41 protein-coding genes, 3 tRNA genes and 1 pseudogene (1 of these 45 cut by a window edge) are annotated in these 42,400 nt (G+C 72.0%); 23 read left to right on the forward strand and 22 right to left on the reverse strand.

Annotated elements, in window-relative coordinates; translation table 11 throughout:
• Positions 1–905, forward strand: the 3' portion of a protein-coding gene (locus ACWEPX_RS06875; protein WP_451896124.1) for a D-arabinono-1,4-lactone oxidase. 409 nt of this gene lie to the left of the window's left edge; 905 of the gene's 1,314 nt are visible here — the last part of the coding sequence; its start codon lies off the left edge, out of view; its stop codon occupies positions 903–905.
• Here the strand turns inward: ACWEPX_RS06875 and ACWEPX_RS06880 are convergent.
• The 3 genes from ACWEPX_RS06880 to ACWEPX_RS06890 all read right to left on the reverse strand — a co-directional run bounded on the left by ACWEPX_RS06880 (position 869) and on the right by ACWEPX_RS06890 (position 2,815).
• On the reverse strand, positions 869–1,534 hold the full coding sequence (locus ACWEPX_RS06880; protein WP_451896125.1) for an SDR family oxidoreductase: 666 nt from the start codon (positions 1,532–1,534) through the stop codon (positions 869–871). The genes ACWEPX_RS06875 and ACWEPX_RS06880 overlap by 37 nt on opposite strands.
• A 17-nt stretch (positions 1,535–1,551) precedes the next feature.
• Positions 1,552–2,190, reverse strand: a complete 639-nt coding sequence (locus ACWEPX_RS06885) for a hypothetical protein (protein WP_451896126.1) — start codon at positions 2,188–2,190, stop codon at positions 1,552–1,554.
• A gap of 542 nt (positions 2,191–2,732) precedes the next feature.
• Positions 2,733–2,815, reverse strand: a tRNA-Leu gene (locus ACWEPX_RS06890).
• Between the two features lie 126 nt (positions 2,816–2,941).
• On the opposite strand from ACWEPX_RS06890, the gene ACWEPX_RS06895 reads away from it, so the two are divergent.
• The 7 genes from ACWEPX_RS06895 (at position 2,942) to pknB (ending at position 12,563) form a co-directional block, all read left to right on the forward strand.
• Positions 2,942–4,135 (forward strand): DUF3662 and FHA domain-containing protein, encoded by a 1,194-nt coding sequence (locus ACWEPX_RS06895; RefSeq protein ID WP_451896127.1) that lies wholly within the window; start codon positions 2,942–2,944, stop codon positions 4,133–4,135.
• Between the two features lie 121 nt (positions 4,136–4,256).
• Complete coding sequence (locus tag ACWEPX_RS06900) at positions 4,257–4,712, forward strand: FHA domain-containing protein FhaB/FipA (RefSeq protein WP_451896128.1); 456 nt, start codon at positions 4,257–4,259, stop codon at positions 4,710–4,712.
• Positions 4,709–6,157 carry a PP2C family protein-serine/threonine phosphatase gene (locus ACWEPX_RS06905; RefSeq protein ID WP_451896129.1) on the forward strand — a complete coding sequence of 483 codons (1,449 nt, stop codon included), beginning with the start codon at positions 4,709–4,711 and terminating at the stop codon, positions 6,155–6,157. Before ACWEPX_RS06900 ends, ACWEPX_RS06905 begins: the two co-directional genes overlap by 4 nt.
• Positions 6,157–7,620: an FtsW/RodA/SpoVE family cell cycle protein gene (locus tag ACWEPX_RS06910; protein WP_451896130.1), complete on the forward strand. Its 1,464-nt coding sequence runs from the start codon at positions 6,157–6,159 to the stop codon at positions 7,618–7,620. Before ACWEPX_RS06905 ends, ACWEPX_RS06910 begins: the two co-directional genes overlap by 1 nt.
• A complete protein-coding gene (locus ACWEPX_RS06915) occupies positions 7,617–9,107 on the forward strand; it encodes a peptidoglycan D,D-transpeptidase FtsI family protein (RefSeq protein WP_451896131.1) in 1,491 nt (496 codons plus the stop codon). Before ACWEPX_RS06910 ends, ACWEPX_RS06915 begins: the two co-directional genes overlap by 4 nt.
• Before the next feature lies 1 nt (position 9,108).
• Entirely contained in the window at positions 9,109–10,506 is a 1,398-nt protein-coding gene (locus tag ACWEPX_RS06920; protein ID WP_451896132.1) for a protein kinase domain-containing protein, read from the forward strand.
• A 53-nt stretch (positions 10,507–10,559) separates the two neighbouring features.
• Positions 10,560–12,563, forward strand: coding sequence for a Stk1 family PASTA domain-containing Ser/Thr kinase (gene pknB, locus ACWEPX_RS06925; protein WP_451896133.1), 2,004 nt, complete (start codon positions 10,560–10,562; stop codon positions 12,561–12,563).
• 49 nt (positions 12,564–12,612) lie between these two features.
• On the opposite strand, the gene ACWEPX_RS06930 is transcribed toward pknB, so the two are convergent.
• On the reverse strand, positions 12,613–13,263 hold the full coding sequence (locus ACWEPX_RS06930) for an aminodeoxychorismate/anthranilate synthase component II (protein WP_451896134.1): 651 nt from the start codon (positions 13,261–13,263) through the stop codon (positions 12,613–12,615).
• A 44-nt stretch (positions 13,264–13,307) separates the two neighbouring features.
• Between ACWEPX_RS06930 and ACWEPX_RS06935 the strand changes: the two genes are divergently transcribed.
• On the forward strand, positions 13,308–14,501 hold the full coding sequence (locus ACWEPX_RS06935; RefSeq protein WP_451896135.1) for an APC family permease: 1,194 nt from the start codon (positions 13,308–13,310) through the stop codon (positions 14,499–14,501).
• Here the strand turns inward: ACWEPX_RS06935 and ACWEPX_RS06940 are convergent.
• Positions 14,488–14,643, reverse strand: coding sequence for a hypothetical protein (locus tag ACWEPX_RS06940; protein ID WP_451896136.1), 156 nt, complete (start codon positions 14,641–14,643; stop codon positions 14,488–14,490). The two genes, ACWEPX_RS06935 and ACWEPX_RS06940, sit on opposite strands and share 14 nt — an antisense overlap.
• On the reverse strand, positions 14,643–15,467 hold the full coding sequence (locus ACWEPX_RS06945) for a class E sortase (RefSeq protein WP_451896137.1): 825 nt from the start codon (positions 15,465–15,467) through the stop codon (positions 14,643–14,645). The genes ACWEPX_RS06940 and ACWEPX_RS06945 overlap by 1 nt, the downstream gene beginning before the upstream one ends.
• A gap of 129 nt (positions 15,468–15,596) precedes the next feature.
• On the opposite strand from ACWEPX_RS06945, the gene crgA reads away from it, so the two are divergent.
• Positions 15,597–15,863: a cell division protein CrgA gene (gene crgA / locus ACWEPX_RS06950; RefSeq protein WP_451896138.1), complete on the forward strand. Its 267-nt coding sequence runs from the start codon at positions 15,597–15,599 to the stop codon at positions 15,861–15,863.
• A 127-nt stretch (positions 15,864–15,990) separates the two neighbouring features.
• Positions 15,991–16,407 carry a PH domain-containing protein gene (locus ACWEPX_RS06955; RefSeq protein WP_451896139.1) on the forward strand — a complete coding sequence of 139 codons (417 nt, stop codon included), beginning with the start codon at positions 15,991–15,993 and terminating at the stop codon, positions 16,405–16,407.
• Here the strand turns inward: ACWEPX_RS06955 and ACWEPX_RS06960 are convergent.
• Positions 16,404–17,312 (reverse strand): rhomboid family intramembrane serine protease, encoded by a 909-nt coding sequence (locus ACWEPX_RS06960; RefSeq protein ID WP_451896140.1) that lies wholly within the window; start codon positions 17,310–17,312, stop codon positions 16,404–16,406. The genes ACWEPX_RS06955 and ACWEPX_RS06960 overlap by 4 nt on opposite strands.
• A 4-nt stretch (positions 17,313–17,316) precedes the next feature.
• Positions 17,317–17,865: a peptidylprolyl isomerase gene (locus ACWEPX_RS06965; RefSeq protein WP_451896141.1), complete on the reverse strand. Its 549-nt coding sequence runs from the start codon at positions 17,863–17,865 to the stop codon at positions 17,317–17,319.
• A gap of 99 nt (positions 17,866–17,964) precedes the next feature.
• On the opposite strand from ACWEPX_RS06965, the gene ACWEPX_RS06970 reads away from it, so the two are divergent.
• On the forward strand, positions 17,965–18,627 hold the full coding sequence (locus ACWEPX_RS06970) for a hypothetical protein (RefSeq protein ID WP_451896142.1): 663 nt from the start codon (positions 17,965–17,967) through the stop codon (positions 18,625–18,627).
• A gap of 49 nt (positions 18,628–18,676) precedes the next feature.
• Here ACWEPX_RS06970 and ACWEPX_RS06975 read toward each other — a convergent pair whose 3' ends face one another.
• Positions 18,677–19,207: a DUF2020 domain-containing protein gene (locus ACWEPX_RS06975; protein ID WP_451896143.1), complete on the reverse strand. Its 531-nt coding sequence runs from the start codon at positions 19,205–19,207 to the stop codon at positions 18,677–18,679.
• A 175-nt stretch (positions 19,208–19,382) separates the two neighbouring features.
• On the opposite strand from ACWEPX_RS06975, the gene ACWEPX_RS06980 reads away from it, so the two are divergent.
• A complete protein-coding gene (locus tag ACWEPX_RS06980; RefSeq protein WP_451896144.1) occupies positions 19,383–19,802 on the forward strand; it encodes a DoxX family protein in 420 nt (139 codons plus the stop codon).
• A 76-nt stretch (positions 19,803–19,878) separates the two neighbouring features.
• Here the strand turns inward: ACWEPX_RS06980 and ACWEPX_RS06985 are convergent, their stop codons facing one another.
• The 11 genes and pseudogenes from ACWEPX_RS06985 to dnaN form a co-directional block, all read right to left on the reverse strand.
• Positions 19,879–20,877 (reverse strand): alpha/beta hydrolase family protein, encoded by a 999-nt coding sequence (locus ACWEPX_RS06985; RefSeq protein WP_451896145.1) that lies wholly within the window; start codon positions 20,875–20,877, stop codon positions 19,879–19,881.
• A gap of 152 nt (positions 20,878–21,029) precedes the next feature.
• Positions 21,030–21,102: transfer RNA gene (locus ACWEPX_RS06990), tRNA-Ala, on the reverse strand.
• Between the two features lie 40 nt (positions 21,103–21,142).
• Positions 21,143–21,259, reverse strand: a pseudogene (locus ACWEPX_RS06995) (DLW-39 family protein); the annotation flags it as partial.
• A gap of 139 nt (positions 21,260–21,398) precedes the next feature.
• Positions 21,399–21,472, reverse strand: a tRNA-Ile gene (locus ACWEPX_RS07000).
• Positions 21,473–21,525: 53 nt separating this feature from the next.
• Positions 21,526–22,251: a DUF3566 domain-containing protein gene (locus ACWEPX_RS07005; protein ID WP_451896187.1), complete on the reverse strand. Its 726-nt coding sequence runs from the start codon at positions 22,249–22,251 to the stop codon at positions 21,526–21,528.
• A 75-nt stretch (positions 22,252–22,326) separates the two neighbouring features.
• Positions 22,327–26,103 carry an intein-containing DNA gyrase subunit A gene (gene gyrA, locus ACWEPX_RS07010; protein ID WP_451896146.1) on the reverse strand — a complete coding sequence of 1,259 codons (3,777 nt, stop codon included), beginning with the start codon at positions 26,101–26,103 and terminating at the stop codon, positions 22,327–22,329.
• Between the two features lie 66 nt (positions 26,104–26,169).
• Complete coding sequence (gene gyrB / locus ACWEPX_RS07015) at positions 26,170–28,149, reverse strand: DNA topoisomerase (ATP-hydrolyzing) subunit B (protein WP_451896147.1); 1,980 nt, start codon at positions 28,147–28,149, stop codon at positions 26,170–26,172.
• A 200-nt stretch (positions 28,150–28,349) separates the two neighbouring features.
• Positions 28,350–28,844, reverse strand: coding sequence for a DUF721 domain-containing protein (locus tag ACWEPX_RS07020; protein ID WP_451896188.1), 495 nt, complete (start codon positions 28,842–28,844; stop codon positions 28,350–28,352).
• Positions 28,845–29,061: 217 nt separating this feature from the next.
• On the reverse strand, positions 29,062–30,210 hold the full coding sequence (gene recF / locus ACWEPX_RS07025) for a DNA replication/repair protein RecF (RefSeq protein ID WP_451896148.1): 1,149 nt from the start codon (positions 30,208–30,210) through the stop codon (positions 29,062–29,064).
• Positions 30,211–31,122 (reverse strand): phosphogluconate dehydrogenase (NAD(+)-dependent, decarboxylating), encoded by a 912-nt coding sequence (gene gnd, locus ACWEPX_RS07030; RefSeq protein WP_451896149.1) that lies wholly within the window; start codon positions 31,120–31,122, stop codon positions 30,211–30,213.
• A gap of 26 nt (positions 31,123–31,148) precedes the next feature.
• Positions 31,149–32,291 (reverse strand): DNA polymerase III subunit beta, encoded by a 1,143-nt coding sequence (gene dnaN, locus ACWEPX_RS07035; protein WP_451896150.1) that lies wholly within the window; start codon positions 32,289–32,291, stop codon positions 31,149–31,151.
• Between the two features lie 637 nt (positions 32,292–32,928).
• On the opposite strand from dnaN, the gene ACWEPX_RS07040 reads away from it, so the two are divergent.
• Positions 32,929–34,020, forward strand: coding sequence for a S1 family peptidase (locus ACWEPX_RS07040; RefSeq protein ID WP_451896151.1), 1,092 nt, complete (start codon positions 32,929–32,931; stop codon positions 34,018–34,020).
• 249 nt (positions 34,021–34,269) lie between these two features.
• On the opposite strand, the gene dnaA is transcribed toward ACWEPX_RS07040, so the two are convergent.
• Positions 34,270–35,781 (reverse strand): chromosomal replication initiator protein DnaA, encoded by a 1,512-nt coding sequence (gene dnaA / locus ACWEPX_RS07045; RefSeq protein ID WP_451896152.1) that lies wholly within the window; start codon positions 35,779–35,781, stop codon positions 34,270–34,272.
• A 421-nt stretch (positions 35,782–36,202) separates the two neighbouring features.
• Between dnaA and rpmH the strand changes: the two genes are divergently transcribed.
• The 8 genes from rpmH (at position 36,203) to ACWEPX_RS07085 (ending at position 41,346) form a co-directional block, all read left to right on the forward strand.
• Positions 36,203–36,340 carry a 50S ribosomal protein L34 gene (gene rpmH / locus ACWEPX_RS07050; RefSeq protein ID WP_189209013.1) on the forward strand — a complete coding sequence of 46 codons (138 nt, stop codon included), beginning with the start codon at positions 36,203–36,205 and terminating at the stop codon, positions 36,338–36,340.
• Between the two features lie 14 nt (positions 36,341–36,354).
• Positions 36,355–36,723: a ribonuclease P protein component gene (rnpA, locus tag ACWEPX_RS07055; protein WP_451896153.1), complete on the forward strand. Its 369-nt coding sequence runs from the start codon at positions 36,355–36,357 to the stop codon at positions 36,721–36,723.
• The gene (gene yidD / locus ACWEPX_RS07060; protein WP_451896154.1) at positions 36,720–37,016 is read left to right on the forward strand and encodes a membrane protein insertion efficiency factor YidD; all 297 of its coding nucleotides are present in this window, start codon (positions 36,720–36,722) and stop codon (positions 37,014–37,016) included. Before rnpA ends, yidD begins: the two co-directional genes overlap by 4 nt.
• Positions 37,017–37,019: 3 nt before the next feature.
• Positions 37,020–38,069: a membrane protein insertase YidC gene (yidC, locus tag ACWEPX_RS07065; protein WP_451896155.1), complete on the forward strand. Its 1,050-nt coding sequence runs from the start codon at positions 37,020–37,022 to the stop codon at positions 38,067–38,069.
• Positions 38,070–38,098: 29 nt separating this feature from the next.
• Positions 38,099–38,632, forward strand: coding sequence for a Jag family protein (locus ACWEPX_RS07070; protein WP_451896156.1), 534 nt, complete (start codon positions 38,099–38,101; stop codon positions 38,630–38,632).
• 150 nt (positions 38,633–38,782) lie between these two features.
• A complete protein-coding gene (gene rsmG / locus ACWEPX_RS07075) occupies positions 38,783–39,454 on the forward strand; it encodes a 16S rRNA (guanine(527)-N(7))-methyltransferase RsmG (RefSeq protein WP_451896157.1) in 672 nt (223 codons plus the stop codon).
• 51 nt (positions 39,455–39,505) lie between these two features.
• Entirely contained in the window at positions 39,506–40,396 is an 891-nt protein-coding gene (locus tag ACWEPX_RS07080; RefSeq protein ID WP_451896158.1) for a ParA family protein, read from the forward strand.
• Positions 40,393–41,346, forward strand: a complete 954-nt coding sequence (locus ACWEPX_RS07085; protein ID WP_451896159.1) for a ParB/RepB/Spo0J family partition protein — start codon at positions 40,393–40,395, stop codon at positions 41,344–41,346. Before ACWEPX_RS07080 ends, ACWEPX_RS07085 begins: the two co-directional genes overlap by 4 nt.
• A gap of 33 nt (positions 41,347–41,379) precedes the next feature.
• On the opposite strand, the gene ACWEPX_RS07090 is transcribed toward ACWEPX_RS07085, so the two are convergent.
• Complete coding sequence (locus ACWEPX_RS07090) at positions 41,380–41,955, reverse strand: pentapeptide repeat-containing protein (RefSeq protein WP_451896160.1); 576 nt, start codon at positions 41,953–41,955, stop codon at positions 41,380–41,382.
• Here ACWEPX_RS07090 and ACWEPX_RS07095 point away from each other — a divergent pair.
• Positions 41,954–42,259 (forward strand): hypothetical protein, encoded by a 306-nt coding sequence (locus ACWEPX_RS07095; protein ID WP_451896161.1) that lies wholly within the window; start codon positions 41,954–41,956, stop codon positions 42,257–42,259. The two genes, ACWEPX_RS07090 and ACWEPX_RS07095, sit on opposite strands and share 2 nt — an antisense overlap.
• The last annotated feature ends 141 nt before the right edge of the window (positions 42,260–42,400 follow it).

Consider the following 42,400-nt stretch of genomic DNA (forward strand, 5'->3'; position numbering starts at 1 on the left):
CCCTGGACCTGGTGCTGGCCGACGGCTCGGCGGTCACCTGCTCGCCCGACGAGCGGCCGGAGCTGTTCGCCGCGGCCCGGATCGGCCTCGGCGCGCTCGGCGTGATCACCGCGGTGACCCTGCGCACCGAGCCCGCGTTCGTCCTGTCCGCCGTCGAGCGCCCGGAACCGCTCGACGACGTGCTCGACGGCCTCGACGAGCACTGCTCGGCCAACGACCACTTCGAGTTCTACTGGTTCCCCTACGGCTCGAAGGCGCTGACCAAGCGCAACAACCGGCTCCCCGCGGGCAGCGAACCCCGGCCGCTGGGCCGGGTGCGCCGGTTCGTCGAGTACGAGGTGATGGAGAACGCCGCGTTCGGCGCGCTCTGCCGGATCGGCCGGGCCGCGCCCCGGCTCGTCCGCCCGCTCAACCGCCTCTCCGCGTCCGCATTGTCTGAACGGTCCTATCAGGACGTTTCGCACCGGGTGTTCGTCACCTCCCGCAAGGTCCGGTTCGTGGAGACGGAGTACGCCATCCCGCGCGCGGCGCTGCCGGAGGTGCTGGCGGAGTTGCGCCGGGCGGTCGGCAAGCTCGCCGACCCGGTGATGTTCCCGGTGGAGGTCCGGGTCGCCGCGGCGGACGACGTGTGGCTTTCCACAGCGTACGGCCGGGATTCGGCCTACCTGGCGGCGCACCAGTTCGTCGGCATGCCCTACCGGAAGTACTTCGCGGTGTTCGAGTCGATCGCGCAGGCGGCGGGCGGGCGGCCGCACTGGGGGAAGATGCACGGCATGGCCGCCGCGGAGCTGGCCGAGCGCTACCCGCGGTTCGTCGACTTCCGCCGGGTGCGGTCCGAAGTGGACCCCGATGGCCTGTTCCGCAATCCCTACACCGACCGGGTGTTGGGCCCCATCGCCGACTGAACGGCCTCGGCGACCGCGGTGTCGCCGCCGACCACTTCCAGGGTCGTGCCCGCGCTGGCGGGTTCGTCCAGCAGCGCCAGGATGACGGCGGCGACGTCCGCGCGGGTGACCGGGCCGGGCGGCACGGACGGGGCCAGGGCGACGCGGCCGGTGGGCGGGTCGTCGGTGAGCCTGCCGGGGCGCAGGATCGTCCAGTCGAAGTCGCGGGCGCGCAGGTCGTCCTCGGCGGCGGCCTTGGCGCGCAGGTAGGCGCCGAACACCGGGTCGACGTCGGTGCGGTCCAAGCCCATCGCGCTGATCTGGAGGAAGCGGACGACCCCGGCGATGCGGGCGGCGTCGGCGACCAGGACGGCGGCGCCGCGGTCGACGGTCTCCTTGCGGGCGGCCCCGCTGCCCGGTCCGGCCCCGGCGGCGAAGACCACCGCGTCGGCGCCGGTGAGCGCGGCGGCGACCTGCTCGGCGCCCGCCTGCTCCAGGTCGATGACGACGGCGTCGCCGCCGAGGTCGCGGATGTCGCCGACGTGCTCGGGGTTGCGGACGATGCCCACGACGTCGTCCCCGCGTCCCGCGGCGAGCGCGGTCAGCAGCCGGGCGATCTTGCCGTGGCCACCGGCGATGGCGATGCGCATGCCCGCCAACCTACGCCTCAGGCGGGGGTGGCCGCCGTTTCGAGGATCTGCTCGTAGGCCAGCTCGCACACCCAGCGGTAGAGGGCGTCGGCTTCGGGGAAGGCCCGGTCGGTGCGGCCGGGCAGGTCGACCTGCACCGCGCCGCAGGCGTCGCCGTCGGGCTCGGCGGCGAGCACGGCGACGCCGTAGGCACGGGCCCTGGGCAGGCAGTTGGCCAGGTAGTCGTGGGAGAGGACGGCGGTGGTGGGCAGCACGACGGCGGCGTCGCCGTAGCGCAGGAACGGCACGGCGTTGGCCAGGCCGGTGCGCCAGTGCCGGGCGACGGCGATCGCGCCGACGATGCGCACGGCGGGCTCGGGCACCCGGCCCGCCAGCTCGGGCCAGGCCCAGGTGGCCACCGCGGTGCGGTCGGTGACCGGCTGCTGGCCCAGGCAGATCCGCTCGGCGTGCACGTCGGGCAGCAGCTCGGCCACCAGGCAGACGCGCCTGCCCAGCAGGGTGGTCTCGGCCAGCACGGTCCCGGCCCAGCCCAGCGCCGCCGCGGCGCCGTCGGCGAGCTCGGCCACCGTGCCGGGCAGCTCCACCGGCGGGGCCAGCTGCGCGGGCAGCGCGTTGAGGTGCTCGCTGACCGCCGTGCGCCCTGGGGTGCCGCTCACGAAATCCGCCCTTCATCTGCCACCCGTCGCAGACCGGGAGCCGGTCGGGCAGGGGGGTCGACTGGTACCTCACTGGAGTACCAGCCGGGGCGGGGTGATTCAGAGACCGCGACGCGGGTGCTGCGACCGGCGGCGGAAAGCGGGCGATAACCGGTCGATGAGCGACATCCGGACTTCACCCCGACTGTGCGACCAACCGGGTGACCCACCACCCACCTGCACCAATACCAAAACTGAGCGTGTCCCCCACCTAACCCACCGCCACCCCGCAGAACCCAAACCCCCCGCATTCGCCCCAATACTGCCAGTCACCCACCGCCCCCGAAAAGATCACAACCCCCACCAACCCCCGCAACATTTTCGCCCCCCGAACCACCCCCTCCCGCCCGCGCGAGGGTTGCGCGCTTGAGTGGGTCGGTGCGGTTGGCTTCACGCTGGTTCAGCACCAACCGCACCGTGGGGGTCTGGGGGCTCGGCCCCCAGATACGACGAAGACCGACCCGGGTTCACGCTCTCCGTGAACACAGATCGGCCATCGGTCGTGGGCGAGGGGGGAGTTGAACCCCCACGTCCTTTCGGACACACGGACCTGAACCGTGCGCGTCTGCCATTCCGCCACTCGCCCGAGTGGTGTCCTTGGCGGGACGTGCAGAACTCTAGCACGGGGTCGAAGGTGGGTTGCACACACCCGTGTCGAGGGTCGCCTACCCGGATACGATCGGGTCAGGAACCCGTGTCGGAAGGAGGTGCCATGAACATCGGTCAGCGGTTGAACCGCAGGTTGGAGGATGTCGTCGGCAACACCTTCGCGCGCGTGTTCGGTGGCAACGTCGTGCCGCAGGAGCTGGCGCAGGCGCTGCAGCGCGAGGGCGAGGCCAACATCCGCGAGCTCGCTGGCGGACGGCTGCTGGCCCCGAACCACTACGTGGTGGTGCTCGGCCCTGACGACCACCGGAACTTCTCCGGTGACGAGGGTCGGATGACGACGCTGCTGGCGGACTGCGTGGCCGAGCATCTCGCCGAGAACGGGTGGGAAACCTACGGCGAGGTCGTAGTCTCCCTGGAGCGCTCCGACGGGCTGCACACCGGACAGTTCCGAACCCGCTCTACCGTCGACCCCGACGTGCAGCGTCAGTCCGAGGGAGCGCCAGCTTCGGATGGACGACGGCAGGCATCCCCCCGCAACGCAGGAGACCGATCCATGAGCCAGCCTCCCGGCTACGGCCACCAGCCCGAGGGTGATCCCTACGGCCAGCAGAACCAGCAGTACGGGTACGGGCAGCAAGGCCAGTACGGCAACGATCAGTACGGCCAGCAGGGCTACGGCCAGCAAGGCGGCGGTTACGACCAGGGTTACGGCCAGCAAGGCGGCTACGACCAGGGTTACGGCCAGCAGGGCTACGGCCAGCAGGGCTACGACCAGGGCTACGGCCAGCAAGGCGGCGGCTACGACCAGGGGTATGGCCAGCAGGGCTACGGCCAGCAGGGCTATGACCAGGGTTACGGCCAGCAGGGCTACGGGCAGCAGGGCGGGTACGACCAGGGCTACGCGCAGCAGGGCTACGGCCAGCAGGGCGGGTACGACCAGGGTTACGGCCAGCCCGGCTACGGCCAGCCCGGGTACGCCCCGCCCGCGGTGCAGACCGGGCCCCGCCAGCTCACGGCGTCGCTGCAGCTCGACGACGGGTCGAACCGCAACTACAGCCTGAAGCAGGGCGGCAACGTGGTCGGCCGCGGCCAGGACGCCGACTTCCGGCTGCCGGACACCGGCGTGTCGCGCCGCCATCTGGAGATCACCTGGGATGGTCAGAGCGCCACGCTCGCCGACCTGGGCTCCACCAACGGCACCACGGTGAACGGCACCCCGGTGCAGACGTGGCAGCTGGCCGACGGCGACGTCGTCCGGATCGGCCACTCGTCGCTGGTGTTCCGGACCCAGGGCTGATCCGCGTCGGGTCCGGGCGCAACGCCGCGGGCCGGTCGCACGTCTTTCCGACCGGCGGGGCCTCCCCGGCCCCGGTGGTCGCCAAGCCATGTCCACCTCAATGCGGGAGCGGTCGCGACAAGTGCCGGAGTTGGTGATGCAGCTGACCAGAGCGGGCTTCTTGGCCTTGCTCTGGCTGTTCGTGCTGGCCGCGCTGCGGGTGGTTCGCTCGGACATCTACGCGGCCTCGGGGCTGCGCGTGGCGATGCCGGGGTTCCGCAAGTCGGGCCAGAAGACGCGGGGCAAGGCGCCTCGGCAGCTGGTCGTGACGCACGGCGCGCTCGCGGGCACCAGGATCTCCCTGGACGGGCGCCCGATCATGATCGGGCGCGCCGACGATTCGACGCTGGTGCTCGACGACGACTACGCCTCCACCCGCCACGCCCGGCTGTCGATGCGCGGGACGGACTGGTACGTGGAAGACCTGGGCTCCACTAACGGGACGTATCTGGACCGGGCTAAGGTCACCGCACCCCTTCGGGTTCCCCTCGGGTCCCCGATCCGTATTGGCAAGACGGTGATCGAGCTGCGCTCATGACGCTTGTGCTTCGCTACGCGGCCCGCAGCGACCGGGGCCTGGTCCGTTCCAACAACCAGGACTCCGTGTACGCGGGTCCACGCCTGCTCTCCCTGGCCGACGGCATGGGCGGCCACGTCGCGGGCGAGGTGGCCAGCAAGGTCGTCATAGCCGCGCTGGCCCCGCTCGACGACGACGAGCCGGGCGAGGACCTGCTCGGCCAGCTGCGCGAGGCGGTGCTCGCGGGCAACAGCGCCATCGCCGAGCTGGTGGCGGGCGACCCCGATCTGGACGGCATGGGCACGACCCTGTCGGCGATCCTGTTCGCGGGGACCAGGATCGGCCTCGTCCACGTCGGCGATTCGCGCGTCTACCTGCGGCGCAACGGCCAGTTCAGCCAGATCACCCACGACGACACGTTCGTGCAGTCGCTGATCGACGAGGGGCGGATCACCGAGGAGGAGGCCGCCACCCACCCGCAGCGCTCGCTGCTGCTCAAGGCGCTGACGGGCCACGAGGTGGAGCCGAGCCTGACGATCCGCGAGGCGCGGGCGGGCGACCGGTACCTGCTGTGCTCCGACGGCCTGTCCGGGCCGGTGAGCCACGAGACGCTGGCCGAGGCCATCCAGATCCCGGATCCGCAGGAGTGCGCCGACCGGCTCATCGAGCTGGCCCTCAAGAGCGGCGGTCCGGACAACGTCACCGTGATCGTGGCCGACGTGCTCGACGTCGACTACGGCGACAACGACCCGATCGTGGGCGGCGCGGCGGGCAACGGCCAGGACGCGACCCCGCCGCCGGACTCGGCGGCCTCGCGGGCCAGCGCGCTGAACCCGCCCCGGCCGCAGGAGCCGCGGCGCGACCCGCTGGCCCCGCCGCCGCCAGACCCGCGGCTCAAGCGCCGCAAGCGCGTGCGCGCCGTGGTGATCTCCGTCATCGTGCTGCTCCTGCTGGTCGCGGGCGCGATCGCGGCGCGGCTGTGGGTGAACAACCAGTACTTCGTCGGCGAGGGCGGCGACGGCGAGGTCGCGGTCTTCCAGGGGGTGCGCGGCAGCGTGCTCGGCCTGTCGCTGAACAGCCAGCTGGAGGGCTCGTGCGGCGCGGAGCCGCAGTGCGACCGGCTGTTCGTCGACGACCTGGAGCAGTTCGGCAAGGACGAGGTGCGCAACGGCACCAACTCCTTCGACAGCGTGACTGCCGCGCGCGGGTTCCTCAGCGAGCTGCGGCACAAGTTCTGGCTGCCCACCTGCGCCGACTTCACCGCCCAGCAGACCCCGGAGCAGCCTGCCACCGGCCCAGCGGGCGGGTCGGCCCAGCCGACCGGGCAGGCCGCCCCCACGACCACCGCGACCTCGGCGGCCGCGCCGCCCACGACAACGGCGCCGGTCACCACCGCGCAGTCCACCGTCGAGCGGACCCCGCAACCGGGTGTGAACTGCCGCGAACCCCGGGACGGCGGCGGCTGATGGCGTCACCGGTCCAGGGCAAGGCGGGTCCGGCGACCGGGCAGGGCGCGGACCAGGACAAGGCGCCGACCCGGCGCGGCACCGAGCTGGTGCTGCTCGGGTTCGCCGCCTTCATCGTGTCCGCGGCGTTGATGCTGGTCGAGGCCAACCAGGAGCAGCAGCTCACCTTCCGCATCGTCTGGTACGGGCTGGCCTACCTGGCCCTCTTCGGGGTCGCGCACGCCGCGGTGCGGCGCTGGGCGCCCTACGCCGACCCGCTGATCCTGCCGTGCGTGGCCGTGCTCAACGGCCTGGGCCTGGTGATGATCTACCGGATCGACCTGGCGCTGGCCGAGCGGGCGCTGCAGGCGGGCCGGGAGTTCAACAACGACGTGCCCAAGCAGATCGCCTGGACCGCCCTGGCCCTGGTGCTCTTCCTGGTGGTGCTGCGCACGGTCCGCGACCACCGGACGCTGACCAAGTACAGCTACATGGTCGGCGCGGGCGGGCTGTTCCTGCTGGCGCTGCCCGCGGTGCTGCCCAGCGCGATCGCCCCGCCGATCAACGGCGCCAAGATCTGGCTGCGGGTCGGCTCGCTGTCGATCCAGCCCGGCGAGTTCGCCAAGATCCTGCTGCTGATCTTCTTCGCGGGCTTCCTGGTCTCCAAGCGCGACCTGTTCATGGCCGCGGGCCGCCGGGTGCTCGGCGTCGACCTGCCGCGCGCCCGCGACCTGGGCCCGATCCTGTTCGCCTGGGGCGTCTCGGTGGGCGTCCTGGTGTTCCAGAAGGACCTGGGCACCTCGCTGCTGTTCTTCGGCACGATCCTGGTGATGCTCTACGTCGCCACCGAGCGCGCCGTGTGGGTGGTGACCGGCCTGAGCCTGTTCGTGGCCGGCTGCATCATCGCCTACCAGCTGTTCAGCCACGTCCAGCAGCGCGTGGCCAACTGGCTGGACCCGCTGTCGACCTACGACCAGGAGGGCGGCGGCTTCCAGATCGCCCAGGCGCTGTTCGGCCAGGGCACCGGCGGCATGGGCGGCACCGGCCTGGGCGCGGGCCGCCCGGACCTGGTCCCGCTGGCCAACTCCGACTTCATCATCGCCGCCATCGCCGAGGAGCTGGGCTTCATCGGCCTGGCCGCGCTGCTGATGGTCTACACGCTGCTGGCCATGCGCGGCATGCGCAGCGCGCTGGCCGTGCGCGACTCCTTCGGCAAGCTGCTCGGCGGCGGCCTGTCCTTCCTGCTGGTCATGCAGGTGTTCGTGGTCGTCGGCGGGGTCACCAAGCTGATCCCGATGACCGGTCTGACCTCGCCGTTCCTGTCCCTGGGCGGCTCGTCGCTGCTGGCCAACTACGTCTTGGTCGCGCTGCTGCTGCGCATCTCCGACGCGGCCCGGCGGCCGCAGACCCCGGCCCCGCGCAAGCCGGTGCCGCAGACCCCGATCGCCGAGGCGGGCACGGTCCTGGTGGAGCGTCCGAAATGAACACCCCGCTGCGCCGCGTGGGCATGGCCATGCTCGCGATGATCGTGCTGCTGCTGGCCAACTCGACCTACATCCAGGTGATCAAGGCCGACGACTACCGGGAGGACCCGCGCAACCGGCGCGTCCTGCTGGAGGAGTACGCCCGCGAGCGCGGCAAGATCCTGGTGCTCAACGCCGAGGGCCAGTGGGTGGCGCTGGCCACCTCGCTGCCCACCGACAACCGCTACCGGTTCCTGCGCCAGTACCCCAACGGCCCGATGTACGCCCACGTCACCGGCCACTACTCGATCAACTACGGCACCGCGGCGATGGAGCGCTACCAGGACGAGATCCTCAACGGCTCCGACGACCGGCTGTTCGTGCGTCGGCTCTCCGACCTGATCACCGGCCGCGACCCGCGCGGCGGCAACATCGTGACCACCATCAACCCGGCGGCGCAGAAGGCGGCCTACGAGGCGATGGGGGCCAACGAGTTCGCCGGGTCCGTGGTGGCGCTCAACCCCAAGACCGGGCAGATCCTGGCGCTGGTCAGCACCCCGTCCTACGACCCGAACCCGCTGGCCGCGCACTCGCGCGACACGCAGGTGGAGGCGTGGGACTCCTACCAGACCAAGAGCAAGCCCATGCTCAACCGGGCGACCAGCGAGACCTACGCGCCCGGCTCCACGTTCAAGCTCGTCGTCGCCGCCGCGGCGCTGGAAGACGGCATGAGCAAGGACGACCAGGTCACCGCCACCGACAAGATCCAGGTCGGCGGGTCGGAGCTGCGCAACTACAACCGCGGCTTCTGCGCGGGCAGCACCACCACGGTGACGATGGAGACCGCGCTCGCGCACTCGTGCAACACCGCCTTCGCCCAGCTCGCCCACGACCTCGGCGAGGACAAGCTGGTCGAGCAGGCCGCCGCGTTCGGCATCGGCGGCGCCGACCTGGCCGTGCCGATGCCGGTCGTGCAGTCCTGCCTCGGGCCCCGGGTCGAGGGCGGCTGCATGTCCGTCGCCGACACCAACGCGCTCTACCAGAGCGGCATCGGCCAGCGCGACGTGCGGCTGACCCCGCTGCAGAACGCGATGATCGCCGCGGCCATCGCCAACGGCGGCGAGGTCATGCAGCCGCAGCTGGTCCAGCAGGTGCTCGCCCCGGACCTGCAGGAGATCGACAACTTCGACGAGGAGAGCCTCGGCTCGGCGATGTCGGGGTCCACCGCCGAGCAGCTCACCCAGATGATGATCGCCTCCGAGGCGCGCACCGGGGGCGGCGGCAAGATCAACGGCCTGACCATCGCGTCCAAGACCGGCACCGCGGAGACCGGCAACGACCCGAAGAACACCCCGCCGTTCGCCTGGTACGTCGCCTTCGCCCCGGCCGAGGACCCGCAGATCGCCGTCGCGGTCGTGGTGGAGAGCAAGGACGTGGCCGCCACCGGCGGCAAGCTGTCCGCCCAGATCGGCCGGGCCACGATCAACGCCGCCCTCGGGAGGCGCTGACGTGCTCACCTCGGGACAGCTGTTGGCCGACCGCTACCGGCTCAGCCGCCGGATCGCGGTCGGCGGCATGGGCGAGGTGTGGGAGGCCGCCGACACCCGGCTCGACCGCGCCGTCGCGGTGAAGGTGCTCAAGCCGGAGCTGTGCGGCGACGCGGAGTTCCTGCACCGCTTCCGCACCGAGGCGCGCACCACCGCATCGCTGAACCACCCGGGCATCGCCGCGGTGCACGACTACGGCGAGACCGCGGCCGTGGTCGACGGGCCCAAGGACACCGCCTACCTGGTGATGGAGCTGGTCGAGGGCGAGCCGCTGGCCGCCATCGTCGCCCGCGAGGGCCGGATGAACGCCGACCGGGTGCTCGACATCCTGGAGCAGGCCGGGTTCGCGCTGCAGGCCGCCCACGAGCGCGGGTACGTCCACCGCGACGTCAAGCCGGGCAACATCCTGATCACCCCGTCCGGGGTGGTGAAGCTGACCGACTTCGGCATCGCCAAGGCCGCCGACGCCGCCCCGGTGACCCGCTCGGGCATGGTCATGGGCACCGCCCACTACATCGCCCCCGAGCAGGCGCTGGGCCACGAGGCCGAGCCCGCCAGCGACGTGTACTCCCTGGCCGTGGTCGGGTACGAGTGCCTGGTCGGCCACCGCCCGTTCCTGTCGGAGAACGCGGTGACGGTGGCGATGATGCACATCCGCGACGCGCCGCCGCCGCTGCCGCCGGACGTCCCGCCCGGGGCGCGGGCGGTCATCGAGGCCACCCTGGTGAAGGACCCGCGCCGCCGCTACGGCAGCGGCGGGGAGTTCGCCGCCGCGGTGGCCGCCGTGCGCGCGGGCCGCCCGCTGCCCGCGCCGTCGGGGTACGCCCTGGCCAGGGCCGGGCACACGCACCCGGGCATGCTGCCGGTGGGCACCGGGCCCTTCGCCCCGCCGCCGCCACCGCCCCCGCCGCCGGTGCAGCGCGGGCGGACCGGGCTGTGGGTGACGATCGTGGTGCTGGCCGTCGCGCTGATCGTGGCGCTGGCCGTCGGCCTGCCCGCCGTCCTCGGCGGCGACGACGGCGGCTCGCCCGGGATGACCTCGCCGAGCCGGGAGGCCGCGCCGACCACCGCGGCCGAGGACGGCGGTGGCCCGACCGAGGACACCGAGCCCGGCGGGCCGCCCGGCATGGCCGAGCCGACGCCGGTGGCCATCCTGCCCGTGGCGTTCCTGGGGCAGAGCGCGCTGACCGCGACCGAGGAGCTGACCCGGCTCGGCGTCGAGGTCGAGGTGCGCACCGAGGACGGGATCCCGCCGCGCAACCGCGCCACCTGCCTGGTGGTGGGGGCCAAGCCCGAAGGCGCGGTCTATCGCGGCGATACGGTCACAATCGTCTGCAGGCCCCAAGGTGGGTCGCGGTGATCGCCGATGGAAAGCCAGGAAATGGACATGACTAGGAGCGGGACGACGCACCAATGACCACACCGCGTTTGCTCTCCAACCGCTACGAGATCGGCGAGACGCTCGGCTACGGCGGCATGTCCGAGGTCCACCGGGGCCGCGACGTCCGGCTCGGGCGGGAGGTCGCGGTCAAGGTGCTGCGCGCCGACCTGGCCCGGGACCCGCAGTTCCAGGAGCGGTTCCGCCGCGAGGCGCAGAACGCCGCCGCGCTCAACCACCCGGCCATCGTCGCCGTCTACGACACCGGCGAGACGCTCACCGAGCAGGGCCCGCTGCCCTACATCGTGATGGAGTACGTCGACGGCCGGACGCTGCGCGACATCGTCAAGACCGAGGGGCCGCTGTCCGGGCAGCGGGCGATGGAGATCATGGCGGACGTCTGCGCCGCCCTGGACTTCAGCCACCGGCACGGCATCGTGCACCGCGACGTCAAGCCCGCCAACATCATGATCAACCGCTCCGGCGCGGTGAAGGTCATGGACTTCGGCATCGCCCGCGCGGTGGCCGACGGGCAGGCGGCGGTCACCCAGACCGCCGCGGTGATCGGCACCGCCCAGTACCTCTCGCCCGAGCAGGCGCGCGGCGAGGCCGTCGACGCCCGCTCCGACGTCTACGCCACCGGCTGCGTGCTCTTCGAGCTGCTCACCGGCGAGCCGCCGTTCACCGGAGACTCCCCCGTCGCGGTGGCCTACCAGCACGTGCGCGAGGACCCGCGGCCGCCGTCGCAGCTCAACCCCAGGGTGAGCCCGCAGCTGGACGCGATCGTGCTCAAGGCGATGTCCAAGGGCGCGGCCAACCGCTACCAGTCGGCCGCGGAGATGCGCACCGACATCGTCCGCGTGCTGTCCGGGCAGCGCCCGGCCGCGCCGATGGTGATGACCGAGGACGACCGCACCGCCGTGCTCGGCGCAGGCCGCCCGGTCCCGGCCTCCGGCGGCGGCAGGCACCGGCCCGAGGCGCTGGTCGACGACTACGACGACTACTACGACGACGAGGAGGAGCGCCGCCGCAAGCAGCGCAAGACCTGGGCGGTCATCCTCTCGGCGCTGCTCGTCGCCGCCCTGGTCGGCCTGCTGTTCTGGCTGCTCAACCGCGACGACGACCCGGCGGCGCCGCAGACGGTCCAGGTGCCCGACGTGGTGGGCCAGCTGGAGGCCGACGCCCGCAGGCAGCTCGACGCCGCGGGCCTGACGGCCGAGCGCGTCGAGGTCAGGTGCGAGCCGACCGCAGACGGCCAGCCCGGCGAGTGCGGCTCCGACGACATCGGCAAGGTCATCGGGACCAACCCGGCGGCCAACACCTCGCTCAACCGCGGCGACAAGGTGCAGTACCGCGTCGGCGTCAAGCCCGGCAAGGTCGGCGTGCCCGACGTGGTCGGCAAGACGCAGGAGGAGGCGACGACCGCCCTGCAGGAGGCCAAGCTGCAGGTGTCCCCCACCATCGGTGAGGAGGAGGTCGACGACGACAGCCAGGTCGGCAAGGTCATCAAGACCAACCCGGCCGCGGGCCAGCAGGTCGACGTCGGCAGCTCGGTGAGCCTGACCATCGGCAAGGCCAAGCAGAAGGTCTCGGTGCCCAACGTCATCGGCCAGGACTACGAGACCGCGGCGCGCAACCTGCGCGAGGCGGGCCTGGAGCCGCAGCGCCGGGAGGTCTCCTCCGACCAGCCCGCGGGCACGGTCGTCAACCAGGCGCCCAAGAGCGGCGAGGTCGCCCCCGGCTTCACCGTCGTGCTCGACGTCTCCAACGGCGACCAGGTCGAGCAGCCGCTGGACATGCCCGACCTGAGCGGCATGACCGTCGAGGAGGCGGAGCGGGAGCTGCGCAAGGGCGGGTGGACCGGCCGGTTCAACATCAACCAGGTCCGGGACACCTGCGAGGAGGAGGAGATCGGCAAGATCTTCCGGCAGAGCCCCGACCCGGGCGAGGAGATCGACAAGAAGCGCACGATCCAGGTGTTCGTGCACCAGGAGCAGCAGTTCGGCTGCCTGCCCGGCAGCAGCAGCAACGGCAACTAGGCGGTGCTCGGTGGCCCCCCGTCCGCGCGGACGGGGGGCCGCTGCCGTCCTAGGCCAGGGCCGCGGTGAGCGCGCGCATCTGCCGCTCCAGCTCGGCGACCCGGTGCTCGGGGACCGGGAAGCCCGCGGCGGCCATCCAGTTGGCCAGCATGCGGTGGCCGCAGTCGGTCAGCACCGACTCCGGGTGGAACTGCACCCCCTCCACCGGCAGGGTCCGGTGCCGCATGGCCATCACGATGCCCGAGGCGGTGCGGCCGGTGACCTCGAACTCGCCGTCCGGGATCGTCTCCGGGAGCACGGTGAGCGAGTGGTAGCGGGTGGCGGTGAACGGGCTGGGCAGCCCGGCCAGCACGCCGCCGCCGCTGTGCTCGACCTGGCTGGTCTTGCCGTGCAGCAGCTCGGGCGCGCGGTCGACGGTGGCGCCCCACGCCACGCCGATGGCCTGGTGGCCGAGGCAGACGCCGAGGAGGGGCAGCGACCGCTCGGCGCAGCGGCGCACGGTCTCGATGCTGCGGCCCGCGCGCTCCGGCGTGCTCGGCCCGGGGCTGATGAGCACCCCGTCGAACCCGTCGAGCGCGTCCGGCGCGGCCAGCTCGGGCGCGTCGTTGCGCCAGACCGTGCAGTCGGCGCCGAGCTGGGCCAGGTACTGGACCAGGTTGTAGACGAAGCTGTCGTAGTTGTCGACCACCAGGACGCGCATGTCGTCAACCTACCGGCCACCTGCCGCTGACAGCATCCGTCACCATGCCGATGGGAGAGCTGCGCCGGGAGCTGGGCCTCGCCGACGCCACCGCGATCGGGCTCGGATCGATGCTGGGCGCGGGCGTGTTCGCGGTGTTCGCCCCCGCCGCGGCCGCCGCGGGCGGGTGGCTGCTGCTGGCGCTCGCGCTGGCCGGGTTCGTGGCCTACTGCAACGCCAGCGCCTCAGCCCGGCTGGCCGCGGTCTACCCCGCCTCCGGCGGCACCTACCACTACGGCCGCGAGGTGCTGGGTCCGTGGTGGGGGTTCACCGCGGGCTGGGGGTTCGTGGTCGGCAAGACGGCCAGCTGCGCGGCGATGGCCATGACCTTCGCCGCCTACGCCGCCCCCGGCCTGGAGCGGCCCGCCGCGGTCGGCGCCGTGGTGGTGCTGACCGCGGTGACCTGCTTCGGCGTCACCCGCACGGCCGCGCTGACGAAGGTGCTGCTGGTGGTCGTGCTTGCGGTGCTGCTGGCCGCCGTCGCGGTGGCGGTCCCGGCCATGCGCGCCGTCGAGTGGGCGCCTGCGGGGCCGCTGGGCGTGCTCCAGGCCGCTGGCCTGCTGTTCTTCGCCTTCGCCGGGTACGCCCGGATCGCCACGCTGGGCGAGGAGGTCCGCGACCCGGCCCGCACCATCCCGCGCGCGGTCATCGCCGCGCTGGCCGCCGCCGTGCTGATCTACCTGGCGGTCGGCGCGGCCCTGCTGCTGGTGCTCGGCCCGCACCGGCTGGCCGGGTCCGCCGCGCCGCTGGTCGACCTGGTCGGCGCGGCCGGGCTGCCCGGCTGGGCGGGCGCGGTGCGGGTGGGCGCGGCGGCGGCGTGCCTGGGCGCGCTGCTCGGGCTGATCGCGGGCATCGGGCGCACCGCGCTGGCGATGGCCCGCGAGCGGGACCTGCCCGCCGGGCTGGCCGCCGTCCACGGCTCGGTGCCGCGGGTGGCGCAGGTCGCGGTCGGCGCGGTGGTGTGCGTCCTGGTGCTGGTCGCCGACCTGCGCGGGGTGGTCGGGTTCTCGTCGTTCGGCGTGCTCGTCTACTACGCGGTCGCCAACGCCTGCGCCTACCGCAAGTGGCGCGGGCCGCTGCCCGCCGCCGGCTTCGCCTGCTGCCTGGTGCTGGTGGCCACCCTGCCGCCGTGGTCGGCGCTGGCGGGGGCCGCCGTGCTCGCCGCCGGGCTGCTCGGGCGGCGGGTCATTCGGTCGTGACCTGGTTGAACGGCAGCTTGGGCTCGATCCACGGGAACACCACGAACATCAGCAGCGCCACCACGCCCGCGACCAGCAGGGCCGCGGTCAGCACCCGGACGGCGAGCGGGCCGGGCAGGTGCCGCCAGATCCAGCCGTACATCAGACGGTCTCCTTCAGCTCCGGTGGCAGCGCGCCGGGGTTGTTCGGGTCCTTCGCCCACTGCTTGACCAGCACCGCGTGCACGATGAGCCGCTCGCGGTCGGAGAAGCGCGGGTGGCAGGTGGTGAGCGTCATCAGGGTGACCTGCTCGCCGACGCTGGCCTCCGCGCCCGGCCGCCCAGGCACCGCGGCGACGACCTCGCCCTGGCCCGGGTTGACGATGCGCTGGCCGACCACCTGGTCGTAGGGCGCACCCAGCGGGGCGACGCCCGCGCAGCGCGGCTCCGCGGCGCGCGTGGCCGCCCAGTCAGCCACCTCGTCGGCCTTGGGCAGCACCCGGTAGACGAACCAGTTGTAGCGGGTCTCCACGACGATGGCGTCGCAGGAGTTGAGCAGGTCGATGTCGTTGAACGGCGCGCCCTTGCCCACCCGGTGCCCGGCGACGGCGAAGTTGCCCGGCTCGCCCGGGTAGGCGGTGTCCGGGTAGTGGCCCGGCCCGATCTCCAGCGTCTTCTCGGTGATGCCCTCCAGCACCGTGAAGGCGTAGTCCGCGCCGAAGGCGGGGATGAACATCTTCGCGAAGCCCGCGCCCTCGTCCAGGGCGTCGAACCGCTCGACCCGCTCGGGGTCGACCGGGTCGCCCCAGCGCTGGTCGAGCGCCGTCGTGGCCTCCCGCTGCTTGGCCGCGGAGAAGATGTCGGTGACGTACACCTCGTAGACCACGAACAGGAGGATGACCAGGCCGAGTGTGATGAACACCTCACCGACCCCGCGCACGGCCGAACGCGCGCGGCTCTGCGGCGGGGTGGGCGCGACCGTGCTCATCCCGATGTCCTCCGCGGATTGTTGGCGACTGGTGATCCGGCCACCTGCTCCGTTACGTTAACGTGTTGCATCGGCGCGAGTTGCGCCCATGCCGCGCGCACCCGAAGTTCCCAGCCAGGCGAGGACAGCATGCCGAAGTCGAAGGTCCGCAAGAAGGCCGCCTACACCCCACCGGCCGACCGCCGGACAGCGGTGAAGGTCAAGCCCGCTGGACCGTCCCACCCGCTCTACATCACGATCATGCTGGGCATCATGGTGCTCGGCCTGGCGTGGCTGGTCGTGAACTACATCGCCGGGGAAACCATCCCGTTCATGGCCGACCTGGGCAACTGGAACTTCGCCATCGGGTTCGCGCTGATGATCGCGGGCCTGCTGATGACGATGCGCTGGCGGTAGGCCGCTATCCACAATCCGTCGCCCCCTTCACCCATTCGGGGTCTCCAGGACTGCACCAATGCGCCCACAGGGACTAAACCACACGGATGTAACTCATCCCCAATGTGGATAACTGCTGTGGACAGCCGTGGCTGAACCGGGGCGGTCGTGGGCTCCCGACCCCGCTGCGGTGGGGGTCGGCTGGGCGCTGTGCGCGGCCGCCGTCGCCGCCGCGCTCTTGGTCGACGACACCCGGGGCAGCGTGCTGCTGGTGGTCGCCGCGGCGCTGCTCGGGCTGCTGGCCCTCTTCGGCACGGTGGCGCGCCCCCGGCTGGCCGCCGACCACGACGGGGTGACCGTGCGCGGGCTGGTCGGGCGCAAGCGCTGGCGGTGGGCCGAGGTCAACGTCCGGCTGGTGCGCACCCGCAGGCTCGGGCGCGTGTCAACCGCCGTCGAGCTCGACGCCGACAACGCCGAGCCGCCCGGCCTGGTCCTGCTCGGCCGCCTCGACCTCGGCGCCGACCCGGAGGACGTCGCCGAGGCGCTCGTGCGGCTGCGCACCTAGCGGGTGATGAAGCAGACCATGCCGGTCGGGTCGGTGCAGAACACCAGCTCGGCCAGCTGGGCCTGGCGCAGCAGGAACAGCCCCAGGAGCACCGCGAAGACCAGGACGCACGCCCCGACGTGCAGCGCGAGCCGGTTGGCAGGCGGGGCGTAGACGAAGGCGACCGCCAGCGCGGCGCCCACCACGAGCCCGCCGACGTGCCCGAGCAGGGACACGTTCGGGATCGCCCACCAGGTGATCAGCGTCAGCACGAAGACGTAGCCGATCAGCTGCGTCGCCTGCCGCCGCTTGAGCCGCACCATCACCACGATCAGCGCGCCGAGCACGCCGTAGACCGCCCCGGACGCGCCCGCGAGCTGCCCGCCGATGTCGCCGAAGACGTACTCGGCCATGCTGCCGCCGAGCAGCGACAGCAGGTACAGGGCCAGGAACCGGCCCTTGCCCAGCACCGTCTCCAGGTCCCGCAGGAACCACAGCGACATCATGTTGACCAGCACGTGGATCGGCCCGAAGTGCAGGAAGCCCGCGGTGAGCAGCCGCCACGGCTGGCCGTCGGTGATCGAGGGGTCGAAGCCGACGAGCGCGCGGAAGAACGGCGAGTCGCCGTTGTCGACCACGCTCCTGGCCAGCACGGCCGTCAGCAGGAAGATGCCGACGTTGACCGCGATGATGGCCGGGACCAGCACCGGCTTGCCGTCCACCCGGGCGCCTGCCACCGTGGCCGCCTGCCGGGTGGTGCGGCGGCCCGCGTCCACGCAGTCCACGCACTGGTAGCCGACCGACGCCTCCACGAGGCACTCCGGGCAGGCGGGCCTGCCGCAGCGCGTGCAGGACAGGCCGGTCGGCCGGTCGCGGTGGCGGGCGCAGACGGGCAGGCCCGCCTGCGCCCCGTGCGGGGTCCCCACGAGGCTAGGCGCGCTCGATGGTGATGCTGTTGATCACGACGTCCTCGACGGGCTTGTCGCCGGGGCCGGTCGTGACCGCCCCGATCGCGTCGATGACCTCGCGCGAGGCCTGGTCGGCCGCCTCGCCGAAGATCGTGTGCTTGAAGTTCAGCCACGTCGTGGGGGCCACGGTGAGGAAGAACTGCGAGCCGTTGGTGTTGGCGCCCGCGTTGGCCATCGCCAGCAGGTAGGGCCGGTTGAACTGCAGCTCGGGGTGGAACTCGTCGGCGAACTTGTAGCCGGGGCCGCCCCGGCCGGTCCCGGTCGGGTCGCCGCCCTGGACCATGAAGCCGGAGATCACCCGGTGGAAGATGGACCCGTCGTAGAACGGGCCGGACGTGCCGCCCTTGGCGTTGCGGTCCTTGTACTCCTTGGTGCCCTCGGCCAGGCCGACGAAGTTGGCCACGGTCTTGGGGGCGTGGTCGGGGAAGAGGTTGACCTTGATGTCGCCCAGCGAGGTGTGCAGGGTCGCGGTCACCTTGGTCCCGACGAGCGATTCGTTGCTGTCTGCCACCGCCCCATCGTGCCATCTTCAGCGGGATCGGTCGGTTAGGGGCAGGATTGGACACGTCACTTATCCGTTACCGACCCTTCTTGACAATGAGGTGAAGCGATGACCCGGGCCGGAGAGACGGTGGGCAAGGCCGTCGGCACCGGCTGGCGCGCGGTGCGCCAGGGTGCCGCCCAGGCCCGCGCCGCGGGCGCCGAGGCGGCGCAGGCCGCAGAGCACCGGCTGGCCGCCAGGGGCCTGGCCCCGCAGCAGGTGGCCGAGGCGATCGCCGAGAGCGCCCAGGTCGCCCGCGAGGAGCTGCAGGAGTCCGGGCGGCGGGCCCGCAAGCGCCTGGCCAAGACGGCGGCGCGCACCCGCAAGGACCTGGCCAAGGCGGCCAAGCAGGCCCGCAAGGACGCCGGGAAGAGCCGGGCGGTGCGCAGCGCGGCCACCGCGGTCAAGCCGCTGCGGGCCCAGGCCAAGCAGCTGCGGAAGGACCTCAAGCCGCAGGTGGAGGCCTACCGCAAGGAGCTGCGCGAGCAGGTCGCCGCGGCGCGGGCGGCGGCCAAGCAGGCGGCCAAGGACAACCGCGGGCCGCGGCGCTGGCCGTGGCTGGTGGCCGCCGCCGTGCTGGCAGCGGGCGCGGTCGCGGTGCTGCGCGGGCGCACGGCGGAGGAGGAGCCGACCAGCCCGGTCGTGCCCACCCCGATGCCCGAGCAGAGCTCAGCCGAGCGCAACGGGCAGGCCAAGCCCGAGGTGCGCATCACGGCGGAGAAACAGAACTGACATGGCCGCGATCGGGCCGCGCCTCCCACCGGGGGCGCGGCCCGATCGCTTATGCGTCGAGATTCTCAATCACCGCTTCGGCAATGCGCCGAGCTTTGATGGTCTGCTGCTGGTTGGTGCTGACGACCACCGCCGTGCCGCCCTTGGCGACGGCGTAGACCGCCCCCTCGTCACCCGCCAGCGAGCCGCCTTCCCAGCCGCTGGGCGCGTTCGCCGGGTTGGACGTGGCCACCGGGGCCGCCTCGTCGACGACGGCCGTGGCCACCGCGGCGTCCCCGGTGTAGATCCGCACGCTGAGCTGCAGGCTCCCGTCCGGGCGGTAGAAGAAGCAGCTGGGCGGGTCGCCGTCGGAGGTCTTCACCTCCCCCACCCGCTGGCCGTTGGCGTCGGCCACGGCCTCGGTCTCCAGGTACGGGCACGGCCCGGCAGCGGAGGGCTCCGGCGCGGCCGGGGCCGCGACGTCGGAGGTCGGCTGCTCGGTCGTGGTCGGCGGCGTGGTCGTGGGCGCGGGGTCCGGCTCGGGGCTCGCCGTGCAGGCGGCGGCGAGGACCAGCGGGAGCACCAGGAGGACTCGGTTCATGGCGAGCAGCAGTCAACCAGACCCGAGGGAGTGTGATCCACGCCACTCATTGAACCGGATGATCACGGTAGGCATTACTCCAAGTGTGGCCAACGCCACCAGATAGTGAGCACCCTGCAGATTGACCGGAGAGGGCAATCGAACAATGGAACTGATCGAGCGAACGAAACCGCATGTGTTGGAACTGTTCCGCGTCGTCGTCGCGCTGCTGTTCACCTTCCACGGCACCGCGACCCTGTTCAGCTTCATGGGCAGCCCGCGCTCGGGCGCTGCCCCGGAGATCGGGCAGTGGCCCACCTGGTGGGCGGCGGTGATCCAGCTCGTGGCAGGCGCGCTCGTGCTCGCCGGGCTGACCACCCGGATCGCGGCGCTGCTGTGCTCGGGGTCGATGGCCTACGCCTACTTCGTAGTCCACCAGCCGCAGGACCTGTCCCCCCTGACCAACGGCGGCGAGCTTCCCGCGCTGTTCTGCTGGTCGTTCCTCCTCATCGCGGTCATCGGCCCCGGCCGCTGGTCGCTGGACGCCGCCCTCGCCAAGATCCGCACGTCCCATGCGGAGAAGGCGAAGGCCGACGGCTTCCTCATCCCCGCGTGATCCCCGCGTGATCCTCACGTGAACCGGGGCGGCCTGCGCGGGGACCGGCGCAGGCCGCCGGTGGTTCCACGTGGAACTAGCCCAGCGCCCGGTCGAGGAAGTCGGCCACGACCCGGCGGTTCCAGTCGACCAGGCCGTGCGGGTCGCCGCGCAACAGCGACTCGGCGTCGGTGAACGAGGCGTGCGTGGCGCGGGGCGCGGTGAGCGCGCTGTGCGAGCCGCCGGAGTGGGCCATCAGCGCCCGCCAGGACGGCGTGGGCGGCCCGGAGCCGACGAGCAGGAACGGCCGGTCCAGCCCCTCCCTGGCGACCTCGACTAGATCGGTGCCGTCGTCATCGGCGGCGTAGGAGAGCTGCCCGTCGAAGTTGACGGCGGCCGCGACGCGCCGGTCCTCGTGCATGGCCTGCAACCCGGCGGCCCCGCCCGCCGAGTGCCCGACCACCGCCACCCGCCGCAGGTCCATCCCGTACCGCGGCGCGATGTGCGCCAGCTGGGTGAGCACGAACCGCAGATCCGCCACCCGGGTGTCGAGCACCGCCTTGATCAGCTCCCGCGACGGCTGGGCGTCGAACAGCACGCTGCGCTCCACCCGCCCGTCGGGGAACTCCACGCCGGATGAGTCGTAGGTGTGGTCGACGGTGACCACGACGCACCCGCGGCTCACCAGGTCGTCCACCAGCCCGGTGTGCCAGGCCCGCGCGTCCCCCAGCCCCGGCGAGTACAGCACGACCGGCCAGCGCCCCTTCCTGGCCGGGACGTCCCGGTAGGCGTCGGTCTTGGTCGCGGCCCAGTCGAACGCCCCCGGCTCGACCCCGTAGTGGTACCGCCCGGCCAGCTCGGCGAACGCCTGCGCGGCCCCGGCCCCGAACTGCGCGACGGCCTCCCCCGCCGCCCAGCGCGCCGGGTACCGGACGTCGACCACCAGCTCCCGGTACGCCTTGCCGCCGAGCGGATCCGCCCGCCCCCGGTCGACGACCCGCAGCGAGCTGACCCCGACGGGCAGCTCCCCCGACGGCGCGGGCAGCCCGGCCGCCACCCCGAGGGCGGCCGCGGTCGACACGATCGCGTTCTGCATACACCCCAACGTAAGCACGCCTGGACGGTGCGGAATCGGGGTTTACCCGGAAGTCCACCCGGGGACCCGCGGCGCCCCCCGGACGGCCGAACCCCGAGCAGCAGAAAGGCCCAGCGAGCGGGCACTCCCGCCGACTGGGCCTCAAGCGCAGGTGGAGACGAGGGGAATCGAACCCCTAACCCCTGCCTTGCAAAGGCAGTGCTCTGCCAATTGAGCTACGTCCCCGGGGACCGGGCACGACCACGGCCGTGCCCGACAAGACTCACTTGGCGGGCGCGGTCGCCTCACGCCAGAGGTTCGCCTCCGCCTTGGCCGCGCTCTTGCGCCGCACGACGAACAGGACCCCACCGACGATGGCGGCCAGCGCGAGAACCTTCTTCACGACCCCTGCCTCCTCAATCACTCTGGACCGCCCCGGAAAGGGCGCTCGCCCCAGTCTAGCCACAGGCCCGGTCACCCGGTCGGGCTATGCCGGGAATGATGAAGGGCGACCCGTGTGCTCGGATCGCCCTCATCCCGGGTGGGCCTAGGAGGACTTGAACCTCCGACCCCTTCGTTATCAGCGAAGTGCTCTAACCGCCTGAGCTATAGGCCCGTGGGAACGAACGAAGGCTACAGCAGCCCCGCGCCCGGCCCCAAACCGGGTGGTCATTCGCGCTCGGCGAGGGTGACCTCCAGCCCGCCCGCCAGGTCGGCGGAGACGTTGTAGACGAACGCGCCGACCGTCGCCAGGGCGCTGAACAGCACGATGTTGATCGCGCCGATGATCGCCGCGATGCCGAACACCCGGCCCGCGCTGATCAGCGGGTCGCCGGTGCCCGCGGTGTTGGCGTTGAGCAGTTCGTCGGAGATGCCGTTGACCTTGTCCCACACGCCCATGCCGTCGAGCACCGCGTAGAGCGCGCCGACGGCCACCAGCCAGACGAAGAACAGGGCCACGCCCAGCACCAGCGACAGCTTCAGCACCGACCACGGGTCGAACCGCTTGATCTGCAGGTTCGCCCGCCGGGGGCCGCGGCCGGGCCTGCGCAGCGCCGAGGGCGGCGCGCTGGTCGTGCCGAGCCCGCCCAGGGCGCTGGTGAAGCCCGCCGCGGGGCGCACGCCGCTGTCGTGCACCTCGTTCGGGGCGGGGGCGCCGCCGAAGAGCCGGGGGGCCGCCGTGCCGCTGACCACCGGGCGCTGCACCGTCACGGTGGCCGCGTCCTGGTTGTCCCCCGCCGTGGGCCAGTGCGGGCTGTCCCCGTTGGCGGGCAGGGCGGTGGTGGCCTCCGCCGCCCCGGCGGCCTGCTCGTCGGCGGTGACGCGCTGCCAGGGCGGCGGGGTGGCCACCTCCGCCTCAGCGCGCTCGGCCTTCTCCGTCTGCCCCTTGGCGATGACCGAGGTGCGCTCTGCGGAGCCCTCCGGCTCGCTGCCTTCCGGCTTGTCGGGTGCTGTCACCTGCGAAATCCCCTACGTCTCGCTGCCTGCTTCGGTCTGCTCCTCGACGCCGTCGGCCGGGCCGTCCTCCGGCTCCTCGGCGCTGCGGGCTACGGCAACCAGCGTGGTCCCCTCGCCCAGGTTCATCAACCGCACACCCTTCGTCTGACGGCCTGCCTTGCGCACCTCGCGGGCGCTGGTCCGGATGACCCCGCCCGACGACGTGATCGCGTACAGCTCGTCGCTCTCGTCGACGATCAGCCCGCCCACCAGCCTGCCACGGCGCTCGTCGTGCTGGATGGTCAGCACGCCCTTGCCACCGCGGCCCTGGGCCGTGTAGTCCCCGATCGGCGTGCGCTTGGCGTACCCGCCCCGCGTCGCGACCAAAACAAACGTCCCCTCGCGGACGACCCCGACGGTGAGCAGCTCGTCGCCCGCGTTGAACCGCATGCCGGTGACGCCGGAGGTCGCCCGGCCCATCGGGCGCAGCGCGTCGTCGTCGGCGTGGAAGCGGATCGACTGCCCGCCAGCGGAGATGAGCAGCAGGTCGTCGTCGGCCGAGCACAGCACCGCGCCGACCAGCTCGTCGTCCTCACGCAGGTTGATACCGATCAGACCACCCGACCGGTTGCTGTCGAAGTCGGCCAGGCGCGACTTCTTCACCAGCCCGTTCTTCGTGGCCAGCACCAGGTACGGCGCCACCTGGTAGTCCTTGATCTGGATGACCTGGGCGATGTGCTCGTCGGGCTGGAAGGCCAGCAGGTTCGCCACGTGCTGCCCGCGCGCGGCCCGGTTGGCCTCGGGCAGCTCGTAGGCCTTGGCGCGGTAGACCCGGCCCTGGTTGGTGAAGAACAGGATCCAGTCGTGCGTGGAGCACACGAAGAAGTGCGCCACGATGTCGTCCTGCTTGAGCCCGGCGCCCTGCACGCCCTTGCCGCCGCGCTTCTGCGCCCGGTACAGGTCGGTCTTGGTGCGCTTGGCGTAGCCGGTCCGGGTGATGGTGACGACCACGTCCTCGACGGCGATCAAGTCCTCGACCGAGACGTCGCCGTCGAAGGGCACGATCCGGGTGCGCCGGTCGTCGCCGTGCTTCTCGACGATCTCCAGCAGCTCCTCGCGCACGATCTGGCGCTGGCGCTCGTCGCTGGCCAGCACTGCGTTCAGCTCGCCGATGTAGCGCTCGATCTCGTCGAGCTCGTCGATGATCCGCTGGCGCTCCAGCGCGGCCAGGCGGCGCAGCTGCAGCTCCAGGATCGCCGTCGCCTGGATCTCGTCGACCTCCAGCAGCGACATCAGCCCGACCCGCGCCTCGTCGGCCGAGGGCGAGCGGCGGATCAGCGCGATGACCTCGTCGAGCTGGTCGAGCGCCTTGGCGTAGCCGCGCAGGATGTGGGCGCGCTCCTCGGCCTTGCGCAGCCGGTACCGCGTGCGCCGGACGATGACCTCGACCTGGTGCTTGACGTAGTGGCGCACGATCTGGTCCAGCCGCAGCGTGCGCGGCACGCCGTCGACCAGGGCCAGCATGTTGACGCCGAAGGAGTGCTGCAGCTGGGTGTGCTTGTAGAGGTTGTTCAGCACCACCTTGGCCACGGCGTCGCGCTTGAGCCCGATCACGATGCGCATGCCGCTGCGCCGGTTGGACTCGTCGGCGATCTCGGAGATCCCGGTCAGCTTGCCGTCGCGGACGAGCTGGGCCATGTTCTCGATCAGGTTGTCCGGGTTCACCTGGTAGGGCAGCTCGGTGACCACGAGGATGGTCCGCCCCTTGGCGTCCTCCTCGACCTCCACCACCGCCCGCATCCGCACCGACCCGCGCCCGGTCCGGTACGCCTCCTCGATCCCCGCGGTGCCCAGGATCAGCCCGTGCGTCGGGAAGTCCGGCCCCTTCACCCGCTGCATCAGCGCCGCGAGCGTCTCCTCGTCGGAGGCGTCGGGGTTGTCCAGCGCCCAGACCACCCCGTCGGCGACCTCGCGCAGGTTGTGCGGCGGGATGTTGGTCGCCATCCCGACCGCGATGCCGCTGCCGCCGTTGACCAGCAGGTTCGGGATGCGCGAAGGCAGGACCTTCGGCTCGCTGGTCTTCCCGTCGTAGTTCGGCGCGAAGTCGACGGTGTCCTCGCCGATGTCGCGCAGCATGTCCATCGCCAGCGGCATCAGCCGGGCTTCGGTGTTGTGGCTGACGAACCCGTCGCTGATGAACGAGTGGTCGTCGGACTCCACGCGGATGCTGTAGACCGGCTGGACGCCCGCGTCCGCGACCGAAGCGACCTCGGCGTAGTAGAACCGGCCGTCGACCAGCGGTTCGACCACGTCGAGCACACCCGGCTCGGTGATGTTCGCGACGATCTCGTCGCGATCGCGCTCCCACCGCTCGATCCGGTCGACGTTGTGCCTGCGCAGCCAGTCGCGCTCGGTGTAGCGGCTCGCGCCATTGGCCCGGATGAAGTCGCCCACGTAGGGCACGTGGTCGCTGGACATCGCCCGGCTCGCGGCAGGCAGCGCGTCCAAGATCGCGACGAGCTTGTCCTGCTTGGCCTGCAGGAAGCCCACGTTCCGCGCGAACAGGCGGGCGTCGCGGCGGTTGGTGATGACGACCTTGACCTCGCCGGTGGCGTGGCGGACCTGCTTGCTGACGACGCCGAACTCCAGCAGCATCTGCTGCACCTCGGCGGCGAGCTTCCCGCTCCGGGTCGAGTACGAGATCTGGACGGTGTTGCGCGGCAGCGCCGAGCACGAGCCGTCCCCGGTGAACAGCGAGCTGAGGAACGCCCGCTTGACCGCCGCGCTGCCGGACCGGACGAACTCGGGGACAACCTTCGCCGCGCTCCGCACTCCTGCCATTCCGGCCAGCACCGAGCGCTTCAGCGCCGTCAGGTTCTGCACGTCCAACACGTGCAGGAGCGAGCCAGAGGCGATCACCCGGGACGAGACGTACCGAGTGCCGCCGACCACGAGGTCGTAGGCCCGGACGACCAAGTCGAAGTACTGCTTGTCGATGTTGTTGAACCCGGCGCGGTCCGCGGAGACGAAGCCCTCGCTGACGAAGGCGCCTGCCAGGACGGCCGCCGCGAGGTCGTGCTCGCTCGCCGACTCCCCCACTTCGGCGGGGGTGCGCTGCAGGACGACGCGGTCGCCGGGACGGATCTCCTCCAGCAGCTTCCAGAGCAGCGTGGGCACACCGAGCACATTCACCAGGCACAGCACCGGGTGGTTGTGCGTCCCGGTGAGCGCGAAGCCCTCACGGGTGGTCAGTTCCAGCGTCGGGTGCTCGCCGGAGTGGAACAGCATGTCGGCGCGGACCGGATCGCCGTTGCGGTCCAAGACCTTGAGGTCGATCGGATTGTCCGAGTTGGGGAGCGCGCCGGGCACGATGTCGCCGATGCGCACGGACGTCCCGTCGGCCAGGCGGACGCGGCTGTCGGCGACAACGCAGTACCGCATCGCGGCGGCGGGGTCGTTGCCCGGGGAGCCGAAGTTGCCCTGGCCGTCGACCAGGGGGTAGCGCATCGACCACGGCTGGGCCAGGCGGACGAGGGTGTCGTAGATGGAGGAGTCGCCGTGGGGGTGGTAGTTGCCCATGACGTCGCCGACGACGCGGGAGCACTTGACGTAGCCGCGGTCGGGGCGCAGGCCCGTGTCGTACATCGAGTACAGGACGCGGCGGTGGACGGGCTTGAGGCCGTCGCGGACGTCGGGCAGGGCTCGGGACACGATCACGCTCATCGCGTAGTCGATGTAGGAGCTCTGCATCTGCTGCTGGATGTCGACCGGCTCGATGCGATCGCCTGGCGGCGGCAAGGTCTCGGTCACGGCAGGTGAATCCCTTCGAGCGGTGGTACGGCGCTGCGGACGGACGTCGGATCGGGTGGGGCCGGATCAGACATCGAGGAAGCGGACGTCCTTGGCGTTGCGGGTGATGAAGGAGCGCCGGGCGTCGACGTCCTCGCCCATGAGCACGCTGAACAGCTCGTCGGCCTGGGCGGCGTCGTCGAGGTTGACCCGCAGGAACAGCCGGTTGGCCGGGTCCATCGTGGTCTCCCACAGCTCCTCGGCGTTCATCTCGCCGAGGCCCTTGTAGCGCTGGATGCCGTCCTCTTTGTTGATCTTCTTGCCCGCGGCGACCCCGGCCTCGAGCAGCCCGTCGCGCTCGGCGTCGGAGTAGGCGTACTCGGGCTCGGCGCGCTGCCACTTGATCTTGTAGAGCGGCGGCTGGGACAGGTACACGTGGCCGTGCTCGATGAGCGGGCGCATGAACCGGAACAGCAGGGTCAGCAGCAGCGTGGTGATGTGCTTGCCGTCGACGTCGGCGTCGGCCATCAGCACGATCTTGTGGTAGCGCAGCTTGGCGAGGTCGAAGTCCTCCTGGATGCCGGTGCCCAGCGCGGTGATCAGGCTCTGCACCTCGGTGTTCTTCAGCACCCGGTCGATGCGCGCCTTCTCCACGTTGATGATCTTGCCGCGGATCGGCAGGATCGCCTGGAAGGCCGAGTCGCGGCCCTCCTTGGCCGAGCCGCCAGCCGAGTCGCCCTCGACGATGTAGAGCTCGCACTCCTCGGGGTTGGTCGAGCGGCAGTCGCGCAGCTTGCCGGGCAGGCCGCCGATGTCCAGCGCGCCCTTGCGGCGGACCAGCTCGCGGGCCTTGCGCGCGGCCAGCCGGGCCTGCGCGGAGGAGACCGCCTTGGTGACGATGAGCTTGGCCTCGGTGGGGTTGCGCTCGAACCAGTCGGCCAGCCACTCGTTGCAGGTGGCCTGGACGAAGGTCTTGGCCTCGCTGTTGCCCAGCTTCTGCTTGGTCTGGCCCTCGAACTGCGGCTCGGCCAGCTTCACCGACACGATCGCGGCCAGGCCCTCGCGCACGTCGTCGCCGCCGAGGTTGGCGTCCTTCTCCTTGAGCAGCTTCTTGTCGCGCGCGTAGAGGTTGACCACCCGGGTCAGCGCGGCGCGGAAGCCCTCCTCGTGGGTGCCGCCCTCGGGGGTGTTGATCGTGTTGGCGAAGGTGTGCACCGACTCGCTGTAGCCGGTGTTCCACTGCATCGCGACCTCGACCTGGATGCCCTTGTCCTTGTCCTCGGCCTCGAAGGCGATGACGTTGGGGTGCAGGGCCTCGCGCGCGTGGTTGATGTGGCGGACGAAGTCCTCCAGGCCGCCCGGGTAGTGGAAGGTGCGCTCCTTGACCGCGGCGGGCTGCCCGGTGGCGTCCTCGGCCGCGTCCTCGTCGGAGACGCGCTCGTCCCGCAGGGTGATCGTCAGGCCCTTGTTGAGGAAGGCCATCTCCTGCAGCCGCCGGGCGACGGTCTCGGCGTTGAACGTCGTGGTCTCGAAGATGCCGGCGTCGGGCCAGAAGGTGATCAGCGTGCCGGTCTCGTCGGTCGCCTCGCCGCGCTCGACCGGGGCGACGGGCTCGGAGCCGCGGTACTCCTGGCGCCACACGTGGCCCTGGCGCTTGACCTCGGCGACCAGCCTGCTGGACAGCGCGTTGACCACCGAGATGCCGACGCCGTGCAGGCCGCCGGAGACGGCGTAGCTGTCGCTGTCGAACTTGCCGCCCGCGTGCAGGACGGTCAGCACGACCTCCAGGGCGGAGCGCTTCTCCTCGGGGTGCTCGTCGACGGGGATGCCGCGGCCGTCGTCGACGACGCGGACGCCGCCGTCGGCGAGCAGCGTCACCTCCACCATGGTGGCGTGCCCGGCCATCGCCTCGTCGACGCTGTTGTCGACGATCTCCCAGATCAGGTGGTGCAGGCCGGACTCGGCGGTGGAGCCGATGTACATGCCGGGGCGCAGGCGCACGGCCTCCAGCCCCTTGAGGACGCCGATTGAGCCGGCACCGTAGGTGCTCTCCTGCTTGTCAGCCACGTGGCGGTGTCTCCTCAGGCGATCGGTCAGCTTCGTGGGGGCGGCGGCCGTTGGTCTGAAGGGCCCGCGCGTGCCTGGCTCCATACTACTGGTGCGCCCGCTCAGAAGTGGCCCAAGGACCCGCCTGTCTTGCTCACAGACGCGCCGATCGACATCAGCGCGGGTCCGGACGCCCGTCACGCGGCTTCAAGCCGCGATTTTCAACCGTAGGTATCGCGCGGCCCGCGGCCCGGGACGTGCCGGGGGCCGTAGCGCCAGCTCGGCGCGGCGGGCCCCTGGACCTTGAGCTTGCGCACCACCCCGGCGCCCACGCCCGCGGCGATGCGCGCGAGCAGCTGGCGCTGGAGCAGCCGCAGCTGCGTGGCCCACGCGGTGCTCTCCGCCTGGACGGTCAGCTCGCCGTCCTTGAGCGACAGCGGCTTGGCGTGCTCGGCGACGTCGGGGCCGACCAGGGCCGCCCACTTGCCGAACACCCGCCCGCCCGCGAGCTGGTCCGACCAGCCGCGGTCGGCGGCCAGCCGGGATGCCAGTCTGCCCAACGGCTGCGGATCGCGCTCGTCGGCTCCGGGCCCCGACCAGCGGCGTCGCCTGCGCGAGCCTGCCGTGGTTCCACGTGGAACACCGCGCTTGGGTTTGGCGCGGGCCTGCTTGCGGGCGGCTTCGAGCGCGGCGCGGGCCAGGTCCGGACCGCGCAGCGGCTCGTCACGGTGCGTGTCGGCGGCGTGCCGGGGTGTGGATGGCTCGCCCGCCGCGGGCACCCGGGGTAGGCCGAACGCTCGCTCGGTCACCGTGTTATCCACACTATCCACAGGGTTGTCCCCAGATGTGGGGTTCTTCGGCCCGGAAGTGGTCACCGGTTGTGGTCCGGCGCTAGGCCGTTCGGGTTCGGCGAACAGCCCGCCGCCGAAGAGGTCATCGGACACGGCGCACCTCCCCGTCGGCCACCCGGTACCGCGCGCCGTCCAGCTCGGCGGGCACGTCCTCGGCGACCGCGGCGGTCACGATCACCTGCTCGGCGGCCAGCGCCGTCGCGGCCAGCCGCTCCCGCCTGGCCTTGTCCAGCTCGGCGAAGACGTCGTCGAGGATGAGCACCGGCTCGCTGCCCTCGGCGCGCAGCAGCTCGTAGGAGCCTAGGCGCAGGGCGAGCGCGAACGACCAGGACTCGCCGTGGCTGGCGTAGCCCTTCGCCGGGAGGTCGCCCAGCGCCAGCTCCAGCTCGTCGCGGTGCGGGCCGACCAGGCTGACCCCGCGCTCCAGCTCGCCGTCGCGGCGCTCGGCCATCGCCGCCAGCAGCGCGTCGGTTAGGACCGCGGCGTCGGCGGGCACGTCGACGCCGTAGCCGCCGGGCAGCTCGACGCCCGCGCGGTAGGCGACGCGGGCGGCCGCGGACTCCGGCGCCACCCCGGCGTACGCCTCGGCGACCCGCGGCCGCAGCGCGGCGACCAGGTCGAGGCGCGCCGCGAGCAGCTGCGCGCCGTGCGCGGCGAGGTGGCCGTCCCACACGTCGAGGGTGGACAGCGCGTCGGGGTCGGCGCGGCGCGCGCGCCGGTTGGCGGCGGCGCTCTTGAGCAGCGCGTTGCGCTGGCGCAGCACCTTGTCGTAGTCCGCGCGCACGCCCGCGTACCGCGGGGCGCGCTGGACCAGCAGGTCGTCGAGGAACCGGCGGCGCTCGCCCGGGTCGCCGCGCACCAGCGCCAGGTCCTCGGGCGCGAACAGCACCGTGCGCAGGATGCCGAGCACGTCCCGGGGCCGCCCGACCGCGCCGCGGTTGACCCGCGCCCGGTTGGCCTTGCCCGGGGTGATCTCCAGTTCCACGGTCAGCTCGCGGTCGTCGTTGACCACGGCCAGCCGCACGATGGCGCGCTGGGCGCCGTGCCGGACCAGCGGCGCGTCGGCGGCGACCCGGTGCGATGCCAGGGTCGCCACGTAGCCGACCGCCTCGACCAGGTTGGTCTTGCCCTGGCCGTTGCGGCCGACGAGCACGGCCGGGCCCGGCTCCAGTTCCAGGTCGGCGTGCTCCCACGAGCGGAAGTCGGCGACCTGTAAGTGCCGGACGTGCATCTACTGGGTGTCGCCTGCTCCGGAGGTGGGGCCCGCCTTGTGCACCGCGTGCCCGCCGAACTGGTTGCGCAGCGCCGCGACGGCCTTCATCGCGGGCGAGTCGGGCTGGCGGGAGGCGAAGCGGGCGAACAGCGCCGCGGAGATCACCGGCGCGGGGACGGAGTGGCGCACCGCCTCCTCGACGGTCCACCGGCCCTCGCCGGAGTCCTCGACGTACCCGCTGATCTCGCTGAGCCGCGGGTCCTCGTCCAGCGCCTTGACCAGCAGGTCGAGCAGCCAGGACCGCACGACCGTGCCGCGGGTCCACGCCTTGAGCACCCCGCGCACGTCGGTGACCTCGTCGGCGGCGTCGAGCAGCTCGTAGCCCTCGGCGTAGGCCTGCATGAGGCCGTACTCGATGCCGTTGTGCACCATCTTCGCGTAGTGGCCCGCCCCGGTGGCCCCGGCGTGCACGAAGCCCTCCTCGCGCGGGCCCTCCGGGCGCAGCGCGTCGAAGATCGGCATGGCCCGCTCGACGAACTTCGCGTCGCCGCCGACCATCAGGCCGTAGCCGTTCTCCCGGCCCCACACCCCGCCGGACACCCCGACGTCGAGGTAGCCGATGCCGTCGGCGGCGAGCAGGTCGGCGTTGCCGCGGTCGTCGGTGTAGCGGGAGTTGCCGCCGTCGATGACCAGGTCGTCCGCGCTGAGCAGGTCGCCGAGCTCGGCGACCACGGTGCGGGTCGGCTGGCCCGCCGGGACCATGACCCAGACCGTGCGCGGCGCGTCGAGCTTGGCGACCATGTCCGCCAGCGAGGCGGAGTCGCTGACCTCCGGGTTGCGGTCGTAGCCGATGACCTCGTGCCCGGCGGCGCGCAGCCGCTCGCGCATGTTGAAGCCCATCTTGCCGAGGCCGACGAGTCCGAGCTGCACGGTGCTCCTCTCGGTTGGGATGCCGGTCAGCCCGGGAGGCGGACCGGCATGAGCAGGTAGAGGTACCCGGGGGCGACCTCCCCATCCTCGCCGACGGGCTTGATCAGCGCAGGCCGGTTGGGCGTGGTGAACGACAGCTCGGCGCGCTCGGCGTGCAGGGCGGCCAGGCCGTCCTGCAGGTAGGCGGGGTTGAAGGCGATGGTCACCGGGTCGCCGGTGAACTCCACCGGCAGCTCCTCCTCCGCGCTGCCCTCGTCGTCGCCGCCCGCGGACAGGCGCAGGCCGCCGTCGGCGAACTCCAGCCGGACCTGGGTGCCGCGCTCGGCGACCAGCGACACGCGCTTGATGGCCTCGACCAGCGGGGCCACGGCGATGATCGCGCTGGAGCTCTGCTCGTTGGGCAGCAGCTGGCGGTAGCGGGGGAACTCGGCGTCGAGCAGCCGGGTGGTGGCGCGGCGGCCGGAGCCGGACAGGCCGAGCAGGCCGTCGCCGGAGGACAGCGCCAGCTCGACGGTGCGCCCGGAGGAGCCCAGCGCCTTGGCCGCGTCGGCGAGGGTGCGGGCCGGGACGAGCACGGCGGCGTCCTCGACGTCGCCGCTGGGCTTCCACTCGAACTCGCGCATGGCCAGCCGGAAGCGGTCGGTGGCGACCAGGGTCAGCTTGTCGCCTGCGATCTCGACCCGGACGCCGGTCAGCATCGGCAGCGTGTCGTCCTTGCCCGCGGCCACGGCGACCTGGCTGACGGCCTGGCCGAAGACCTCACCGGCGACCTCGCCGGCGTGCTGGGGCATGGCAGGCAGCGACGGGTAGTCCTCCACGGGCATGGTGGGCAGGCTGAACTTGGCGCTCCCGCAGGTGATGGCGACCCGGGCGCCGTCGACGGAGATCTCCACCGGCTGGGCGGGCAGCGCCTTGGTGATGTCGGCCAGCAGCCGCCCGGAGACGAGCGTGCGGCCCTCGTCGGCGATGGTGGCGGGGACGTTGACCGTCGCGGAGACCTCGTAGTCGAATCCGGAGACGGTCAGGCCCGTCGCGCCGTCGGCCCCGTCGGGGGCGGTGGCGTCCAGCAGCACACCGCCGAGGACGGGGACCGGAGGCCGAGAAGGAAGGCTGCGCGCCACCCAGGCGACAGCGTCGGCGAGGCTGTCGCGCTCGACGCGGATCTTCATGGGAGTCCTTTCCACCGCCCGTGCGGGTCGACCACGCCGGGGGCGTGACCCGGGCGGGCTGTCCACGCTGTAGGGCCCAACCGTAGAGCGTTCGCGGCCTGGTCGTCATGTCGGGGCGGACGAGCCCGGGAGGGGCCGGGACCGGGCTGTCCCCAGATTCGGCGCTCCCCTGTTTCTTCTTTTGTTCTTGTGGAGGAAGAGCAAAGACAGCAGCAGTAGTAAGGGCTGTGGGTTGTGTGGACAACGCCCGTCCGCGCAGCTCACCCGGTGCCGATCGATGTGGACGACCGGGGCATGGCCGCGGTGGACAACTCGGGCCTCCCGTGGACAGCTCGACCCTGTGGACGAGCGGTCCACACCGACCCCCCGGTTGTCCACAGCCCGGTCCCCAGTTGTGCACCGAGTAGCCCCCAGGCTGTCCCGAGCCCACCCACAGGGCTGTGGATGGCGAACTCCCCCGGATCGGTGACGCAGATCTCGGGCCGCGGCCTCCACGGGGGCAATAAACCGCCAGGCCATCCACCGAAGCTATGGGCAACTGTGATTGTTCCTGCCTCGCCCCGTGACCGCATAGTGACGGAGCGCCTCACGCAACCCTGCGCGCGAGGCGGACCCTGCATATGGAAGGAGAAGCCGGATGCGGCTTCGGAAACTCGCGGCGGCCTTCGCCGCGGCGGCGACCTGTGCCGGCGGGTTGGTCGCGTTCACGGGCGCGGCCCAGGCCACCCCGCCCAGCTCCACAGCTGGCGACGTGCAGCCGTACATCATCGGCGGCACCCCCGCGACCGAGAACTACCCCTTCTACACCAAGCTGCTGTCCAACGGCCGGTTCGGCTGCGGCGGCTCGCTGATCGCGCCGCTGTGGGTCGTCACGGCGAACCACTGCATCGGCAGCGTCACCTCGGTGCGCATCGGCGGGACCACCCTGGGCGCGGGCGAGACCCGCAACGTCGCCCAGCAGATCAGCGGCCCCAGCGGCTACGACATCGCCCTGCTGCGCCTGAGCAGCGCCTCGACCCAGACCCCGATCAAGATCACCGCCGCCGCCCTGAACACCGGCACCGCGGTGCGGATCATGGGCCACGGCCAGACCTGCCCCACCAGCGGCTGCGGCAGCCCGCCCAACACCCTGATGCAGCTCGACACGACGCTGGTCACCGGCTGCCAGGGCAACAGCGCCACCTACGAGCTCTGCGTGGGTGACACCTCCGGCCGCGGCGCCTGCTACGGCGACTCCGGCGGCCCGCTGGTCGTGCGCGGCACCAACGGCTGGGAGCTCGGCGGCGCCACCAGCCGCGCCGGCCGCAACAACCCCACCTGCGCCACCGCGCCGTCGATCTACATGAAGGTCCCGGCGTTCAAGTCCTGGATCGAGGGCCACACCGGCGACCTCGACGGCGGCGGCCCCGACCCGGAGCCCGGCAACTGCTCCGGCGAGACCTTCACCGGCTCCCTCACCTCCGGCGGCCAGGCGATCCAGCCCAACAACAGCTACTACCAGACCACCACCTCCGGCACCCACCGCGGCTGCCTGACCGGCCCCGCGGGCGCCGACTACGACCTCTACCTGCAGAAGTGGAACGGCTCCACCTGGGCCAACGTCGGCTCCGGCGCCACCCCGCAGGCCACTGAAGAGGTCACCTACACCGGCACCGCCGGCTACTACCGCTGGCGCATCCACGCCTACAGCGGCTCCGGCAGCTACACCCTGAAGACCGACAAGCCCTAACCTCCCGACCACAGCCCCCTCGCGGACGGACGGGTCCGCGAGGGGGCTGTTCCACATATCCACAACCCCCATCAACCCCTGTGGATGAATCCCCCTCACTTCTCCCCATCCGGATAGACTGGCCAAGGGCCGTCCCCCCGGGGAGCGGTGGGGGTTGCTTGTGTTTGGGGTGGTTGGGCGCTTGCGCCGAAAGGGTGGTGGGGAAGGGCGGGGGCTGTGGATGCCTCTGTGGGTGCGCAGGGGCGGTGGTCAGCCGCGGGCGCGCTGCTTGATGCGGGAGGTCAGTTCCTGGACCTGGTCGTAGACCTTGCGGCGTTCGGCCATTTCCTTGCGGATCTTCTTGTCGGCGTGCATGACGGTGGTGTGGTCGCGGCCGCCGAAGGTTTGGCCGATCTTGGGGAGGGAGAGGTCGGTCAGCTCGCGGCAGAGGTACATGGAGATCTGGCGGGCGGCGGCGAGGGCCTTGGTCTTGCCCGGGCCGCAGAGGTCCTCGATGGAGACGCCGAAGTACTCGGCGGTGACCGCCATGATCTGGGCCGCGGAGATCTCCGGGGCCTGGGAGTCGGGGATGAGGTCGCGCAGGACGATCTCGGCGAGGCCGACCTCGACCGGCTGGCGGTTGAGGCTGGCGAAGGCGGTCACCCGGATCAGGGCGCCCTCCAGCTCGCGGATGTTGGCCTCGACGCGGGCGGCGATGAACTCCAGCACCTCGCCGGGCACGGCCAGGCGGTCCTGAGCGGCCTTCTTGCGCAGGATGGCGATGCGGGTCTCCAGCTCGGGCGGCTGAATGTCGGTGATCAGGCCCCACTCGAACCGGGTGCGCAGCCGGTCCTCCAGGGTCTCCAGCCGCTTGGGCGGGCGGTCGGAGGAGACGACGATCTGCTTGTTGGCGTTGTGGAGGGTGTTGAAGGTGTGGAAGAACTCCTCCTGGGTGCCTTCCTTGCCCTCCAGGAACTGGATGTCGTCGACCAGCAGCACGTCGATGTCGCGGTAGCGGCGCTGGAAGGCCACCTTGCGGTCGTCGCGCAGCGAGTTGATGAAGTCGTTGGTGAATTCCTCGGTGGAGACGTACCGCACGCGCATGCCGGGGAACAGCCGCTGGGCGTAGTGGCCCACCGCGTGCAGCAGGTGCGTCTTGCCCAGGCCGGACTCGCCCCAGATGAACAGCGGGTTGTACGCCCGCGCAGGCGCCTCGGCCACCGCGACGGACGCGGCGTGGGCGAAGCGGTTGGACGCGCCGATGACGAACGTGTCGAAGGTGTACTTCTCGTTCAGCCGGGTCTTGGACGTCTGCGGCTGGGCGGGCGCGGTGTAGGGCTGGCCGGTGGCCGGGCGGCCGTTGAACGTCGGCCAGATCTCGTGGACGGCGGCGAGGGCGTCGCCCTCCTCGTCGACCTCCTCGCCGTCGGTGTCCTCGTCGGGGGCGTCGACGGGCAGCACGACCGGCTCGGCCTCGACCACCTCGATCGGGGCGGGCACCGGCTGCGGGACGGGCGCGGGGGCGGTGTCGACCTTGACCGCCAGCGACACGACCCGGCCGAGCCTGCGGGACAGGGCCGAGGTGATCGGCTCGCGCAGGGCGCGCTCGATCGCCTCCTTGGCGAACTCGCTGGGCGCCGACAGCAGCGCGGTCTCGTCCAGCAGGCCGATGGGGCGGGTCATCCGCATCCACGCGCGCTGCGAAGGAGACAGCGTCCCGGCGGACAGCTCGCGCACGACCTGCTCCCAGACCACACCCAGGTTCATCTGGTGCTCGGACATCGACGCCGCTCCCCTCCCCTCCGACGGCCCCCGCACACCGGTCGCCCGGCGCTCATCCACAACAGTTGTCCACAACTGTGCACGAAGGTACGGCGAACCGCGGCGACAGCCCGTGGCGGGGTCAACGGTACTCAGTGGTCCGGCACGGTTGGCCCGGCAGGGGCTCCCATCGGCGTCCGGCAAGCCAAGAGCCCGCACGCTAACAAGGACGGCCGCGCGCCACAAGACGCGATCGCCCGGCACCCGGATTTGTCCCCGCCGGGGCGGGTGCGTACTCTCATAAGGTCTCCCGCTTGCGGCGGGCGAGTTCCGCGTGCCCGCACCGTGAGCGGCTTGCGCGCGATCCGCCTGGGCCGTGCCCGCGCGAGACCCGACCTACGGCCAGAACGACTGGCAGGGCTAGTACCCGGGAGATAGAGCTGTGAGCAAGCGCACCTTCCAGCCGAACAACCGCCGCCGCGCCAAGACGCACGGCTTCCGCCTGCGGATGCGCACCCGCGCGGGCCGCGCGATCCTCGCCGCCCGTCGGCGCAAGGGCCGCGACAAGCTGTCGGCCTGAGCCCTGCCGCCGCCGTGCTCCCCGCGGCCGCCCGGCTGACCAGCAGTGCGGACTTCCGGCTGGTGACCCGCGGGGGTCGCCGGGCGGGCCGGTCCAGGCTGGTGGTGCACGCGGTGGCGGGCCCGCCGGACCCCGAAGCCGACCCCGGTTCGCCGAGGGTCGGTTTCGTCGTGAGTAAGGCCGTGGGCAACTCGGTGGTCCGCCACCGGGTGACCCGGCGGCTTCGGCACGTGGTCCGCGACCGGCTCGGAACTCTGCCGCCGGGCAGCGCGTTGGTCGTGCGGGCGTTGCCGCGTGCCGCCGAGGCGTCCAGCGCCGAGCTCGGCGCCGACCTCGACGCCGCGCTGCGCAAGCTCCGGTTGTCGAGTGGTGATGAGTCGTGACGGTGGGAACCGCGCCGAGCCTCGGCGCCCGGGTGCTGCTGGCCCCGGTGCGCGCCTACCGCAAGTGGATCTCGCCGCTGCTGCCGCCCGCCTGCCGCTTCTACCCCAGCTGCAGCGCCTACGCCGCCGAAGCCCTCACCGAGCACGGCGCGCTGCGCGGCTCGTGGCTGGCGCTGCGCCGCCTGCTGCGCTGCGGCCCGTGGCACCCCGGCGGACTGGACCCGGTGCCGCCGCGGCACCCCGAGAACCTGACCGGGACCGGCCCGGCTGACGTGAGAGCTGCCGAGGAGTAGTTCGTGCTCGATTTCATCTACTACCCGGTGTCCTTCATCCTGTGGTGCTGGCACTGGGTCTTCGGTCACATCTTCGGTGAGGCCAGTGCGATCTCGTGGGCGCTGGGCATCGTCTTCCTCGTCTTCACCCTGCGCGCGATCATGTTCAAGCCCATGGTCAAGCAGGTGCGCTCCATGCGGAAGATGCAGGAGTTCGCCCCCGAGATCAAGAAGCTGCAGAAGAAGTACGCCAACGACCGGCAGAAGCTCGCGCAGGAGATGCAGAAGCTGCAGTCCCAGCACGGGGTCAACCCGCTGGGCGGCTGCCTGCCGATGCTGCTGCAGATCCCGGTCTTCATCGGCCTGTTCCACGTGCTGCGCGAGTTCAAGCCGGGCAAGACCGAGAACTACTTCTTCGACGCCCAAGGCGTGCAGTCCTACCTGGACGCGAACCTCCTCGGCGCCCGCCTGAGCAACTGGATCACCCAGCCCGCGGTGGAGCTGGCCAACTTCCAGGTCGACCGCGGCTCGGTCATCATGGTCGCCGTCCCGCTGATGATCCTGGCCTCCGCGCTGACCCACCTGACCGCGCGGCACTCGGTGTCCCGGCAGAACCCGGACGCGGCCACCCAGCAGACCGCGATCATGAACAAGCTGACGCTCTACATCTTCCCGCTGGGCGTGCTCATCGGTGGCTTCTTCTTCCCGATCGGTCTGCTGGTCTACTGGCTGAGCAACAACAGCTGGACGCTGATGCAGCAGCACGTCGTCTACCGCAAGATCGACAAGGAAGAGGCGGAGGCGAAGGCCGCCGCGATCGAGAAGCGGTCGGCCGCCGCGCCCAAGCCCGGCCAGAAGCCGCAGCCGAAGAAGGCCGCCCCGCAGCGCAAGCCCGCCGACGCCGACGCCGCTGCCACCGAGACCGCGGCCGAGCCCACCACCGGCGGCGCGAAGCCCGCGCCGGGCAGCAAGCCGCGCCCGGGCGCGAAGCCGCAGACCGGCAAACCCGGCACCCAGGTTCCCGGTCCGAGCGCGGACCGTTCCCGCAAGAAGTCAGGTCGCAAGAACCGCTGAGGCGTCGCTCGACCTGGAGAGGAGTTACCGTGCCGGAGACGGTGCAGGAGTCGGAGACCACCGCGGCCGAGGAGTCGCCGGTCGAGAAGGCGGCGGCCACCGAGGACCTGTTGGTCAAGGAGGGCGACATCGCGGGCGACTACCTGGAGCGCCTGCTCGACATCCTGGACTACGACGGGGACATCGACCTCGACGTCGAGGCCAGCCGCGCGGTGGTGAGCATCGACGGCGGCGAGGACCTGGACAAGCTGGTCGGCCCGCGGGGCAGCGTCCTGGAGGCGCTGCAGGAGCTGACCCGGCTGGCGGTGCAGCAGGAGACCGGCACGCGCAGCAGGCTGATGCTCGACATCGCGGGCTGGCGGGCCACGCGCCGGGAGGAGCTGGCCGACCTCGGCCGGGCGACCGCGGAGAAGGCGCTGTCCACCGGCGAGCGCATCCGGCTGCAGCCGATGACGCCGTTCGAGCGCAAGGTCGTGCACGACGCGGTCGCCACCGTGAAGGGCGTGCACAGCGAGAGCGAGGGCGAGGACCCCCGGCGCCGGGTGGTCGTCTTCCCCCAGTAGTTCCGTGCGACGCACAGGGGCGCGGTCCGCTTCGGCGGGCCGCGCCCCTTTCGTGTTCCACGTGAAACACGGGGAGTCTGCTGCGGATGTGACGGACCCATCGGCGACAATCAACGGGCGCACCGTTTCACGTGGAACATCGGAAGGCACATGACGAACCTTGATCGGGACCGGGTGTCGGCGGTCTTCGGGGACCGGGCCGCGCTCGCCGAGCGGTTCGTCGAGCTGCTCGCCGAGCACGGGGTGGCGCGCGGGCTGATCGGCCCGCGCGAGGTGGACCGGCTGTGGGACCGGCACGTGCTCAACTCGGCCGTCGTCGCCGAGGTGCTGCCGGTCGGGGCGAAGGTGGTGGACGTCGGCTCAGGCGCGGGCCTGCCCGGCGTCGCGCTGGCGATCGCCCGGCCGGACCTGGCGGTGACCCTGGTGGAGCCGATGGCGCGGCGGGTGGCGTGGCTGGCGGAGGTGGTGGAGACTCTGGGCCTGTCGTCCGTCGTCGTGGTGCGCGGGCGGGCCGAGGAGCCCGCCGTGCGCGACCGGGTTTCCGGGGCCGATGTGGTCACCGCCCGTGCGGTCGCTCCCCTGGGCAAGCTCAGCGCGTGGTGCCTGCCGCTGCTGCGGCCGGGTGGTCGGATGGTCGCGCTCAAGGGGGCCAGCGCGGCCGAGGAGATCGAGCGGGACCGCGCGGAGATCCGGCGCGCGGGCGGGGGCGACCCGCGCATCGAGAGGTGCGGTGCCGCCGTGGTGGATCCGCCGACCACCGTGGTGGTGGTCGAGCGGCTGCCCCGGCGGACCGGGAAGGACCAGCGTGCACGTCGAGGTTGAGAACGGAGCGAGGATGTTCCACGTGAAACACCGGCGGTCGGAGGGGACGCGATGAGCCAGCCGACCGCGTCGTCCATCGCGGGCTGGACGCCGATCGAGGAGGAGGCCGCCCGGGCCACCCGGATCAAGCACCCCGATCGGATGTTCCCCCGCCCGCTGACCCGCCGCGTGTTGACCGTCGCCAACCAGAAGGGCGGCGTCGGCAAGACGACGAGCACGGTGAACCTCGCCGCCGCGCTGGCCATGCACGGGCTGCGGGTGCTGGTGATCGACCTCGACCCGCAGGGCAACGCGAGCACCGCGCTGGGCGTCGACCACCGCTCCGGCACGCCGTCGGTGTACGAGGTGCTGCTGGGCGAGCTGTCGCTGGCCGAGGCCGCCCAGGTGAGCGACCAGTCCGAGCGGCTGTTCTGCGTGCCCGCCACCATCGACCTCGCGGGCTCGGAGATCGAGCTGGTGTCGATGCAGGGCCGGGAGTCCCGGCTCAAGGAGGCGCTGTCCGACGAGGCGCTGGACCAGATCGCCCCGGACTACGTCTTCATCGACTGCCCGCCGTCGCTGGGCCTGCTGACCGTCAACGCGATGGTCGCCGCCCAGGAGGTGCTCATCCCGATCCAGTGCGAGTACTACGCGCTGGAGGGGCTGAGCCAGCTCCTGCGCAACATCGAGCTCGTGCAGCGCCACCTCAACCGCGCGCTGACCGTCTCGACCATCCTGCTGACGATGTACGACGGCCGCACCAAGCTGGCCGACCAGGTGACCACCGAGGTCCGCAACCACTTCGGCGAGGTCGTCCTGCGCACCGTCATCCCCCGCAGCGTGAAGGTCTCCGAGGCGCCGGGCTACGGCCAGACCGTGCTCGCCTACGACCCGGGATCGCGCGGCGCGATGAGCTACCTCGACGCGGCGCGCGAGATGGCCGAGCGCGGAGCAGGCCAGTGAGCGCGGCAGGCGGCGGGCGCAAGGGCGGCCTAGGCCGGGGGCTGGCCGCCCTCATCCCGCAGGGCCCGCCCGCCGGGCCGGTGGCCAACGGGCTGAAGCTGCCCACTCCCCCACCCGCCGAGCCGCCGCCCGCGGGCGAGCCGGGCGCGGTCTACCGGGAGATCCCCACCGCTTCGATCACGGCGAACCCGAAGCAGCCGCGGCAGGTCTTCGACGAGGACGCGCTCGCCGAGCTGGAGCACTCGATCCGCGAGTTCGGCCTCATGCAGCCGATCGTCGTGCGCGAGCTGAACGGCGCCTACGAGCTGGTGATGGGCGAGCGCAGGCTGCGCGCCGCCCAGCGCGCCGGGCTGGAGCACATCCCGGCGATCGTGCGGCAGACCGCCGACGACGCGATGCTGCGCGACGCCCTGCTGGAGAACATCCACCGGGTGCAGCTCAACCCGCTGGAGGAGGCGGCGGCCTACCAGCAGCTGCTGGACGAGTTCGAGGTGACCCACGAGGAGCTGGCGGGCCGCATCGGCCGCAGCCGCCCGGTCATCACGAACACGATCCGGCTGCTGCGCCTGCCGCTGCCGGTCCAGCGCCGGGTGGCCGCGGGGGTGCTGTCGGCCGGTCACGCCCGCGCCCTGCTCGGCCTGGACGACCCGGGCGCGCAGGAGGACCTGGCCACCCGGATCGTCGCCGAGGGGCTGTCGGTGCGGGCGACCGAGGAAGCCGTCACCCTGGCCAAGGGCGCTCCCCCGCCGAAGGCCAAGCCCGCCCCGCGCAAGCCCATGCACGCGCCCGGCCTCCAAGACGTCGCCGACCGCCTCTCCGACCGCTTCGACACCCGCGTGAAGGTCGAACTCGGCAAGCGCAAGGGCCGGATCGTGGTCGAGTTCGGCTCGGTGGACGACTTGGAGCGGATCGTGGAGCTGATGGCGGAAAACGGGGTTAATCGGACATGAATCAGCCGTAGGGAACCACACCAGGGCGTTTCGTCACGGTGACGATGGCGGTGTGTGCGCCTCATCGTCGCTCTGCGTGAAGGGGTTGCCGTGGCGGAACTCCGTCCCGTCGAGCACCGGCGGCTGGGCGAAGACCGCGCGGGCGGTCGAGACCGGACCCTCGAACTCGGCGTCCGCGAAGGAGGTCCGGTGCTCGAAGCGGCCATCGGTGAAGCGGGTCCGGGCGGCGAAGCGGGTGTGCGCGAAGTGGGCGACGCCCGCGAAGGTCGACCCGTCGAAGCGGACCGGTCCGCGGAACTCGGCGCCCTCGAACCGCGCGTTCGCGTCGAACCGCAGCCCGTTGAGCCACGTCGCGCCGATGAACACCGCCCCGGCGGCGCGCAGGCTCCGCAGGTGCGCGTTGGTCAGGTTGAACTCGACCAGGACCGCGCCGGTCAGGTCGAGGTCGACATCCGGCCAGTAGGTGCCCGCGACCGGCTCGCTCCTGGGGCGCAGGTGGTGGGCGATGATCCGCTGCGCGGTCAGGCGCACCTGCAGCTCCTCCTTGGCCTCCCACGGCTTGGCTGATTCCTCCGGCACCGCGTAGGGCAGGCGCAGGTAGCCGCACATGAGGATCGGACGCGGATGCGGCGGCGACGCGCTCCTGGAGGGCGTACGCGCGGGCCACGTCGGCTTGGTCCTGCTCCTTCTGGAGGAGGGCGATCTCGGTGGAGCGCTGCCTGCGCCAGGACAGGTAGAGGGCGAAGGCGCCACCACCGCCGAGGCCGATGCTGAGGCCGATGCGGAGGGCGTCGAAGCGGGCCTTCACCAGCTCTGGGCCGGTGAGACCGGCGGTGCCTGCCCACCAGAGGGTGAGGGTGATCGCGGTGGTGGCGGCGGCTATGGCGGTGATGGTGCGGGGGTGGAGGGGTAGGGGTCCGGTGAAGGTGGTCCCGCGGCTTGGTGGGTGGGTCCGATGGGGTGAACTCGCATTCGCGGGGACCCCTAAGCGAAACGCCGCTTGGGCGTGAAGGCGGTGAAGGCGGGCGGAGCCCGTTCACGCCCTCGCGAGTTT

The sequence above is a fragment of the Actinokineospora sp. NPDC004072 genome (assembly GCF_053604195.1).

Excerpts from the sequence above, each read along its gene's own strand:
- ACWEPX_RS07090 (WP_451896160.1), bottom strand. The coding sequence starts at position 41,955 with ATGTGCGGCTACCTGCGCCTGCCCTACGCGGTGCCGGAGGAATCAGCC.
- ACWEPX_RS06945 (WP_451896137.1), bottom strand. The coding sequence starts at position 15,467 with ATGAGCACGGTCGCGCCCACCCCGCCGCAGAGCCGCGCGCGTTCGGCC.
- ACWEPX_RS07080 (WP_451896158.1), top strand. The coding sequence starts at position 39,506 with ATGAGCCAGCCGACCGCGTCGTCCATCGCGGGCTGGACGCCGATCGAG.
- crgA (WP_451896138.1), top strand. The coding sequence starts at position 15,597 with ATGCCGAAGTCGAAGGTCCGCAAGAAGGCCGCCTACACCCCACCGGCC.
- recF (WP_451896148.1), bottom strand. The coding sequence starts at position 30,210 with ATGCACGTCCGGCACTTACAGGTCGCCGACTTCCGCTCGTGGGAGCAC.
- ACWEPX_RS06910 (WP_451896130.1), top strand. The coding sequence starts at position 6,157 with ATGGCGTCACCGGTCCAGGGCAAGGCGGGTCCGGCGACCGGGCAGGGC.
- ACWEPX_RS06975 (WP_451896143.1), bottom strand. The coding sequence starts at position 19,207 with ATGAACCGAGTCCTCCTGGTGCTCCCGCTGGTCCTCGCCGCCGCCTGC.
- dnaN (WP_451896150.1), bottom strand. The coding sequence starts at position 32,291 with ATGAAGATCCGCGTCGAGCGCGACAGCCTCGCCGACGCTGTCGCCTGG.
- ACWEPX_RS06935 (WP_451896135.1), top strand. The coding sequence starts at position 13,308 with ATGCCGATGGGAGAGCTGCGCCGGGAGCTGGGCCTCGCCGACGCCACC.
- pknB (WP_451896133.1), top strand. The coding sequence starts at position 10,560 with ATGACCACACCGCGTTTGCTCTCCAACCGCTACGAGATCGGCGAGACG.
- ACWEPX_RS06905 (WP_451896129.1), top strand. The coding sequence starts at position 4,709 with ATGACGCTTGTGCTTCGCTACGCGGCCCGCAGCGACCGGGGCCTGGTC.
- ACWEPX_RS06915 (WP_451896131.1), top strand. The coding sequence starts at position 7,617 with ATGAACACCCCGCTGCGCCGCGTGGGCATGGCCATGCTCGCGATGATC.
- ACWEPX_RS06970 (WP_451896142.1), top strand. The coding sequence starts at position 17,965 with ATGACCCGGGCCGGAGAGACGGTGGGCAAGGCCGTCGGCACCGGCTGG.
- ACWEPX_RS06895 (WP_451896127.1), top strand. The coding sequence starts at position 2,942 with ATGAACATCGGTCAGCGGTTGAACCGCAGGTTGGAGGATGTCGTCGGC.
- ACWEPX_RS06880 (WP_451896125.1), bottom strand. The coding sequence starts at position 1,534 with ATGCGCATCGCCATCGCCGGTGGCCACGGCAAGATCGCCCGGCTGCTG.
- dnaA (WP_451896152.1), bottom strand. The coding sequence starts at position 35,781 with ATGTCCGAGCACCAGATGAACCTGGGTGTGGTCTGGGAGCAGGTCGTG.
- ACWEPX_RS06940 (WP_451896136.1), bottom strand. The coding sequence starts at position 14,643 with ATGTACGGCTGGATCTGGCGGCACCTGCCCGGCCCGCTCGCCGTCCGG.
- ACWEPX_RS06985 (WP_451896145.1), bottom strand. The coding sequence starts at position 20,877 with ATGCAGAACGCGATCGTGTCGACCGCGGCCGCCCTCGGGGTGGCGGCC.
- ACWEPX_RS07040 (WP_451896151.1), top strand. The coding sequence starts at position 32,929 with ATGCGGCTTCGGAAACTCGCGGCGGCCTTCGCCGCGGCGGCGACCTGT.
- ACWEPX_RS07095 (WP_451896161.1), top strand. The coding sequence starts at position 41,954 with ATGAGGATCGGACGCGGATGCGGCGGCGACGCGCTCCTGGAGGGCGTA.
- ACWEPX_RS06930 (WP_451896134.1), bottom strand. The coding sequence starts at position 13,263 with ATGCGCGTCCTGGTGGTCGACAACTACGACAGCTTCGTCTACAACCTG.
- rsmG (WP_451896157.1), top strand. The coding sequence starts at position 38,783 with ATGACGAACCTTGATCGGGACCGGGTGTCGGCGGTCTTCGGGGACCGG.